At 43.9% G+C, this 42,464-nt stretch carries 25 protein-coding genes; 7 read left to right on the forward strand and 18 right to left on the reverse strand.

The window, feature by feature from the left end:
* Positions 1-360: 360 nt before the first annotated feature.
* From LN893_RS16280 to LN893_RS16295, 4 genes are all read right to left on the reverse strand, one after another.
* Positions 361-1,635, reverse strand: coding sequence for a glycosyltransferase (locus tag LN893_RS16280; protein ID WP_229971927.1), 1,275 nt, complete (start codon positions 1,633-1,635; stop codon positions 361-363).
* A 54-nt stretch (positions 1,636-1,689) separates the two neighbouring features.
* Complete coding sequence (locus tag LN893_RS16285) at positions 1,690-2,403, reverse strand: 4'-phosphopantetheinyl transferase family protein (protein ID WP_229971929.1); 714 nt, start codon at positions 2,401-2,403, stop codon at positions 1,690-1,692.
* Positions 2,396-8,653, reverse strand: a complete 6,258-nt coding sequence (locus LN893_RS16290; protein WP_229971931.1) for a PfaD family polyunsaturated fatty acid/polyketide biosynthesis protein — start codon at positions 8,651-8,653, stop codon at positions 2,396-2,398. The genes LN893_RS16285 and LN893_RS16290 overlap by 8 nt, the downstream gene beginning before the upstream one ends.
* 331 nt (positions 8,654-8,984) lie before the next feature.
* Positions 8,985-13,130, reverse strand: coding sequence for a type I polyketide synthase (locus tag LN893_RS16295; protein ID WP_229971933.1), 4,146 nt, complete (start codon positions 13,128-13,130; stop codon positions 8,985-8,987).
* 905 nt (positions 13,131-14,035) lie between these two features.
* On the opposite strand from LN893_RS16295, the gene LN893_RS16300 reads away from it, so the two are divergent.
* The 4 genes from LN893_RS16300 (at position 14,036) to LN893_RS16315 (ending at position 18,352) form a co-directional block, all read left to right on the forward strand.
* Positions 14,036-16,402, forward strand: a complete 2,367-nt coding sequence (locus tag LN893_RS16300) for a TonB-dependent receptor (RefSeq protein WP_229971935.1) — start codon at positions 14,036-14,038, stop codon at positions 16,400-16,402.
* An 11-nt stretch (positions 16,403-16,413) separates the two neighbouring features.
* Positions 16,414-16,851: a hypothetical protein gene (locus tag LN893_RS16305; RefSeq protein ID WP_229971937.1), complete on the forward strand. Its 438-nt coding sequence runs from the start codon at positions 16,414-16,416 to the stop codon at positions 16,849-16,851.
* A gap of 203 nt (positions 16,852-17,054) precedes the next feature.
* Entirely contained in the window at positions 17,055-17,855 is an 801-nt protein-coding gene (locus tag LN893_RS16310) for an SDR family NAD(P)-dependent oxidoreductase (RefSeq protein ID WP_229971939.1), read from the forward strand.
* Between the two features lie 68 nt (positions 17,856-17,923).
* A complete protein-coding gene (locus LN893_RS16315) occupies positions 17,924-18,352 on the forward strand; it encodes a DUF2147 domain-containing protein (protein ID WP_229971941.1) in 429 nt (142 codons plus the stop codon).
* 144 nt (positions 18,353-18,496) lie between these two features.
* Here the strand turns inward: LN893_RS16315 and LN893_RS16320 are convergent, their stop codons facing one another.
* Complete coding sequence (locus tag LN893_RS16320; protein ID WP_229971943.1) at positions 18,497-18,820, reverse strand: nuclear transport factor 2 family protein; 324 nt, start codon at positions 18,818-18,820, stop codon at positions 18,497-18,499.
* Between the two features lie 19 nt (positions 18,821-18,839).
* Positions 18,840-19,634, reverse strand: a complete 795-nt coding sequence (locus tag LN893_RS16325) for an SDR family oxidoreductase (RefSeq protein WP_229971945.1) — start codon at positions 19,632-19,634, stop codon at positions 18,840-18,842.
* A gap of 125 nt (positions 19,635-19,759) precedes the next feature.
* Between LN893_RS16325 and LN893_RS16330 the strand changes: the two genes are divergently transcribed.
* Both LN893_RS16330 and LN893_RS16335 read left to right on the forward strand, forming a co-directional pair.
* Complete coding sequence (locus LN893_RS16330; protein ID WP_229971947.1) at positions 19,760-20,116, forward strand: winged helix-turn-helix transcriptional regulator; 357 nt, start codon at positions 19,760-19,762, stop codon at positions 20,114-20,116.
* 162 nt (positions 20,117-20,278) lie between these two features.
* Positions 20,279-21,193 (forward strand): hypothetical protein, encoded by a 915-nt coding sequence (locus LN893_RS16335; protein WP_229971949.1) that lies wholly within the window; start codon positions 20,279-20,281, stop codon positions 21,191-21,193.
* Between the two features lie 934 nt (positions 21,194-22,127).
* Here the strand turns inward: LN893_RS16335 and LN893_RS16340 are convergent.
* From LN893_RS16340 to LN893_RS16375, 8 genes are all read right to left on the reverse strand, one after another.
* Positions 22,128-23,708, reverse strand: a complete 1,581-nt coding sequence (locus LN893_RS16340; RefSeq protein ID WP_229971950.1) for a calcineurin-like phosphoesterase C-terminal domain-containing protein — start codon at positions 23,706-23,708, stop codon at positions 22,128-22,130.
* 202 nt (positions 23,709-23,910) lie between these two features.
* Positions 23,911-25,308, reverse strand: coding sequence for a Gfo/Idh/MocA family protein (locus tag LN893_RS16345; protein ID WP_229971952.1), 1,398 nt, complete (start codon positions 25,306-25,308; stop codon positions 23,911-23,913).
* 66 nt (positions 25,309-25,374) lie between these two features.
* Positions 25,375-27,660, reverse strand: a complete 2,286-nt coding sequence (locus tag LN893_RS16350) for an alpha-N-acetylglucosaminidase (protein ID WP_229971954.1) — start codon at positions 27,658-27,660, stop codon at positions 25,375-25,377.
* A 44-nt stretch (positions 27,661-27,704) separates the two neighbouring features.
* Positions 27,705-28,550 carry an endonuclease/exonuclease/phosphatase family protein gene (locus tag LN893_RS16355; protein ID WP_229971956.1) on the reverse strand — a complete coding sequence of 282 codons (846 nt, stop codon included), beginning with the start codon at positions 28,548-28,550 and terminating at the stop codon, positions 27,705-27,707.
* 184 nt (positions 28,551-28,734) lie between these two features.
* A complete protein-coding gene (locus tag LN893_RS16360; protein WP_229971958.1) occupies positions 28,735-29,625 on the reverse strand; it encodes an ROK family protein in 891 nt (296 codons plus the stop codon).
* A gap of 118 nt (positions 29,626-29,743) precedes the next feature.
* Complete coding sequence (locus LN893_RS16365; RefSeq protein WP_229971960.1) at positions 29,744-30,991, reverse strand: ROK family transcriptional regulator; 1,248 nt, start codon at positions 30,989-30,991, stop codon at positions 29,744-29,746.
* A gap of 295 nt (positions 30,992-31,286) precedes the next feature.
* Positions 31,287-33,170, reverse strand: coding sequence for an outer membrane protein assembly factor BamB family protein (locus tag LN893_RS16370; RefSeq protein WP_229971962.1), 1,884 nt, complete (start codon positions 33,168-33,170; stop codon positions 31,287-31,289).
* A 6-nt stretch (positions 33,171-33,176) separates the two neighbouring features.
* On the reverse strand, positions 33,177-33,887 hold the full coding sequence (locus LN893_RS16375) for an endonuclease/exonuclease/phosphatase family protein (RefSeq protein WP_229971965.1): 711 nt from the start codon (positions 33,885-33,887) through the stop codon (positions 33,177-33,179).
* Between LN893_RS16375 and LN893_RS16380 the strand changes: the two genes are divergently transcribed.
* Complete coding sequence (locus LN893_RS16380; protein ID WP_229971967.1) at positions 33,886-34,113, forward strand: hypothetical protein; 228 nt, start codon at positions 33,886-33,888, stop codon at positions 34,111-34,113. The genes LN893_RS16375 and LN893_RS16380 overlap by 2 nt on opposite strands.
* A 19-nt stretch (positions 34,114-34,132) precedes the next feature.
* On the opposite strand, the gene LN893_RS16385 is transcribed toward LN893_RS16380, so the two are convergent.
* From LN893_RS16385 to LN893_RS16400, 4 genes are all read right to left on the reverse strand, one after another.
* Positions 34,133-35,617 carry an outer membrane protein assembly factor BamB family protein gene (locus LN893_RS16385; RefSeq protein ID WP_229971969.1) on the reverse strand — a complete coding sequence of 495 codons (1,485 nt, stop codon included), beginning with the start codon at positions 35,615-35,617 and terminating at the stop codon, positions 34,133-34,135.
* Positions 35,618-35,729: 112 nt separating this feature from the next.
* The gene (locus LN893_RS16390; protein WP_229971971.1) at positions 35,730-36,578 is read right to left on the reverse strand and encodes an endonuclease/exonuclease/phosphatase family protein; all 849 of its coding nucleotides are present in this window, start codon (positions 36,576-36,578) and stop codon (positions 35,730-35,732) included.
* A 122-nt stretch (positions 36,579-36,700) separates the two neighbouring features.
* Positions 36,701-38,356 (reverse strand): RagB/SusD family nutrient uptake outer membrane protein, encoded by a 1,656-nt coding sequence (locus LN893_RS16395; protein WP_229971973.1) that lies wholly within the window; start codon positions 38,354-38,356, stop codon positions 36,701-36,703.
* A 9-nt stretch (positions 38,357-38,365) separates the two neighbouring features.
* The gene (locus LN893_RS16400; protein ID WP_229971975.1) at positions 38,366-41,425 is read right to left on the reverse strand and encodes a SusC/RagA family TonB-linked outer membrane protein; all 3,060 of its coding nucleotides are present in this window, start codon (positions 41,423-41,425) and stop codon (positions 38,366-38,368) included.
* Positions 41,426-42,464 lie beyond the last annotated feature (1,039 nt).

A 42,464-nucleotide genomic window follows, 5' to 3' on the forward strand; every position in this document is an offset into this window, starting at 1 on the left:
ACTCTTTATCCCTTATCAAACTAGAGTTGTGCAACAGCCACGAGGGTTAAATGAGACGTATTGAGTGAGGGCCTATCATAAGAGAAATTATAAGACTGCGTAAAATACTTTTTATGTTGTTAATCTGATCATAGATCAAACTTCGCACATAAGCTTTTTAGTGTAATTGCAACAGCATTTCTGTTCAGTAGCTACGTTTTTCCTGAAAACATAGGTACTAGTGCTGCGCCAAATTAAAAATTAGAAAACTTTATCAGAAAAGAAACGGGCACAAGCTGCTTCTTCCTGAGGTGTGCAGTGAAGAAAGCGAGATTGCAAAATCCTTTACTGACGAACTCCAGTATGAATTGTTTCTTTTCACTATACCTGCTGTACAAAACTTTCTATATATTCACTAGCTGTTGCTGCTCCATCTTCAGCTCTTACTACCTCTGCTGCCCTTTGAGCCGCAGCCGCATAAGCAGAGTCATACAACAGTAGACAAAGTGTTTTCTTAAGTCGCTTTTTCGTAAAATGAGCACTGTAAAGGTAAGTGCCTACTCCGAGCCGTTCAATCCTTAGCGCATTATCGGGCTGATCAAAGGAATGAGGTACAATTAACATTGGCTTTCCAGCCCGCAGGGCCTCCATGGTAGTGCCAATACCCCCATGGTGTATTACCAAAGAACTTTTATGGAATATGGAGGCATAAGGAAGATAAGGGGCAAGCAATATGTGCTCATGATGCGCATATTTTGCTTTTGCTTCTTCATTTAGTGTGTGCTCTGCACCTACAAAAATGGCTCTTTTACCCATATCAGTTATAACATCTTGGCAACACTTGTACACCGCTTCCGCATTCAACACCACAGAAGAACCCAATGCCACGACAATGGGAGGTTCACCTTGCTGTATAAAATGCTCAACCTCTGGCGGCAGTTCTTGTTCCTCTTTAAAAAACGGGAACCCAGTTACGCAGGCATTAGCAGGCCAGTCAGATTGCTTTCGGGCCATCAGACTAGAAAACAAAGCCAATACCTTATGAGGGGAATGCTGCCCCTCCATTAACGGGTGCTTAGGCGTAGGTAAGCCAAGTTCTTTCCTGAATTGGTAAATAGGTTTACACCACTGATGTGTTACCAGCCTGACTGCCTGCATAAGCAAACGGTTCGGACCTGGTCCTAAGCCTGGTAGATGCACCATCCAAGGGAACATCGGAATAACGGGTGCATCGTACGGTGACCAGAAATTATTAGGTGACAGGTTACAGGAAATCCAGGGAATTCCTGTTTTTTCGGAGACAATAGGACCTGCAAAGCAGTAAGAATGATTGATAAGCAGATCGGCCTTTTGGACGGCCAGCGTCAGATCCTCATAATTTTGCCGGATATACGGGAAAATAAGCTTCCGTGCCAGAGTTTCCGACCCAGTTCGTAAATCCATCGCCGACTTCATGGTAACCCTGTCACTGAGATCAAGGTTGGGCCGCAAAGGAGCAAATGCCAAACCGAGTTCTTCCACTTTCTTCTGTAGCGACACTCCTCCAGCAATGGTTACTTGATGCCCATTGTTTGCCAAAACATTGCCGATTGCAAGATAAGGGTACAAATCTCCTAAAGAACCATATGTACTGATAACTATTCTTTTAGCCGTCATAATGAAATAAATGGTTTGCTTACATCTGATTGAGCTATAATTCGTGAAACCTCTTTAGCTCACCTGGGTTGCAAAAGCAAGGTTTTCTGTAACTTCTATTTCCAGAGGTTTTCCATTCAACATGCAAACAGGATGAGGATCGTTTACCACCCACCCCATATGAAGATTCTTGGAGAGGCTGAGGTAAGCTGCACACCAGGAGTCCATTAAAAAGGCAAAGGTATCATTTGGCTGTTCAAGGCACGGATTTATAGCATCGAGCAGCGGTGCCGGATCATTTTGGTTGTTGTCAGCTTTCCATAAAGCTTCTTTCAGCACCCAGTAGCGGTAAAGCGCATTCTGCTTTACCTTCTGCTGCTCCAGTTTAGAAAGCCCCTGAAAAACATGCTCTACCTCAATCTTCTCTTCTTCCTGCACATCCACCCCAATGGCATGTTTTGCAATAGCAATAAGCACGTGCCGCCCCGAATGTGATAAGTTGAAGGATAAATCTCCTTTGATAAATGGTTTCTGCTCTTTCGTATAAAGCAGTTGAACATCTTTGGCCGAACCACCTATATACCAGGACAGCACTTGTTTTAATAAAGCTCTCCCAACCACAAACTGATGGCGTTTAATTGGATTTAAAAGACGTTTGTAACGTTGGAATTCAGGAGGGTCTAAATATTGCAATGCGCTTTCTATCGAACTGCTAAAATAGCTGTCAGTCTTAAAGTACCACAGATGTACTTCGTGCTCCGACAAGTGGTATATAGGTTTATCAAGCATGATGATCTAAAATTTCGTTTTCAGAATAAGTTTGCAAGGCCACAGAAGCTGGCACGCCATATAACTTCAGCAGTTGGATGCGCTGCTGTAAAGCTGCCTCCTGCAGCAGCCTTTTTGCCACTTCGGCAACCTTTCGGTTTTCAATGGCTTCCATAGGGCTTCCTTTTACCCAGTCGTTGAAGGCACCCATAGCTGGGCCGCACCAAATCTGGTAATCCATTGTTCTTTCACTCACTCCTTTTACTGCCCACTTAGAAGACAGACCAAGGTACCAGCGAAACACCAGCGCCATTTTTTTCTTCGGATGCTCACGTGCTGCTTCCAGTTTGTTCGGATCAGTTTTCTGGAAAAATGTCTCTACGTCATTCCAAACTTCGGAAACAGGCCGTTGAAAAAACTGCTTTTCCAGTTTAGCCATTTCACTTACAGGTATGTCAGTTAATGAATCGTACTGGGTATACAGCTGATAGAGTTTCTTGGCTCGGTTTGAGTATAGCGTTCCCCGTTTCAGCACCTGAACCGAAACTCCCATCTCAAACATGTCTGCCGAAGGTGCCAGCACCACATCCACCGAAGAAGCCTTGGCCAACAGCTCTTTTACATTTAGGGAAGTCCCAGATTCCACACAGGATTGGTTAACAGATCCCGTCACCACATAGTCTGCGCCTAAGGCAAAGGCTGCCACTACGGCCGCAGGTGTGCTGATACCCCCTGCAGCCCCTATGCGAATGGGTTTGGCATACTGGTAAACTTTTTGTGTGCGCTCTTTCAACCGAAGTATTTCTGGCAACGAGCATACCAAAGGCTGCTGGTCTGTATGCCCACCCGAGTCTGCCTCAACGGTTATATCGTCGGCCATCGGAATTGTTTTTGCCCACTGCATTTGCTCTGCTGTAATTTTCCCCTGCACTACCAGCGTCTCCAGCATAACATCAGGGGCAGGAAGCATGAACGGGCGCGCTACCTCTGAGCGAGAAATTTTAGCGATAACTTTATTTTGGGCACGTACCTTACCATCTGCATCTTTTATCAACCCAACAGCACGGAAATAAACCAGCGGCAGAGACAGCTCCATAAAAGCCGAAGCCTCTAAAGTGCGCACCTTGTACCGCAAATACATGTCGATCAAGCGCATTTCCAGCCCTTCATCCGAAGGTGAGTGAATCAGGTTAAAAGCATAAGGGCCCTCAGGCAGCGCTTCCTGAATTCTAATTATAGCTTGTTCTACCCTATCTGGGCTTAAGCCTGCTGCTCCGAAAGAACCGAGGAAGCCCTGTTGGCCCAGTGTAATCACCATTTCTTCGGAAGCAATCCCGTTAGCCATGGCACCAGCCATATAAGCATATTTCACATGGTGCGCCTCTAAAAAATCGGCACTGCCTAACTTCTCGACAGGAAGTGCTGGCAAATGCCCTACTATTTTGTAAACGCTGTTGTGTGCGTTACTGAACGAGAGGTAATGATGGTTGTCGATGCCATGGTATAAATAACAGGATCGGTTCAGCTCTTGTAGTAAAGCTGGCCTTTCCTCTAATCGATAGATACCACCTTGTTGTTTTGGTACTGTACCGCCTGCAGTTGTTACAAAATTAAGCTGCTCCAGCACTTCTTTGTCTATGATAGGCTCTGCTACTACTTGCGTTTCTACAGGAACTGCAGGAGCAGTTTTAGGTATATCATAAAACGGAAGGTTCATAGGAAAGCCGTGGCTACACAACACACTGCTTAACTGCAGCAACGACTGGTAATCAGACACGCCTTTTTGGTTGACTGACATCGCAACATGTGGCTGGTCGTGCAAAGTCTCACCAACAAGCCTGGAACACCAGCTTTTTGGACCTACCTCAATAAATACGTTTACCCCATCCTGATACGCTTTCTGAACCTGCGACACAAAATCTACGGGCTGGCAGTACGTATCAGCGGCATTCTTTGCTAAAGTCACTTTATCTAAAGGCAATACTTCTTTTGTAACGCCAGAATAAAAACGCACCTTAGGCTCCTTCTCAATATCCAGCAGGTGCATCTGCTCAAGTTTATCGTGCATAAAGCCCACAGGCGGACAATGGGCTACATTGTATAAATCCACCATCATTCCCTCGTAGTTGTGGCGCTTCATCCAGGCTTCTCCCGCTGCCATATCACCAGATAGAATAACATTGCCAGGTGAATTGATAAAGGTCAGATACAGGTTTTCGGCTTCTGCAACTTGTGCTTTCACCTGTTCAGCAGGCGTGTTCAGCACCCAGTGTGTCCAGTTCATAAAAGAGGCATCAAGCTGAAATATCGGTGATTGCCTTACCCTGTCGCGCAGGTGTTGGAAACCCCAAACTTCCATGGCAAAAAACATGGTAATGCCGCCCATACTATAGCCCAGTGCAGCTTCAGGTTCCAGTCCGAATTCTTTTCGCAGCACCTGGGTTGCATACACGCTCAGCGAAATACTACTTTCTGCAGCAGCTACTGTATTGTTTAAAAACTGCGCTTCCCGCTTTTTACGCTCTGCAGGTTCGGGTTGTACTAAATACCTCGGATGCACCAGCGACTGGTGTACCAGTTCATGGAGCTGGTCAAGCTTAGAACTATAGTAGTCGAAATGCTGTGGGAACAACTGGATGTTATCTTTTATCATGCCCACATAAGCACTTGCCAAACCTGGATAAACGAAGCCTATCTTTGCAGATTTCCCCAATGGTTCAGGCGAGAAGTAGGAACCGATTGGTGTCTGCCATGCTTTACTGTTCTCAAAAGCAGCATCCAAACCTTTACGGGCAAAAGAGATTTCGCGTAAAAGCTGGCGCTTGTTGCCAGCTATCAAACTAACGGTATACTTGCCTTTTTTCTCCAGGTTCTGTTGGTATAGCTTCTCTGCCCATTGATGGGAGAACGAATCAGCATCTTTTTCCAGCTTCTCTAAACCTGTCTGCAACTCCAACTTATCGTTCCCTGAAACTAGCAATAACTTTCGGTCCTGTTGTCTGATGTAAGTCATAGATTTGCTTGTTGCAGGTGCTGCCTCCTGCATTTTTAGAAGAACACCAGAAGCCTCGTCTTTAAAAACGATGGCAGCTACTCGCTTCTCTTCGCTGTTTTCAGGAAACCAGGTAAAAGAATCCTGAGGAGCGTAAAAGTGCTGCGCATCCCAGTTCGATAGCTGTAGAATAATTTGTGGTTTAGGGAGGGAAGGCAAGAAACGGTAGTGCAGGCAAAGGCTTACCTTTATCAGCCTTGCCATATCTTGTAACCCCGCATGAGGAACGACCAAAGTTCCCAGTGCGCAACGAGGAACATCCTGATTTGCATCGGGAGTAAGCGCCAAGTTAGTTGGTGTTATAGTTGGATCAATGTCAAGGTAGTTTAATTCCACCAGCAGCGCATCGAGGTTAGAGGAAGTAAACGCCTGGCTGTTACTTAAGATTGCATAAGGTGCTTTTTTAGCTTCGGAAGCAACCATTAGCCTAATCATAGCCTCTCCGCCTGCATGCTGGGCACAGACAACTATGCTACTGTCGTGGTTTTGGTGCAACCAGTTTTGTGCTGACGCCATAGCTTCTGGAAAGCTAGAAACAATCAGGATTTCTTCAGGCCCCATTTCATCCACTAAGATTTCCCGAAGATCGCCAATATACACCATTGCCAAAGGTTTGTCCCCTCCCGCCTCTTTCCGCATCTTCTGGTACATATTGGCAGAGGTTGCCGTGGCTTCAGGCACTTCCAAAGAAAGGACATCTGTAAATATTCCGTCGTATATGGCACGATGAAACTGGTCAAGATCCTCTATACCAGGCAAACGTACATCCATGCCAACTACAGCCAAAGAATCGGTAGGTTTAGGGAACATTGCGAGCAGCTCTTTGCTAACTGTAAGCTTTATGCCTTCGGCTGCTACCAACACTTTTCCAGAAGAACTAATTGCGGTGGCGCTGCCAACAAGTTTATGCCCCTGCTGTTCCGTAATCTGCAGATGCACCCAAAACGTTTCACCGAATGGCAGCGGTTCATATATGATCATACTTCCCATACTGGAAGGCAGGCAGGAGGCATCTAGGTGGTGGAATGCCCATACCAGAAAGCCCTGGCACATGGCATCGGTCGCAAAGGTTTTGGACCGCTGCAAAGGAAACTGTCCCTGCATTTTTGCATCAGGTTCAGGTAGGCTACAGGTATACCACAGTTCCTTTTCATCCATCTGCCACAGAGCCTCAATGCCCTGGTAAGCAGGCCCATGAAACAGGCTACCTTCCTGGTAAAGCATTTCGCGTGTTTTTAGAGGCGACTTATTGAAGCTAGGAAGCTCCTGTACAGGCTGCGCAGGCGGTGCTGCTAACAGCAGTACATCGCTGCCATAATGGTAGCGGCGGCGGCCTTGTTCGTCGTTGCTCCATACTTTGCCAGTTAAGCGAATAGCCTCATCATCCTGTTGCAGCACCTGTAAATCGAGGTAGTATTCGCTGGCTTGTTTCCCGTTAAATATGATACCGTTAAAGAGCTTGCTGTTCTCGCATTGTACAAGCTTGTAACTTGGGAACAGCTGCTCCGATGCATTGGAGATCCAGGCTACACCTGTCACAAAGGGCATTACAGGAAACCCACCAATAACATGGTGCTCCAGGAAAGGATTCTCTTCCCGTTTTACTTCTTTTTTTAGTTGCATAATTTTACCATTAAGCGGGAAATACTTTTGAGGGGCAGGCATTTTATTGTTTACAATTGTTACCCCGCCTCCTTTTTTAAGAGACAGCAGGTTCATGAAGTGCGCTACACCCTCCTGGGTCTGGATTAACTTAACTCCTCTTTTTTGAAACTCCTGCTGTACGTATGGGGTGATCATGCCTGAATTCCATGGTCCCCAGTTAATGGCTGACACCTTTGTCTCGGGGTGTTGGTTTTGGTAAGAAATTGCCCATTTATTGAGGGTGTCGTTAGCCAGGGCATAATCCGTTTGCCCCTCATTACCATAGAACCCAACTATAGACGAAAACACTACAATGTTTTTCACGTGTGTAGCATCCACAGCATTTATCACATTCAGTAAGCCATGTACCTTGGTACCATAAACTTTAGCAAAATCTGCTTCCGTTTTTTTCTCTACAAGCTTGTCTGCCAAAGCACCTGCACCATGAATAACAGCGGTTATCTTTCCCCAGCGTGCCTGTTGTACCGCTAGTTCCTTTTGCGTTGCTTCTGCATCCCCTATATCCGCTTCCAGGTATACAGCCTTGCCTCCTGCATCATGTATAGCCTGAATTGTCTTTTTTATACTTCTGGATGAAGTTATTTTATGATATACCTCCTGAATCTGAATCGGACGGGGCGTTTGGCCAGACTGTTGTAGCAACTGAAATATCGCCTGCTTCAGCTCTTTTTCATCGTTTATGCCCTGTGCCCATGCTGGCTCATCTTCATGATACGAGGTTCTGCCCATCAGCAGGAAAGTACACGGATAAGCATTAGCAAGCGCAATAACACACGCTGCTGTAATACCACGTGCACCTCCTGTTACAACTACAACATCAGAAGGCATAAAACTATAATCTGTTGCCGTCGTTAGGCTAACACCAGTATTTTCTGTAGCGGGTGTTAACCTTTTTACGGATGCATCATAACCTACTTCTGCCAATGCTAAATCGGTATCCTGTAGTTCTGTCAGAAGGCAAGCCACTACTTGCTCCGGGGATAAAGACGGATGCAGGTCCACCGTTCGGCAAAACACATCGTGCCACTCGCGGTTCAGGGACTTTATGAGGCCAGATAGTCCTGCTGCCTGCCAATCGAATTCTGTGACCGAGCCATACCCAAACGCACTATCAACACGCACGGCTGCTAAAAAGCAGCAATGCCCTTTGGTCTGTTTATGAAGGCTTGCTTGCAGATGCTTGGCTAGCCAGAAAACAGCTTTATTGATTTCGTTATTCTCCAGACCCATAGGATGCAGGTGGATGAACAGCTGAACATTACCTTGCTGCCGTACCTGCTGTACCATATTTTCAATAGCATTGTCACTTAGTTGATCCAGCTGAAAAACCAGAACATTCCCTAGGCTTTCTATTTCTACACCTGGAAAATTCAAAATCACTACGCGCAATCCCCGCTGGGCCAGCGTGTGGGCTAGCTGCAAAGTAACAGGAGTACCGTCGTTGGTAAGCACTGCCAAACCTCCTTCTGCCCAAGACTGTTCCCACTGGAAAGGGTGAGGCAAAGGTTTTATTTTAACATGGTGCTGAGAAACACGAGCGTAATTATCTGACATAGCTATAAGAAATTAGGAACTGTGAGTATTCTGAAAATGAAATCAAGTAGTTGAAACATAGATAAAGGACAGGTTACTGGTAAAACTGCAGGCCTAGAAGTATAGGTTAGCACCTGGCTTGCTTTATAATTAAATTCAAAAGCTAGTTATCGTTTGTTTAGCTTGGGTAAGTACCCATCAGCAGCAGTCCTGCTGATGGGTACAATTCATAGCTTTCCCATTCAGAAAATGCAGCCTTTAGTTGCGGAATAGCCGCTCCTACCTTCTCTTTACCATTTGCATTACAGCTTTTTATTGCTGCGTAATTATTTTAAATAGCGATACGGTGTGCTTAGAGTGCAGTGGTCAGGACTTTCTTTTCAGCACCGTTTACATCCATAATCAGGTCAATCACGTCGTTAATAGTTTTTAACCCGATTAGTTGTTCTGGGCCCATTTCTGCTAAAGCCTGGTACTGTTCGCGCACAGCCCCCATTATTTCCACCTGTTTAATAGAGTCTATACCTAAGTCCGCTATCAGCTCCATATCCAGGCTCAGCATCTCAGCGGGGTAGCCCGTCTTTTCTGCTATAAGGCCTAGCAGGGCTTCGGTCACTACCTCAGGATCAAGTTCCGTGGCTGGTACAGAAGGAGCTTTTGCAGGGGTGCTTGGTGTTTGGGAAGCAGTTTCTGTTACAGGAACCTTTTCCTCCTGCCCATTTACAGCTTTGCCATGAAGAGTAAGCGGCTCGGGAAGTACCTCTTCAGGAACATTAGATGCTACTGCCATATTAGAAGGTTCGGCAGAGGAAACAGCCTGTGAAGGAGCAGTAAAATGCTGATTAACTTTAGCAACAATATCGCTTATCGTTTTAATCTGGAAAAGAGCCTCGGTCTGATATTGTTCTAAGAATGGGTACTGCTCACGCAGGGTTCCGAATATTTCCACTTGCTTGATAGAATCTATACCTAAATCAGAAACCAATTCCATGTCCAGGCTCAGCATTTCAGCGGGGTAACCCGTTTTTTCTGCTATCAAAGCAAGAATAGCCGTTTCTGAAATAGCTGCATCAGCTGTCTGTTGCTCAGTATGTTTGTTCACAGCCACCACTGGTTCACTTGTACCTGGCTTGGCTTCTGGGGCAACCTCTACAGCCACTTGATGCCCGTTGGCTACAGCATTTCCATTCATTGTATTATGGCCGTTCGTTTGATGACCATTGCCGTTCGGAATAAGTGTTTTTAAAGCATCAGGCAACTTAGGTAGTGCAACTGTGTTCTGGTTAACTGGCTCATTCACATCCTGACCATTCTTATGTTCTTCAGCAAAGAGCTGGTTTAATTGCTGTTGATAGGTCTTGAGTAATATCCGGTGTTTTTCCAGTGCAGCCTGCTGTTGCTGATGGAATTCTAGCATCTCTTCCATTATATTTAATTGTTTTTGAATGATTAGTTTTTTTGAACGCACTTTATCTTCTGCTTCTACTGAGGGAGTAGATAAGGCAACAGCTTTTTGGTCTGTTAAAGATGCTTTACCGTTCGAAGTCGTGACTGGCTGCGTGAGTGAATCATTAATTTGCACAACCTCTTTATCCAGCATAACCTCTTTTTTCGGCTCGCTTACCTTATGCGAAGATTCCTTCAAAGCCTGCTCCCACTGTTCCTTCGTTTTATCGCTTACATAATTGCTCGCGTTTATCTGAACTTTCATCTTAGGCTTATAAGTCTCCTGCAGGTCAAGCTTCAGTTTATAGGGGTCTTTTGCATCTAAAGAAACACCTGCCACTAACAGTTGTGCCAGGGCCTGTTGGTAGAGCATCGCACTATCCTGCTTCGGGTGGTTGTTCAAGGAAATGGTGATATAGTCCCCACTCTTTAGTGTACTTTTAACAAGCTTCGACAAGATATTCTTTGGCCCTACTTCTACAAAAACCCTGGCTCCAGCTTCATACATCTTTTCTATCTGCTTCTGAAACTGCACTGTAGAAAGCATGTGCTCCTTAAACTTCTGCTGAATGGTAGCTCCTGCAGAAGGATATGCCTGTCCATCCATATTGCTGTACACTTCACATTGCGGATTATGGAAGTCCGTAATGCTGATGGCATCAGCTAAAGGACGCTGAGCATTTTTAAGACGCTGGGTATGGAAAGCCGCGGACACTGGAAGTACTTTTGCAAATATTTTATACTTAGCGAACACGTCAGCGGCTCCTCCCACCTCATCTGTTGCTCCGCCTAAAACCACCTGGTCAGGCGCGTTTATATTAGACAGATCAAGGGCCAACTGTTCATCCTGAATAACTTTCTTCACAGTTTCTACATCGGCCTGCACCGCCAGCATGCCCCCAGCATCTTCGCCTTTGGCTGCCTGGGCCATTACTTGTCCCCGCAGGCAGGCGAGCTTTAAATAATCATCCTCTTTTATAACACCCGAAGCCCACAAGGCTGTCAGTTCACCAAAACTGTGGCCTCCCACCATATTTGGTTCAAAGCCAGCCTGTATAAGCATATTATACATACTCATGCTCATTACACCGATGGCTGGCTGGGCATATTGGGTCTGTGTGAGGTTTTGTTCTTGTTTCTGCTTCGTTTCTTCATCAAAAACAGGTATAGGATATACTTTGTCAGACACTGTTTGCCCGTACATGGTATGCATAATTTTGTCAGCTTGCTGGAAGTGCTGCCGAAACTCCGGATACAGGCAAGAGAGGTTACTGCCCATGTTTACATATTGAGATCCTTGCCCCGAAAATAAGACAGCCACCTTACCATCAGACTTCATTCCGTATGGGCTATAGCTTATTCCTTTCGGATGATCCCATGGTTTTTCAGGATTAGCTTGCTGTAGGGTTTGAAGACTTATGGTCAGGCGCTCCAACAGTTCTGCTTTATTTTGGTATGCAAAACCCAGGCGAGGAGATCCTTGAGGCACAGTTGTAGGTACAGGCAAAGGTTCGAAAGCTTTGGTTTGCTGTGTTGTATTCAACAGCTCCTGGCACTTCGTCTTCAGGCTTTCATAATCGCTTGCATAGAGAACACAGGAATGAAAAGGAGACCAGCTACGGTAGGCGCTTTTATGTTCAGGCTGATACTCTTCCAACGTAAGGTGAAAATTTGTACCTCCAAAACCAAACGCACTGACACTGGCTCTTCTGGGTGTAGTGCTCATGGTAGGTATCCAAGGCCTTAGCTGCGTGTTTATATAAAAAGGAGAAGACTCTATGTTGAACCCTGGGTTAGGCTTTTTAACATTAATGGTAGGCGGCAACACCTTATGATGCAAGGCTAGTGTTGTTTTGATTAAACTTGCAGCACCCGCGGCCGTTTTGGTGTGACCAATTTGTGATTTTACGCTGCCCAAGGCAATCTTTTGCTTTTCAGCGTTAGCGTCCTCAAAAACTGTGGAGATAGAATGAAACTCAACACGATCACCTGTAGGAGTGCCAGTACCATGTGCCTCCAGCAGACCAACAGTAGAAGGTGAATAGCCTGCCTCCTGGTATGCCCGCTGCATGGCTAGTTGTTGCCCTTCGCTAACAGGCCCATAGATACTGGAGTTTTTACCGTCGCTGGAGCTACCAATACCTTTTATAACCGCATAAATAGTATCTCCATCACGTTCGGCATCGGCCAGCCTCTTCATCACCAGCATCCCGATGCCCTCTCCTATCACTATACCGTCAGCTTCTGCATCAAAAGGAGTACTCTGGTTTCTCTTCGAGAAGGCAGGTGTTTTGCTGAAACTCAGGTATGCCATAGGAGTATTGTCGGTGTCCACGCCCCCCGTAATCATCATATCAGAACGGTATTCTAACAATTCCTGAATAGACATTTTTATAGCGCTTAAAGAGGCGGCACAGGCGGCATCTACCACACAGTTTGTTCCGCCCAAATCAAAGCGGTTCGCAATACGGCCAGCAATAACATTACCCAAAAAACCTGGAAATGCGTTTTCTTGCCAGGAGACATAAGCAGTTTTCATTTTTTCAACTGCCTCTTCAATAGCCTCCTCAGATAAGCCGTACTGCGATAACACCTTACGCCAGATTGGATATTGTAAGCGGCTGCTCAATGCTCCAGAAAGCTTTTGTGCGCCACCAACACCCAATATTATTCCAGTATTTTGCCTTATTTGTTTTGTAAACCTATCCCCTACATACTTTGCATCCTGCAGCGCCTGCTTCGCCATAATCAAAGAAAGAATTTGGGATGAGTCCGTTACCTCCAAAATATTTGGTGGCAAACCGTATTCAAGAGGATCAAAATCTATGTCTGGGAGAAACCCACCAACTTTACTATAGGTCTTATCAACCGATTTCGGGTTAGGATCATAATAATCTTCTATGTTCCAGCGAGAAGATGGCACTTCGGTAATGCAATTAGCCTGCTGTACAATATTTTCCCAAAATGATTCTATATTTTCAGAGCCAGCAAACAGACCAGACATACCTATAATGGCAACAGGGTTTTGTTGTAAGGATAGATGATTTTTCATAACAATCACAAGTAAAATTTAACCTATATTTTATATAATTTTTACAATGGCAATAAATATCCTGTCCTTATAAAATTTATAAGATTTTAAAATTGCACTTATTAATGATATATTATCATCAACCACCTCTTATGACGAAGCAGGTGAATCCAATTTACCCATGCATTTTCCTTAAATTTTTTCTTTAGCTATCTCATATGTAAAAGCAATTAGAGTAGACAGAATAGTAAATGAATGCAATAGTTTAGCTAGAATGATTGCTTACAGATATTCCTTCAAAGATGGATACTGTAGTTAAAGACTTAGGCAATAAGGGTTTTTTCTTGGATGCAGTACCTTGATTATCAAGAATAAGGATGAAACTGTGGATTTGATTAGGAAGCTTACCTGTGGTCAGGTTATCGGGGAGTGGACGTTCTTAATCTGATTCTTGTAGATACTTACTTAGTTATCTTGATAAACCAGTACGCCTTGTGGTGCAAAATATTAGAAGCTTAAAAAACCTCCAATAAGCGTTAAACAGGATATTTATTAAAAAATTAAATAATTAGAGTATATTTTTTATTTTAATAATTTATCTGTTGGGTTTTTACGAATGTATGAACAAAAAGGATATAAAGTCAAAAAAAATATTTTAAAAATTATTTTTTTTGACTTTTCTTAATCTTTGTCAAACTCTCATATTTTGAATAATTAATAACCAAGACCTATTTAATTTATCATTTTATTAATTTAACCTTGCAAATAATATATAAAATTGCCATATTTTCATTTATTAAAAATTTGTTATTATACATTATTTAATTAGTGCAATAAATTTTTGACATATTTATTTTTTTGTTTGCGTAGAAAAGTATCAACTTGATTCCCAATCACTTCCAGTCGCTTCACTAAACGCTTTTTATATGAGACTTTTCGCCTTTTTTTCAATACTATTCTTGGGTACATCCGTTTCCTGGGCACAAAATGTAACCGAAGCAAATCAAACTGTACGGGGACGTGTGGTAGATGCGCAATCAAACTCACCGTTAATAGGAGCACAAGTAGTGGTGCTTGATACAAATCCCATAATAGGAGCTGTTACAGATGCACAAGGGTATTATGAATTGCTTAAAGTGCCTCTGGGACGGCAGACCCTAAGAGTATCTTATATGGGCTATAAAGAGCAGGTAGTTCCAAACGTTGTCATTACCTCGGGCAAGGAGGTGGTGCTTAATTTATCGCTTGCTGAGCTGGTTTATACTGGGGCAGTGGTTACGATTACGGGTAAACCTGAAAAAACGCTTACTAATAATGAGTATACTTCAGTAAGTGCCCGTTCTTTTAATCTGGAAGAAACTGGGCGCTATGCCGCCAGCCGCAATGACCCAGCCCGTATGGCCGCTAACTTTGCAGGGGTGGCTGCCAACAACGACGACCGAAACGACATCATCATACGCGGAAACTCCCCTAGCGGCTTGTTATGGCGCTTAGAGGGCATCAACATTCCAAACCCTAGCCACTACGGGTCACTGAGTGCAAGTGGAGGCCCCATTAGTTTATTGAACTACAACTTGCTAGATAAATCAGATTTTATGACAGCCGCTTTCCCGGCAGAGTACGGAAATGCTTTAGCTGGTGTGTTTGACTTACAACTTAGAAGCGGGAACAGTGAAAGGCATGAATTTTTGGGACAAGTCGGCATCAATGGCCTTGAAATTGGAGCAGAGGGCCCTCTATCTAAAAAAACGAAAGCCTCATACCTTGCCAGTTACCGCTACTCTACCCTAGGAGTTTATAAAGAGATTGGCTTGAACTTCGGAACGGGAGCCGCTACACCCGAATACCAGGACTTTACTTTCAAGATAGATCTTCCTACCTCTAAAATGGGTAGGTTCACCTTCTTTGGCATTGGCGGAAAGAGCAACGTAGACCTTATCAGCAGCAACGAAGTATCGGATGTTATTTACGGAAATAACTTCACCAACGACTACGCTGATTACAAAACAGGTGTGGCAGGTATATCGCACGAGTTTTACTTCGACCCTACTTTTTCTTACAAGCTTTCGCTGTCAGCATCACGGCAGGAAGAGCACCTTTACCGCGACTCTTTAAGTATAATTGACCAAACTCCCATACCTGCCGGCAAAGCAGATTACATAAACAACAAGTATTCGGGCCATTTAGTCTTTAACAAAAAGTTTAGCGCCCGCAACAATATATCGGCGGGAGCCATCCTAGATTTATATGACTTCAACCTTCTTAACCGCAGGTTAGTACCTGGGCAAGAGCGTGATATTCGGAATGTAGACGGACAAAGCCTGCTTACCCAGATATATGCCCAGTGGCAGCATCGCTTCAGTAATAAGCTAAGACTAAATACTGGTGTAAATTACCAACAGTTTGAAGTGAGTGACAGCAGAGCCATACAACCCAGGGCTGGCCTGCAGTACGACCTAAGCGACCGCCAGACTCTGGGCATCGGCTACGGCCATCACAGCCAGATTCAGCCACTAGATATTTATTTTGTTCAGACGGTATTGCCAGACGGAAGGGTGGCACAAACAAACCGCAGCCTCGATTTTACTAATAGTAAACATTATGTAGTATCGTACGAGTACAGAATTGCTGCCAACCTACGCATGAAACTCGAAACCTATTACCAAAAAATAGACGGTGCGGCTGTAGAGATGAGTCCTAGTTCATTTTCTCTCCTAAACGCTGGAGTAGATTTTGAACCTATCAATAAAGACTCTTTGGTAAATAATGGCGAAGGCAAGAACTATGGCTTAGAACTTACACTCGAAAGGTTTTATAGTGACGGATACTATTTCTTGTTCACTTCCTCCCTATACAGATCGCAGTACAAAGGCAGCAATGGCAGGTGGCATAGCACAGCCTTTGACGGTGGCTACATCGCGAACCTTTTGGGAGGAAAGGAATTCAAGGTTGGTAAGAAAAATAACACCTTTAACATAGATGTTAAATTCACGGCATCAGGCGGCAACAAGTACACACCAATAGATTATACTCGCTCAGAACAGGCTGGCAATGAGGTACTCCGAGACGATTTGGCTTTTTCGGAAAGCCTGCAACGGTATTTGCGAGCAGACCTGAAGCTATCTTACCGTATCAACGCCCGAAAGAGCACCCACGAATTTGCCCTTGACCTTCAGAATATAACCGACAGGCGAAACGAGTTTGCCCGCATCTACAACCCCCGGTCCAACACAGTTCAGACACAGTACCAGATTGGCTTTTTCCCAATACCACAGTATAGAATCACATTTTAACTTTTATAACTATGAAGCAATATATTGCGCCCGTGGCCAACTATACTGTATCAGCAGTATTGTTTATTCTTGCCTTCATCTATTTACTGCGGTCTAGTTTTATGCCTTATCATAGCCAGGCAGTATCTTTAAAATGGCATGAAATAGATACCGCAACACAAAGCCTGATGCTTGCGCTGATGCGCGTCTGTGCGGGTGGATGGCTAGCTGTATCACTGACAACAGCAGTCTTGCAATGGCATTTTTCCCAAAGCAGGCAACCCTGGATTCCTGTACTTATACTTTTGATAGGGCTAATCTCTGTTTTAACAACCTTATACGCCACTACTATCGTATATTTCAACACGCCTGGCCGTCCACCCATCCCTGGTCTGTTCATCCTAACCTTCCTGTTATTTGTTGGTTACCGAATGAATATGGCTAACATCAATAAATACCAACTGGCCTGAGCTTGAGTTTTCTTCAAGCGCATATGAGCATTAGAGACTGAGACTTTATTAATCGGCATCTGAAACTGCACAACACATTTGGTAAAGGACAAAGAATTTTTATAACCTTTTAAAGTTTACACTAATCAATTTACAGGCTTCTATAGGCTGTGCCCCAATAATTTTGAACCCAACAGTAAACCTTCTTATCTTCTATTTCAATTATGGCTTATACATTGATAACTGGTGCAAGTCGAGGAATTGGCGAAGCCCTGGCCACGCGTTGTGCACTAGAAGGGCATCATCTTATCTTGGTAGCCCGCTCCCAGGAAAGGCTAGATGCGGTGGCTCGTAAACTACGTCAAACGCATGAAGTTACAGTACAGGTTGTGGCGCTTGATTTATTACAACCGCAGGCAGCTAAGCATCTATTGCAAGTATGTAAAGAAAACCATTGGAAAGTTCGAGTACTTATCAATAACGCAGGGTTTGGCCTTTGGGGGGCACATTCAGATGCAACGTTAGAAAGCCAAATGGATGTGATGCGCTTAAATGCCGAAGTACTGGTCCAAATGTGCCATCTCTTTATCCCTTTGCTGCAAAAAGAACAGGGTGCGCATATTCTGAACATGGGCAGCATTTCCAGTTATCAGCCTGTTCCCTATTTCAGCATGTACTCTGCCTCCAAATCCTTTGTGTTATCCTATTCCCGAAGCTTAAGAGTTGAACTCCAGCCCTTGTCAATTGGTGTTTCCTGCCTCTGCCCTGGTTTTACCCAATCCTCTTTTTTTGAAAAAGCTGGTACGGCGCCGCTAATAAGTTCTTCTAAATTCCAGATGAAAGCTGAAGCTGTGGCAGATAAAGCTGTGCGGGATATGTTGAAGAATCAAGCTGTTATAGTTCCTGGTCTAGTTTTTAAGCTTTGCACCTATTTAAGCAGGTACCTTCCTGTAAGCCTAACGACCTATGTGTTAAGCAGATTTTTCAGACCTACTGTTCCTGCCGTGAAAGTAGAGTTAGTCTGAACACTCTTCTTTCGGCATCAGATTTAACTTACCCTTTCATCAAACTTACACATAAAACCTAACAAGCTATGGTAAAAATAATGCAAGCTGTAACATTAGCATTATGGCTGCTTCCTTTTTCTTTAACAGATCATAATGCGATAATAGGCGTTTGGCGCACACCCAATAAAGATGGAGCGGTAGAAATTTATAAGGTGAATAATCAGTATAACGGCAAACTTATTTCGTATACCGAACCAGGAGCTACAGATGCTAATAACCCAAGCCCATCTCTTCGTTCTAGAAAGGTTATAGGTATAGACATCTTTCAGAATTTTGTCTACGATAAAAAAAATGGGCGGTGGGTAGGTGGCACAATCTACGATCCTGAGAGTGGTAAATCATATTCGTGCTCCATCTGGTTAAACAAAGATAACCCAAAGCAACTACAGGCAAGAGGCTACTTGTTAGGCATGGAGCTTTTTGGACGCACCGAAACATTTACCCGAGTTAGATAAACTGGTCAACACTTTTCGGGACGGGTCACCTTCTTCCTAAGCCTTGTTGGCACCACAATTCATCAGATTTTAATGTACAAAGGACTGACGTGGTTTATCCTATGTCAGTCCTTTTGCCGTGCCCTTGCCGGCACCTCCCCTTGTTTAGCCTGTTATTTCCAGCGACTGGATAAGTCCGTCCTTCAGTTCAAAATGATAGTTCAGCACGGCAGGACTTCCAGGAAATGAGCCCGAGATCTCTGCCGTAAGAACACTTTTAGGGCCATTCTCCGAAAAGCTGATCGGTTTCATGACGGTTTTATAGTTTTCATTTGCTTCCGCTATCCATTGCCTTATTTCATTTCTTCCTTTATACGTTTTTTCTTCATCCACCACGACGGCTGTCTCGGAAAAACATTTGGCGTAAGCAGCACTGTCGTAGTTATCCTGTGCCGCTACTAAATCTGCTATAACTTTCGGTAACTTCATCTTTCTCAGTTTTTATGGTTTAAATGGTCGGTATCGTTCCGCCGTCAATGACGTATTCCGTTCCTGTCAGATAATCGGCTCTTGGGGAAATCAGAAAGCCCACCAGCTCGGCCACTTCCTCTGGTTTTGCAGGTCTGCCATAAGGTATCCCGCCCAATGCATCCATTACGCTCTGCGTGGCTTGCTCTATCGTGCTGTTTGAGCTTTCGGCGATCCGTTCCATCATTCTGCTAGAAGAGGAAGTCATGATCCAACCAGGCGAGACGGTGAGCACCCGAACTCCCTTCGGTGAGACCTCGTTCGATAAAGCCTTGCTGTAGTTTATCAAACCTGCTTTGGCCGCCGCATAAGGCAGCGTGGAGTCATACAAAGGCAGCCTGGCCTGAATGGAGGCGATGTGAATAATCACGCCGCTCCTGCGTTCTACCATCTGCGGCAGGAATCCCCTGTCTAAACGAACGGGTGCCAGTAGGTTGGTTTGAATGGTGTTTTGCCAGTCTTCATCTGTCAGCACGGCGAAACCGCCGCCCGGGGTTTCGGAACCGCCGAGGTTGTTTACCAGAATGTCCAGCCTTTTGTATGCTGAAAAAACCTCCTCCACTACTTTCTGTGTCCCTTCAGGTTTGCTTAAATCAGCCGATATGAAATGCAGTCTCCCGTCTGACTTTTCGGGTGCGTTCCTGGCCGTAATAATTACCGTCGCCCCGGCGTTGGATAAGCGTTCGGCAATGGCTTTCCCGGCTCCTTTGGTACCGCCTGTCACCAGGGTGATTTTGCCTGATAACTCATTATTGAAATCAAATTGCTTTTCCATAGTCTCTTATTTTTGGTACAAATATGGAGCGTATGCGTGGGTGCGTCAAGTACGGAAAAACGATTCGCATAGGGATAAATTTATCCCTTATTGTATGCTTTGGAACATTAAAATAGCTTTGTATAATGTACAAGAGGAAAATACCGCCGACTTTAAACTGTGGCCTTGACCTGGTCGGGGAGGTGCTTTACGGCAAATGGAAAATCCGTTTGCTGTGGTTCATCAAAGAAGGGAACAAGCGCCCCAGCCAACTGCAGCGAAAGATCCCGGACGCCTCCCGCAGGGTTTTGAACATGCAGCTGAAAGAGCTGGAAGAACACGAACTGATCTCAAAAGTCATCTATCCGGTTGTTCCGCCAAAAGTGGAGTACAGCTTAACCGAGTTCGGGGAGTCCTTGATTCCCGTCATATCGGCTTTGGGGCACTGGGGCGATAAGCACGAAGAGCGACTGCGTTCAGTTATTCTGAAGCGGTCAGAATAACTGTCAGGTCAGTAGCTGCCGTTCTGAATCATAAGCGTAACCTACTCGATAGCCACCTCCTGCACAGTAACATGCGCACCGGTGAGATCATTTCATCTAAATGCCAGCCTGTTGCCCGTAACATCAATGATACCGTAACTTTATGAAACTCTCTATAAAGCCATGTTTAGGATATATCTTATTACCGCTTTTTATTTAGCTCTATCGTTTAACATCAGCGCTCAGGCTCCGACGCAGCATGTTAACCTCAACCTGGCTGAGCGGGTCTCAGTTGCTCCAGAAAGCGTTTTCAGGATGTTTAGGGAAGCGGGCATGAGTCCATCGGATCATGAGTTGACAGCAGTTGAAAAGGCCAAGGTAGAAAAGACCTTTGCCGCTTTACCGCCCCTGCATCAGAAAATACTTAAGGGGCATCTGCATAGCATCAGCTTCATGGACAACATGCCCAACACGGCGCTCACATCACCTGTAAAAACCCCTGATTCCACTAAGATGTACAACATCACTTTTAGAGCTGGAATACTCCAGGAGACAATCTCGGAATGGGCCACCCAGAAAGAACTTACCTGCTTTGACCAGTCGGAAAACCCAGGTTACGAGATCAAAATTGAGGCGGGTGGCTTGGATGCTTTTTTATACGTCCTGCTGCACGAGGCTACGCATGTGGTGGACGCAGTATTGGAGATCACTCCGCACCCTAACGACATAGAGGCACTTGTTAAGCCAACCCCATTCACTCAAGATGTTTGGCAAAAAATGAACGTGCCGACCAGTAACTCTACCGATTCACTATTGGAGAAAACCCGCTTCCGCAGTGGCAAAACGGTGGCTTTAGCCTTAGCGCCTAATATTTACCAGAGTCTGGGCAAAACACCGTTTGCCTCTTTGTATGGCATGGCAAGCTGGTTTGAGGACATCGCAGAGCTTGCGAGCATATATCATCTCACGGAAAAAATGGATCAGCCTTTCTATGTTGTAGTCAGAAAGGACAACGAGGAGATTTTCAGGTTTGAGCCGATGAGGAATAAGCTGGTAAAAAAGCGGCTTCGACACTTGAAAGTGTTCTATCGGGTGTGACCTTCCTGCGGCTATGGGAGCGTAGCTCCTTCTGTTCAACTTGCTGAAACCTCTTGTATCAGCTACCAGTCACAGACTGTTTTGTTCGCCTCCACAGCCAATGTCCGAAAACCGAGAGCGGTTATGTCTCGGACATGCACCTTCAAGAGTGGTCTAACCTAACTCTACGGCCAGTTCTAAGAACCTTTACCCGCTTATAGCTGATAACAGCTGTTATGTTCAACAGGCGAATGTGTATCAAACCTCCTCTCCTACCTGAAGATACGTTTCCACAGCCACTAAATCATTGTGGATAAAGTTCGATAATTCACTCCTTCGGTCTACACAGTAAACATTAAAAAGGGGCTTAAACATCAGTTTAAGCCCCTTTTTCTTTTCCAGAGTAACAAAAAAGTAACAAAAAGTTTCCCAAGATGTTACTATCACNCTTAAACATCAGTTTAAGCCCCTTTTTCTTTTCCAGAGTAACAAAAAAGTAACAAAAAGTTTCCCAAGATGTTACTATCACACAATTACCCCTTTTCTCTATTCAAGATCTTTAGGATTTTAAATAGTAGTATGACACTTATACTATAAGATAAATTTCTTCACCTCCTACCTGAAACAATCTGTTAACCTGCTCTAGAATAGTTCCCATACTGCCTTTTTGCAGAAACAGCAGTATGGTATAACTAAACACTAGAAACAAGAATGCATCATTATGATATAAAAACTAATTCGTTATTTTGGGCAAACATGGGTATGGCAAAGTGAGTAGAGGGTATGAGGGACAGAGAACCATAGAACATAGCTAGATAGTTAAATGATTTTAAATAAGGAGTATGAGGCACAAAACTCTTTTATAAAACAAATTAGCCTTATAATTTGCAGAAATAAGCTTCTACAAACCATAAGGCTAAAGTTATCAATTAAGTAGTGCTTTGAAAGATGAACTTTACTGGACTGTTATAGGCGCTTGAATCCTGTAGCTGCTCTTTTGTGTAAAGGTTCTGCCGAACATGTCGGTCGCTTTTACCTCTATAGTGTGTTCACCCAATTCTAGTTTTGTGGGAATGTTTCCTCGCCAAAGGTGTGTAGACTGTGCGGCGTTGGAGGGCCTTCTGCCTGGCATCAGTTCATCTGCATAATCCCATTCCTGCAGACTGTGCACAAAGTCAGGATCATAATCTTTCTGATAAACCATTTTTATCCACTTTCCACCATCAATTCGGTACAGCACTTCATCCTGCTCACTACCCATAAAGAAGTTGGCGAAAATGCCTGCGGAAGTGTTTCTGCCATGTGCTACTACTTTCGGGGCAAAAACCTGTATCTGGTAATCTTTAGGGCGGCCAGCCACTTTATAGTCTATCATGTATTCGTTTCCTTTGAAGTTAATAAAAGCATATCCTTTCGGAGTGCCGTCACGCATGGTAGACACAGGCACGCCATTCGCATCTAATTTTCCCGAATACCAATCGCCAGAGGTTGTGCCTACATTGTAGTGGTGATGTGGCTTTTCCTGCCTCCATCCTTCTGCCTTTGTAAAGAAATCCTGCTTCTGCAGGTGCGTATGCGCCGAAAGTGAAAGCGTGTGCGGAAAGTCCTTCAACAGGTCAAAAAGCTTTTGCCTGTCCTCATCCCGATAGGCATCACCATCGGGCTCGCTAAGCGGAACGTGAAACGCCAGCACTACCAAGTGATCTTTGGGCACAAATTTCAGGTCATTTTCTATAAAGTCCAGCTGATCTTTCCTAAACCCTCCCCAGTAACTTTTTCCGCCCCGCGGGTCTGGATATAGCACATCATCCAGCACAATAAAGTGTACCTTACCATAGTTAAAGGCATAGTTTGCGGGGCCAAAATGCGCCTCAAAAGTTTCGTCTGCCAGAGAGTCCGCTTTGGCATCAAAGTCTAAATCATGGTTGCCCAAGAGATTATACCACGGAATACCCACCTTTTTAACAGCTTCGATGTATGGGTTGAAAAGGTTCAGATTGTTTCCTACCAGGTCGCCTAGGCTTAATCCGAAAGGCACATCCTTTATCCCCTCCACTTCGGATACAATGCCTCGGGCAAAGAAATCCACCTCTTCTTTTGTATAGGGTTGAGGATCTCCAAATATCAGCGCTGTGAATTCTTCCTTATCCTCGGTTGGCATCAAAGCAAAGTCTACAGACTTAGGAAGTTTGCCAGTGGGAGCCACTCCCTTGAACTTCAGGTCAGGTGAGCCACTTGGTTTGTGGTTGTAATAGAACTGAGGCAGATTCTCTTTGTTAAGGGCCACTTTATAACCAGAAGGCATCATAACAGAAATAATGTTATCAGATCCTATTGGCAGCTCATATCTTCCTTTTTTATCTGTCAGGACGACCTCCCGACCATTCGTAACGGCAACTTGTGCCACGCCATTCTCTCGCCGCTCCTTTTTCCCGTTGCCATTTGCATCTTCAAACACATACCCCTTTACAGAGGTTTGTGCCTGTACAGCAAGGGCAAAAAGGATACTACTGGCAACTAGTACTGTCTTTTTCATAGTTTCTTAAAATTGAATAAGGAAATTAATTTCTATCTAAAACATCTTTTAACCTATACATATATAACTAAAGTGATGCTCATGCCCGCTATTAAGCGCTAAAGGCAACTGTAGTAAGGATAGCTACATTAACCTTCCACATTCCTAAGCTTTGTTGGAGAAGAACAGGAAGGGGTACTATACCTTGATAACATACTAGCAGTTAGACTTTCTGCATTCGAATGGGCATTACTTTGCCTTTCTTGCGGCTTTCTTCAGCCATGAAACCCATAATATGGCTTTCAATGGATTCATCTATAGTAGAGGTAAGAAGAGCTGGATTTTGCTGAGAAACTGCCTGCACAAAATCTTTTACCAGGAACCAATCTCCGCCACCGTGGCCACTATTTTTGTAACCTTCAACATCTTCGGCTTTTGGTACAAACTTGGTAGACTTTCCTGTTCTAAAATCTGTTACCACCAGTTCATCCATGTCGCCAACCATGTCTCCCATTGCGCCCATAATGCGGGTACGGCGGCCATGGTATGAGGTAAAAGCCTCCATAGAGAAGTTGGCTGTTACATTATCTTCGAACATGATGCTCGTAATGTAATGGTCTGGTTGATCATTCTCCATGCGATATACACAGCGGCCATAGTTGGTCGTCTTCAGGCGCTCCATTATTACCTCGCCATGCTTAGACTTATCATCTGGCAGGTTCAACACTGATAGCCTTCTTCTGTCATCGTGGTAATGCCTGATAGCGGAATAAGGACATTCACGCTCCACGGCACATCCGTCAGTACAACGGGCGGTACTTCCTTCTGGGGCATTTTCTCTGCGAAACCACTTCAGGTCGCCCATTGCTACAATCTGTTTGCTTGGCTTATTAATTACCCATTTAATAATATCCAGATCATGGCAAGACTTAGCAAGAATGATTGGTGTGGTTTCTTTTGAATTGTGCCAGTTACCGCGCACATAAGAATGGGCCATGTGTGTATGTTCGATTGGCTCGAAGTGCTGCACACTTACAACTTCACCAACTGCCCCCTGAGAGATAAGTTCCTTCATTTTCACAAAGTAGGGTGCATACCGCAGCACATGGCAAACAGCAACTATTCTACCCTCCTTCTTGGCTAAAGCAAGTATGTTGCGACACTCTTTCTCGGTTGGCGCTATCGGTTTTTCAAGCAAAATATCATACCCCATAGACAAGGCTTTCATGCAAGGGGCATAATGAAGATTATCAGGAGTAGATATGATAACAGCATCAGCAAACTTAGGACGATTGAAGACATCTTCCCAGGTATCGAAACGATTAGCTTCAGGAATGTTATGTTTCTTGGTATAACGGTCGTTTCGCAGTTTTATCGGCTCCGCCACACCAACAATATTCATTTGCTCAGGATACTTAGCCGCAAAATTACCATATACATTTCCACGGCTACCTGCTCCAATAGTAATGGCTGTAACAGGTTTATCCATAGGTTTGTATAAGGGGTTCTCTGGCAGTGTATATCCATACTTGTTTTCCCCTAGCTTTGCCAGCGACTCAGTACTAATTACTGCGGCTCCTATACTTAGGCCTAAGGATTTTAATAAGTTTCTACGATTCATAGCACAAATTTTAAGCTATCCCCTTTTTATTGTTTACACATTAAATTAACTTCTGACAACTACCACCTACTGCACTCGGTAACTGTTCTTGATCGTCTGAATATACTTTCGGTACATCTCACTAGCAACCGCTACTGCATCACCTTCAGTTTTGTCGCTATAGTGCTCGCTGCTGTTTACCCACCGCCACTCCCAAGTCTTAATCTTATTATTAAAAGCTTTCTGGTCTATCTCCTGCCCTTTCTGCATCTGGCTAATCACGTAGTCGAAGTACTGTTGCCAGCGAGGTCTATAGTAGCCATTCAGCAAACCCGACCATTGCCTGTTGGCATATTCACTCAGTTTGCTGTCTTTGTCGCCCCATAAGGTGAGCAGGTTTCGGGCATTCTTTTCGTATAGTTTCTTTTCTTCTGCAGTTGTGCCCCAAGCTTTGGCCGCATTTAGCCACTTACCCAGCAGAAAATCCTCCTGCGTCGCCACCAGCCTGTCCATATCTTCTATCAAGGCAATAAACTCGGCGCTGTGTTCTGTGAAGGCAGCCAGGTCTTTGTTTTTATAGTCCTGTGCAAACTGCTGTTGCTTTACAGTGGCATAGTTCGCCATCACCTGCCGCGTCAGGTCCACCAGATCGAACCGATAGCCCTCGCTGTTTTGTAGCTCGCTGGAGGCTGCTATTAAATTATCCCAGGCTGTTAGCAGTTCCAGCGGTTCGTATGTTAAAGTAGTGGTAACACCGCCTGTATTCTTGTTAGAAGTAGGACGGCCAACTATAATAGACTCTGGTCCACCTGAGGTAAGCGTATCGGCATAGGCAGTACGGCGCAGGATGTCCCAAGCTTTGTTTGCGCTGGCGTTTTCCTTACCATATCGTCGCTTGGTATAGCCTTTCAGCCAACTATCAAGGTCGATAGGGGTATCGCGCCAGGCATTCTCCATCATCAGCTCATACATAACAGGATTCTGTTCGATGGCCTCGGGCGTTAAGCCTATACCTACCATTTTACCATTCCCAGAGTGATGAAGTGCTTCGGCAGGCCAAGTTGCTACCCTATCCATCAAGCCATACATATTCACGTTACCTCCAAAATTGTGCAGCATGTTCCAGATCCAGGGCTTGCCGTAGTAGGCTTCTGTTTTCAGCCACATCGGGTTCTTTTCGCTCCACAAATCCAGTATGATCATTCTATCGTCTGGCACGGCATTAAGCATAGCCTGTATCTGCCTCGGCTTCCAGAAGTCTCTGGAGAAGTGGAACAACCAGCCCTGCATAATCCAGGTGGCCTCTGGGTCGGCTGCCGCCATTGATTGATAAACTTTCTGGCTGACGTTGTTCAGGAAAAGAGAATCATCAGAAGGCGGTCTGTTCTCATTGAAAGTATCAGAAGTATAGAGATGATCGGTGCCATAGGTCGCAATTGTCTCTTCAATATATTTCTTCCCAATCTCCACAAACATCGGGTCATCAGGGTCCAACAAGTGCACATCAGGAAAGCCCACCCAATTCGTTTTCTTCAGGTTTGCCATTGGGAATTTCTCTTTAAAAGCAGGCGGAACGTGCCCCGTGAAAGCAGGCAGAATAGGTGTCATGCCCAGCCCACGCTCACACTCCAGAATCTGCTTTTGCAGTGCCTCATGGCTTTCCATCCAGCTAACAGGCAGCGGGCCGCCCCAACCGTCGAGATTGCCCATCCAGAACCAGCTGAAATAAGCAGGACCGCTAAAGAAGCTCTCCAGGTCTTTATCTGTTAAGCCCATGCTGTTGTACACGCGGCGGTGAATTGCATTTTGTCCTGTGATAGACAGGGGCATGTTGATTCCGTTCATCGCCATCCAATCTATCTCCCATTGCCAACGGTCCCAGTCCCACCAGCTCATGGTATAGTTGTAGGTGCAGTAGTTGAGGTAATAGCGATAGTTGTAAGGGCTAACGTTTCTTACTTTTTGCGGCACCTCAGGCAGTTTGTCAGCAAGATTCAAATTTACACCGTTCCAGGTGATGCTGCTGTTGGTATAGTATTTCAGGTAGTAGTTTAAGGCACTGGCAACCGAAATACCGTTGTTACCACGCAATACAATCTTCCCATCACGGCTCTCTACTTCATATACATCCTTCTCCCCTTCCTTTGGAATAAACTCCACTTTAAAATGCTCCGCATGCGTTGGTACCACCCGCTTGATAAGTGCATAAATAGGCCTTGTATCGTCAGCAGTTTGTGCAGCGGAAGCAGTAACCACATTGTTTGCAGCTGTTGCCGATGTGCTTTTCTGTACAGCGCACGATGCCCCCAGTAGCAGGCTTAGCAAAAGCATTACTGCTGATCGGCATGTTCTGTGCTTTATAGTAGACTTCATGTGTGTAATCATCAATATCTTAGAGCATGAAGGTGTTTACAGACCTAGTAGCTAAGAATCGCCACTACAGGCAAATGATCTGATGGATAACTTTCTTGTATCACCTTCTGGGACACTATTTTGAAGGGTGACGTTTTCGTAAAGGCGATATAATCTATTGTTCTGTCGGGATTGATAACGGGTATGGTTGGCTCGCAATCGGTTGTACAAGTGCGGGTGAAAACTTTATCTAACTCAGCTATAGCGGTACTTTCAGGCACAGAGTTAAAATCGCCTGCTACTATAAAAGGAACTGTTTCTGTAGAGGCAATCTCATTTATTTTTCGCACCTGCTGATCTCGGTTCTCTTTATTGCGAACATCTATATGTGTGGTGCCGAAACGTATGGTTTTGCCATCAGGCAAAGTTATTTTGGCCGTAGCTAACACTCTGTCTTCTGCTATAGGATCTGCGTCCTCTGGCAGCGGAATAACAGTTGTCTCAGACATTGGATACTTTGACAGGATAGCCACACCATAGTAACCCCCGTCGTAGTCAATAGCCCTGCCAAAATAGGCTTTCATTCCTAGCCGCTCCGCAAGGGCCTCTGCCTGATTGCCTGGGCCCGAACGTCTTGTGTTAACATCAACCTCCTGCAGCGCCACCAGATCAGGGTTTTCATTTCTGATCACATTGGCAATAGCATCCAAATCTATGTCTGTATTACTTTTAGTTGGCGGGCTAGCATGATGTATATTATAGGACATTACCTTTAGTTGGCGACTTCCCACTGTTGCATCGGCTGCTGTTGCTGAGGAACGGCTGGTGTTAGACACAGTTTTCTCAGAGCAGGACAGTGTAAGGGCACCAAAGGCAAGTATAAATGTAAAGTGCAAGGCAACTTTTTTCATGTTTAGTTTAGATAGATAAGCGATGTAAGAAAATCTTTATTTATACAGTGAGTTTTGTTTAGTAAATTTGAATTAACATAATATTCCAACTGAAACTTTTATGCCTGTGCTTTTGCCCAAACAAAGCACAATATCAGACCAAAAGATTGCGAAACGCCAATCTCCGTAAAGGGGATTAAATCAGCTATAAGGCTAAAATCTTGTTTGTCACAAACCTTTCTTCTGTTTCTCTCATTTTAAAAAGTGCAGCGGCGCCCAGAATAGCAGCATTATCAATAACAGAACACTCAATAGCTAGCTCATCGGTCACGAGCTTAAAAGGGAAAGCTTGAACACTTTTCTGCATTGCATCTTTAAAGTACTCGAAGCAACCGCATACAGAGCCACCTAAAAAGATAGCGTCAGGCGAAAGGGCATACAGAATAATTTTTAAAGCATTTCCTAAATGATGCCCATACTCCTCCAAAATCTTCAAGGCTTTAACATCGCCGCTTTCTGCTAGTCGCTGTACTTTTATGCCGGACATTCCATGTATTTTTTTAAAGAACTTGCCGCTGCAATAATCTTCTATCGTTTTATCCTGGTATGGCATTCCCCCAAACTCACCAGCACAGGAGTACTTACCTGAGTATACCTGATGATCGACAATGATGCCTGTACCGAAACCCGTTCCCAGCGTAATGCCAACTAAGTTTTTGTATTGCTTTCCCTTCCCGTACATTTTCTCACCTGCGGCAAAAGAATTAGCGTCGTTCGTTATGCAAACTGGTTTCTTGAGATGATTTTCCAGGTACGCCTTCAGGTGTACCTCGTTCCAAGAAGGGATGTTCTGCACACTATGCACAATGCCATTGGCTTCATCCACTAGGCCAGGTACACCAATTCCTACACCTGCCACATCTGGCTCCATGATCTTCTCAATGCCGCAGATGATTTCCTGAAGGATTTGATCTTGCTGAGCATGTGCCGAAGTTGACAGCTTTACCTCATTCGTAATTTGGCCGTCCTGCACCAAGCCAATATGAACTTTAGTGCCACCTATGTCTATCCCCAGAACTTTCTTATCCTCACTCATTAACAAGTTTGTTTTAATTAAAGGCAATAGAAACCCTGCACTGCCCTTGGTTAAGAGCCAAGCTGTGCTGTCACATACTATCTTTCTCTATATACTTAAGCTTTTTAACTACCAGCTCTTAGTCTAAATCCAGTTGATCTTCGAATATGTTTTCCATTACTACAGCCACAGAACCTAAAATTCCCGCATTTTGCCCTAAATTAGACAGCGCTATCTCTGTCTTTTCTCTTAGCTGCGCCATACAATAAGTATTAATAGACTGTTGAATTGGAGTAGTGATATACTGTTTCGCCTCAGCAATTCTGCCTCCCAGAATGATAAGCTCTGGGTTAAATATCTGTATCAGAATCGAGATGCCCTTGCCTAGGTTCATACCTATTTTAGATAATATATTGATAGCGTATTGGTCTCCCCTGTTTGCTGCATCAATTACCAGTTTGGGTTCTATACTATCTATCTTTTGATCAGAAAGCTCGTTGAGCAAAGAGTGCTGGCCAGATTTTATACCTTCTTTGGCCATGTTAGCCAGTGCAATACCAGAGGCAACGGTTTCTAGGCAGCCCCGCTTCCCGCAGTAGCACAACGCACCATTATTCTCCAGCGGTATATGCCCGATCTCCCCTGCAAAACCTTTCGTACCGCTTCTAAGTTTACCATCCATTATCACACCCAAGCCTACTCCCCAATCAAGGGAAAGTACCAGTACATCGCTTCTGCCCTTGGCCAGCCCAAAGCGATACTCCGCAAGAGCGGCACTTTTTGAGTCATTTTGAATATAAACTGGTTTGTTAAACTTTCTCGTAAGTAACTGTTGCAGCGACTCAGCCTCTGCTGCCGTATGCATATAGGTATAGTTGTTACCTTCTTTGCTGGCCACCAACCCAGGCATGCTCACGCCCACACCCATCAGTTTATCAGGATCAATTCCAGAATTGGAGATCAGACTTTCTGCGTACTCCTGCAATTGGTCTGCAGCAGTTACACCTTCAGCAATACACACAGGAAAAGTTTGTACTCCTGTAATGTTGTTATTATTGTTGTCGAAAATAGCCATTCTGGTCTTAAACCTCCCCATGGCTATACTAAGCACAAACAAAGAATTGGCGCGAAGGCCATACAAATCTGGTTTTCTACCACCCTCAGACTTGCCTCTGCCTTTCTTCTCAACCAGTCCCTCTGTCATCAGCTCGCTAAGCAACCCCATAGAAGTTGGCGAACTGATATTAAAATCGCTGCATAGGTCGGAGTTGGTTTTAGGACCCTTTATGTATAACTGCTTAACTATTTTTATTTTTTGAGTATGCTTCTTCCTCTCAATGTTGTTGAGTGTATCTAAATAAGAATCCTCCAGTATTAAAGTGCTCATTTTGCTGATGCTAATATTTACTTTAAAGAATGTTATTATCAACACTATAAACAACAACTTTCTTAAAAAATTTAGTTAAGTAACTTAACTTTTAATAAACCAAACACTTAAAGAAGTATTAGCCTAAATACTTATGGTATAAAACTTTAGCATTTTTAAGAACAGCATTTAGAAAAGAATCTATTATAGCCATACCTAATCCATAATTAAAATCGAAGTAATTCTACTTTTTTAGTAGAAACAAAGGCATTAGTTCAACTCATTTATCTTATAGCTTTTCAGAAAAACAGCTCAACTAATTGAGTTTACCAATCTTTTCCCTGGCTTGGAGTAAAACTATTTTACCGTCCACACTTGTCGCTACCACACTACCATCAGCAAGAGGCTTAACCGTGTTGATCATATCCTCACTCAGTTCATAAATCCATTCAATGTTTTTACCCTCCATGTCAATGGCATATACACGTCCAAAAGTGGTGCCGAAGTAGAAGGTGCTTCCGCTAAAAACAGGCGCTGAAAAAGAGAAGTCCCTGCCATACCCTCCCGAGATATTCATGATTGGTTCTGGCTCTCTACCTTGAGTACTCCAGGCCACAATCGTATCCTGCATGGTTTTAGCTACCAGCAAGTTTCTCTCGGCATTCCCTCCCAACGATTCCCGAACCCTAAATTGATCTGTAACAAAAGTTTGCTCTCCTGTGCCCAAATTATACTCCCTTAGTTTCTCATCTGGGGCAACCATATACACTTTTCCATTCTGGATAACTGGAATACTCATGGCAGGAGAATAGTAATGGCTCTTTTCATCATTCCGCCACTGCCAAGCCAGGGAGCCATCTTTTGTATTTAAGGCATAAAGCGTTTTGTTCCATGTGCCGAACACCACCTTGCCATCGGCTACAGCTGGTTTGCTAGGCGGAAAACCAGCAAGTCCCTCAAAAGACCAGGTAACTTTGCCTGTTTTCAGATCTATTGCTCTGAACTTAAGGTCACTGCTCCCGATATAAACCACACCACGCTCTATAGTTGGTGAAGCCAACGCAGGCGCCATAGTTTTAACTTTCCATATTAACTTGCCGTTCTTTGCATTCAAGCAATAAATGTTGCTATCAGCAGAGGCAAACACTACTCTGTTACCAGCAATCTCAGCTGATGAATGGATAGACTTACCTGTCTTAAACCTCCAGTTTACCTTTGCATTTGCAGCATCCAATGATTTAAACTCTCCAAGCAGGTTGCCAATTAACACACTGTTTTTCCATACTGCAGGGGCTGCCACTATATTTCCTTCGTCCTGGTATGTCCAAACGGCTTGCACATTTGTGAACTGAGGGTCTATAACCGAAGCATTATTTTCTGAAAGCTTAGTTGTGCTTTTGTTCTTTTTAGGTGGCATCGGTAACGTGGCCCAGGCCTGGTTAGCAGGTTGCCCTACCTCCACCATTGTTACATGCAGAGTATCTGGGGTTAAACTGAAAACATTATAGGCTAATGTTCCCTGTCTGATCTGTGCTGTTCTGGTCATAATGCCCCTAATACCGTTGTAGTCAAAAAGCTTATTTATATGACCATGACCGCACAAAACTGCTAGTGTATTAACTCTATGAAGTTTGTCTATTACTTGGTTATAGTTGCTAAGCCCTTCATCTAAAGAATAATGGCTAATAAAAATAACTGGTTGCTGCTTAGGTGTTACTTGTATCAGACTATCCAGCCACCGCATTTGGTCCAGCGGAACATAGCCCCTGGACATGCGCCCATACGGACCTGTGCTGAAGCCTATAAAACGTACTCCGTTTATATCTTTAACAAATTTCTGTTCTTTCCATAGCTTATCATAGATCAGGCCACCACTGCCAGACCAGCCTGTATCGTGGTTGCCAGGCACTATAAAATAAGGCTTACTTAGGCCATCCATAAGCGCTTTCGCTTCCCCTAGTTCTTCATCATACCCAAAGTCGCTTATATCACCAGCATGTAACACAAAGTCAACTTCAGGGTTTTTATTGATGTCATTTACAATGGCTTTAAGTCCAGTGTTGTTTCCCTGCTTACCAATATGCGTATCGGTAACTACCGCAAATTTCAGTATATCCTTTTGCTGTGCGTTCACCGTTATTCCTGTACTTAAAAGCAACAGGAACAGACAAACATGTACCGCTTTAGGCAAGTATTTCATAGATGTTTATTCTTCAATATTGATAACAGCCACTACTGGCCTGTGGTCGGAAGCGTAAGATTCATTTACGACCTTATGGCTGCCCACCCTAAATTTGTTTCTAGGATGTTTGTAGGCAATAAAATCGATGGCCTTAGTTGGGTTTGTAGCGGGAATGGTACCAGCACATACTTGGCAGGTCCTTCTAAAATGAGCATCCAATGTATTGATCACATTAGAACCCGGAGTGGCATTAAAGTCGCCCGCAATAATGAAGGGCAGGTTGTCATTAGAGGCAATATCTACTATCTTCTCAATCTGCAGTTGCCTGTTTGTAGGGTCTGACTGTGCATCTAAGTGCGTGCTAGCGAACCGAACAGAAGAGCCATCAGGTAATTTAACTATAGCTGTTGCCAATATGCGAGGTTCTCCCCCACTTCCCTGCTTTACAGGCAGACGATGTACTTCTCTTTCAGACAACGGGTACTTAGAAAGAATAGCCACACCATACTCTCCCCCTTGATAATCGATTGCTTTACCGAAAAAATAATGATGCATGCGCAGCTTGCTTGCTAACTCCTGCGCCTGATTCATATTACCCGATCTTACTGTATTCACATCCACTTCCTGCAACGCAATTAAATCTGGCTTCTCAGCATTTATAGCATTTACAACAGCGTTAACATCAATGAAATTTGATCTGGAAGGCGGGTTACAATGGTGTATGTTGTAAGACATGACCTTTAAAGAAGCTACTACTTCTGTTTCTTCCCTTGGGTCAACAACTGGTGCTGGATCAGATTCTTTAGATGAATCACCACATGATGAAATCAAGATAACAGCACATGCCACAAAACTTTGTAAAGCTTTTCTTATCACAGAGAATATTTTTAATTCAGTGCTAAACCACTCACTCCGCCTTTACTTACCTATTGCAAGTAAAGGCGGGGTAAAAGGTCCATAGTCTATAAATTTGATCATGCCTATTTTGCGCGGCCAATGTTCTTCACGTTCTGCCCTTTCATTGGCCAAGGAGAGTTTGCAGGAGCACTTTCGTCAACTGCTATCTTGTAAAGTTTTACAACAGCTCCATCTATTCCTTCTACATAAACAGTTCCATCGTCTGCTATTGTAGGGGAGTTCACAACACCATCACCCAACTCAATCTCATTTAATAGCTGCCCTAAAGCATTCACCACTACAAGTTTTCCATCAGTAGAGCCTAAGTAAACTCTTCCTTCAACATCAACAGCTGGAACGCTTTCGTTCGTGCTCATAGGGTGAGTCCAGTTAATAGAACCATCAGTAGGATTGATTGATATTAGCCCTGCCCCAGAACCAGAATACAAATGCCCGTTCGGACCTATAACCACACCTGATTGGGCTGCACCTGTTACCGCTGTAGACCATTTTACAGCTCCGCTTGTACCGTTATCAGTTACAGCAGCTACATTTTCGTTTGTTGTGTAGTAAATTGTACCGTCTGCATCCATAGACAAGGACGTTCCGTGAGTACCTTTACCAACACCCACAGACTCCGTCCATTTGGCTGTACCGTCTGCAGAATTTACGGCCCATACTTTACCTTCAGATGCATTGTAGAAATAAACAGTATTACCATCTCTACTAAGTACAGGTGCCGCATAAAAAGAACCTACGCCTACAATTTCCCAACGCTTTTCACCAGTTGAGGTCCAAGAATAGGCTCCTCCATCTCCGTCTTGCATTCTAGAGCCATGGTAAATATTACCCTGAGCATCTATGGCAGGCGTTGTGTTGGAAGCACCTCTGCCACTACCACTCCACATAATAGCTCCATCTACTCCGTTTAGCTTATAAACCATATGGGCGTTATCCCAGGTGTTGACATAAATATTGCCATCTGGTCCCATAGAAGGGGCATTCGCAATATAGTGCGTTAACTGTGTAGCCCATTTTAGCTGAGCACTTTCTCCTTGGTCAGTAACAGCTACCACATTGCCATTATTTCCAAATCTTGACTCTAGGTAATAGATTGTACCGTCATCACCAATAATCGGAGAACTCGAACCTTCGTTGATGGCGCTAACGGTAGTGTTGTTTGAGAATTCCCAAACAATGTTAGCGATGAATTCTTTTGGGGGTGGCGAAACCTCCACAGATTTAGAAACATTATAAGAAGCCCCTCCTGCATTTCTTACTGTAAGGGTAACTTCATAGGTGCCTGCACTGGCGTAGGTAAAGTACGGGTTGCGCTTGTTTGATGTAGAACCTTCTGCATCACCAAAGTTCCAGTTCCATTCTATTATCTCACCCGATGCTTCAGTCGGATCAGCGTAGAAAAGTATTTCCTGCCCTTCTATGGGTGCTGAAGGTGTATAACTAAAATCAGCTCCAGGAGGCAACAGGTCCCCCAGATCATCGTCTTTACATGCGAAAAACGAAAAACTGAATAAAAGACCTAATAAGAGTACTTTTACATTTTTCATTATAGTTGTTGTTTAGTTATAACAATTATATTTTGTGACTGTAGTGACTTCTATTTTAAATTCACCAGAAGCGTTAGCTGTTGGTTATACTTTCTTACTTCTTGTTTCTCTGTTAATTAAGCTTAAGCTCTGCAACTACAGGAAGATGGTCAGAGGCATAAGACTCAAATATGACTTTACTTGAAACCACCGCTACTTTGTCTTTTTTCCTGTACATAATAAAATCGATGGCACTTTTAGGATTGGCAGCGGTAAAGGTGGGTGAACAATTGTGTTTACAGGTGCGGGTAAAGTATTCATCAAGCCTGTTGATCGTTAAACTGCTCGGAAGGGCGTTGAAGTCACCAGCCAGAATCACAGGGTACTTTTCCTGTTGCAGCACCCTACGTAGCCTGTCTATTTGGTAAAGCCTGTTATCCTCGCTTTTATGATCAAGATGTGTACCTGCAAAAACAACTTTACTTCCGTCTGGAAGAGCGACTTTGACTACTGCCATCTTTCGCATTTCACCTCCAATACTTGGATCGGCTTGCAAGGCATATCCAGCAGAATCCAGTAGTGGGTACTTAGATAAAATTGCCTCACCGTATTCACCACCGCCCAATACTTCCATGGCTCCAACAAAGTAAGCATGCATGTTCGTAAGCTTCCCGAGCTCCTTAGCCTGATTGACAGTGATTCCTGACCTTACAGTATTCTTGTCTACTTCCTGCAAGGCAACCAAATCTGGCTTAGCATTATTGATGACACGAGCTATGGCGGGTAAGTCTCTCTTGGCCCCAGCCGAAGGCGGATTCCCAAGACGTATATTATAGGTCATCACACGCAGGTCTGGCACAAGAGTTTCTGGCTCCTCTACGGGTGCTTCTTCTTTAACTATTGGGTCAGGCTCGCTTCCTTTGCTGCAGGCAACTATAAACAGCACTACTACTGCTAAGAATGAAGTGAAAAGGGCCCTCATATTCATTCATGGCGCATTTAAGAAGCAACAAGCTGTATTTGAAGCACAAGTTGGTAGGAGCACTGCGCTCATGATGCTATTGCCGAACATCAGCACCATGAGACACAGTTATTGCTTCTCTATTACCAACCTGGGTTCTGACCTAAATCTGGGTTGCGTTGCAACTGCTCCATTGGCACTGGCCACAAATAGTGCTGGGGCTCATTAAAAGTTCTTCCCGTACTTACTACAATAAAGCCATTTTCATCTGTGCGAAGGTTATCTGCGGTAGATGGATCTGGAAGCCATTTTACATTTGTACCTTTAATGTCCTGCGCCAGCTTCTCTCCCTGTCCCCAGCGGCGAATATCAAAATAGCGCTGGCCTTCCAAGGCTAACTCAACACGTCTTTCTCTTCTTATTTCCTCTCTCACATCTAGCCCTAAACTTTGTAATTCGCTTAATACCATTGGCTTCATACCCACACGCTCACGCAGCTTATTTATAGTCATGTCAACATCCTCTTGGGTAAGCTTGCCTTGCTCCAGCCTTGCTTCTGCATAAGTCAGTAGCACCTCAGCATAGCGCAGCAGATGAATATCATTTGCATCACGGTTATAAGTAGGCACAGCAGAAGGCTCAACATACTTTGTGAAATAGTACCCTGTTATGGTAACAGACCCTCTTCTGTCTGAACGAAACTTAGGCACCATGAAAATGTCTGGGTTATCATTTTCGCTAACTGGTCTACCATCATAACGTCCACCCCACTCCGAACCAGGCTCAAGTATTGTCTGCGTCATGCGAGGATCTCTGTTTTCGAAAACATCCTCGTATTTTTCTACATCATATAAAGGAGATCGATCAATAGGCAAACCATCTGCCATCAGATAGGAGTCAACCAGTGACTTGGTAGGGTTCCAGCGAGCATTCTGGTCAGGCACATGAATCTCGCGGCTTAGGTTGTGCATGCTTACATCTAGCTTGTGCAAGCGGGCAATAATTGTCTCTCTGTTGTTGCCACTAGCCAATTTACCTTCATAAGTAAATAATCGGCGGTAGTTAGAACTAGGATCTCCAACATTGAACAACTCATAGACACCAAGGTCCATGACATCTTTAGCAGCCTTTTCTGCAACATCCCAGCGCTCATTGTATAAAGCGATACGAGCTTTCAGTGCTAAAGCGGCACCCTTACTCATTCTACCAAGGTTTTCGCCTATAGGTATTGCAGTTGGTAAATGCTGGGCTGCTTCTTCCAGATCTTGCAGTATAAAGTCAACAACCTCATCTTTAGAATTCCGAGGACCATATAGCTCATCAATATTCAAGGTAGTGGTCACTAAAGGAACATCACCCCAGAAGCTAGTTAAATAGCTGTACATAAGTGCCCTGATAACACGAACTTCTGCTGCAAGTTGCTCTGCTCTTGCAGGGTCCTGCAGTTGCGCTTTGTGATAGTTTTCCAGAAAAGCATTCGCTTGACGAATGCCTGAGAACTGTGTCCGCCATTCAGTGTTTAAGGTAGTAAGGTCGTACCCAAAGTTACCTGTCCCTATTTGTAAATACATTGTAGAAGTAGGCCATAGGGTATTATCGCCCATATTTTCCATATCCACAGTATTCTTAGCCTTAACATTAGCGTAAAGGCCGTTTACTGCCAGAACCAGTTGTTCTTCTGTTTGCCAAAAATTTTCATCGTTGATCTGGTCAATGGGAGCTCGCTCCAGGAAGTCGTCTTCACATGCCCCTAGGAGAAGCGTACTCAACAAAAAGCCGTATATTATATTCTTTTTCATGATGATTTCTTACTTAAGGTTGATGTTTACACCAAACACATAGGTTTTAACCTGCGGATAAAAGTTGCCGTTACTTACAGGTGATTCTGGATCGTATCCGTAAAAGAAGTTTGTTCTGGTAAAGAGGTTTTCTGCCGAAGCATATACTCTAAAGCGGCTCACTCTAAGTTTCTCAGTAAGATGAGTTGGCAAAGTATAGCCTATCTGTACATTTTTAAGTCTGAGGTAAGATGCATCCTCCAGCCAGAAAGTAGAGAGCCTTTGGTTGTGAGATTGTTGGTAAGTTAAGCGTGGATAACTTGCATCAGTATTCTCAGGAGTCCAACGGTCTAAGTGAACCTCCTGTGGCATGGTGCTTTGGTCTATAAAGGCATGGCGGGCTGCACCATATATATAACCGTTTACCTTGCCTACCCCCTGTAGGAAGAAGTTGAAGTCAATACCTTTCCATCCTAAGTTACCAGTGAAGCCGTAGGTGTATCTTGGTATATGGCTACCTATAACCTGTCTGTCATCATCCAAAGATATGACACCATCGTTATTCAAGTCTCTGTAAATCAAATCGCCTGGCTGAACAGGGTCATTAGCGATGTGCGGGAAGTCAGGAACAAACTCTCCTTGCTCTGGATCATACCTAAAGTCTGACTCTTGTGCAATTCTCTCCGCTACCAACCCGTAGAAAGCCTGATAAGGCTGTCCGACCATTCTTATGCGATCTGACAAAGTGGGTTCCGTTCCAGCAAGGTCAACAACCTTGTTCTTTACATCAGAAAGATTAAAATTAGCTCCATAAGTCAAGCCACCAATATCATCCTTCCAAGATACCTGAAACTCCCATCCTTTATTCTCTACCACACCTGCGTTTTGGTAAGGATAACCAGTACCAATAACATCAGGCAGAGGAAGTACAAGTAAGATGTCTCTCGTTTCGTTCTTGAAGTAGTCTGCAGTGATACCCAAACGGTTGCGTAAGAATACAAGGTCGAGTCCGATGTTTTGCTTCAATTGGGTTTCCCACCTCAATAATTCATTTGGCACCCCTGAATGTCTGTAACCAACTGTTAGCTCATCTCCTATGGGCATAGTTGCTACAGGACCTAATGTATTCAGGTATTGATAAGCCGCTACACGGTCGTTACCCTGTGTACCATAAGAAGCACGGAACTTACCAAACTCAACAACATCTCTGATTCCTTCCAAGAAATTTTCCTCAGTAAATACCCAGCCTACGGAAGCTGAGCCAAATAAATCCCATCGCAGATCCGATGCAAACTTAGAAGACCCATCATATCTGAAGTTAGCCTCAAACAGGTATTTGTCACTGAAGCCATAGTTTAACCTTCCGAAAACTGACTGCAGGGCCCATTCATCATAAGAGGCGCTGTTCAATTGGTTTTCCGTTCCTAAAGCAAGGTGTCCTACGGACTGTGTAGGCAAGTTCGTTCTGGTCGCGGTAAAATTATCACCTATACTTTCATCTCTTGAGGCGGCTAACAAGACTTTTACATCATGTTTATCATTAAAACGCCTTTCATATTCTGCCATACCTATTAAGGTTTGGAAAATATTAGTGTAATCTCGCGTATCTATTTTATTAGGATTGCCTGTTTGATATACTATCGATCCATCTTCTGGACTGAGGTAATTGATGGTTTTAGTGAAGATTGTTCTCTTTGAATTTGATCTTACTAAGCCATACTGTCCACGTAGTCTGAAACCTTTGAACAACTCTAAAGAGGAGCTAATGTTAGCGGTAACCTCCTGCGAGCCGAAATCGTTGGTACCCCCATCTGTTGCTACTGCAACTGGATTACTCTGGCCACCGATATAACCCCATCCTCCTGCAGTAGTGCGTACGGGAACCAAAGGAAGTATAGAATGTGCTTGGTAGAGAGGAGACGTACCTGCGGCTGAGCCTGTATATGTTCTCTCAACATAACCTATGTTCGAGTTGATTTGCAAACGGTCCAGAAGCGTCGTACTTAATTTTGCACGTACGTTGTGACGCATACCCTTGAAGTTATCACCTTCAACAAGGCCTCCCTCATTCAGGTAACCATAAGAAAGGTAGTAGTTAAGGTTATCGGCTCCACCATTAACGCTAACATTGTGGTTTAGCTGTGGGGCATGACTTTTATAGATTTCGTCTATCCAATTGGTATTGGCGAAGTAATTCGGATCGGAGCCATTGCGAGCTATCTCTATATCCTCATCAGTATAAGTAGGGTTTCTACCTACATTACGCTGTGCCTCATTCAACAACTCCATATACTCAGGCGAACCCAAAAACTCAGGAAGAGCCGTAGGAGTCTGAAAACCGACATACCCATTGTAAGAGATGGCGGGTGTCCCTTTGTTGCCTTTTTTGGTAGTGACTAGTATAACTCCATTGGCACCACGAACACCATAAATAGAGGACGAAGCTGCGTCTTTCAAAACAGAAATAGTCTCTATATCATTCGGATTAAGTATATCAAGGTCTCCCCCAGGTATACCGTCTATTACCACAAGGGGCTGCGCATCACCAATGGTACCAAGTCCTCTAATACGTATAGTACCTCTGTTATTACCTGGTGCTCCTAAGCCACCTGTAACGGTTACGCCTGGCATTGTACCCTGCAAACCTGTACTAATATTGGTTATTGGTCTGTCTTCCAACACTTCTGAAGTTACTTGGCTAACGGCACCCGTAAGGTTTGCCTTTTTCTGAGTACCATAGCCTACTACCACCACTTCATCCATGATTTGAGTATCCTCCTGAAGCGAAATTTCGTAGGAGCTTTGGCTTCCTACAGGTACCTCCTGCCTCTGAAAACCTATAAATGAAAACACCAGTACAGGCTGTGTTATGCCTGTCGTATTTATGGTGAACCGTCCATCAATATCTGTGATGGCACCTGTGTTGGTACCTTTCAAAGAAACGGATACACCAGGCAATGGCTGCCCGTTCGCATCTCTAACCACACCTGTTACAGGACCATTTTGCTTTTCGTTTGTTAAGGAGTTGATTGAAAAAGCTGTGGGTTCGTGCCCTACGGCAAAGCTCTGGTAAGGAGCTACACCTAACATTGCTAACAATAGCAGCGAGCATCTTCGACGCGAGCCTCTACTGTTCTTAGATGGTAACATTTGATTCATAACAACATGAAAGTTTAGTGGTTATTCTGTTCCTGATTATTATTAAGATATTCTATTGTACAGACGAACTACTGTCGATTTAAAACATTAAGGTATAGCTTACTAAACTTTTTGCTTTCTACAGTCTTAACCTCTACAACCAGTATGATAGATTAAATCTACTAGAATCCACACGGCGCTTAATAAGCATGTATTGTAAAACCTTCTTAATCAATAGCACCTAATATTTTATAAATACTACAGATCATACTTATCTAATTTTTTTATATAAGTCAAAATTATTAAATTAAATATTCAGCTAAAAAATAATTGTTTTACTATTATGTTAATTAATAATCATCACTATTAACAGTAGTTTAATCTTAAAGAATGTTGGTTTTGAGACGATGAAATTATTGCTGGTTAAGTATTAGATTTTAATGTTGCTTTTTGAGTTGCTGAATAGCAATCTTTATTCATTTTGTCATCAAAAAAACAACTCAGTCATGAAGTCGTGGAATGACTGGCATTCTTACACAGAAAATTGAAGGTTGACCTATCCTGACTTACCGACTACTAGCCTTCAAAGTACATTATCACATAATTAGAAGAACAATCAGAACACACATCTATTTAGGTATGGGATTCGCTGTGTAGGTGGATGAGGAGTATTGGCCGCACATAACACTCAATTAAACTGCTTTAGCAGTTGGTTAAGGACCATGATGTTTAAACTCTATAGAAGAAACCTTCGCCAAAGCGCATTTTTAATACCTGCAACAAACGCTTGTATGTTAGGTAAAGTGGACTTTGCTTCCGTTATCAAGCCAGTTGCATTTACTAACAGTTTAAGAGTTCGCGAATACTGCCATGGTATACTCCTTCAGGATGGCTCGATAAGACTGAAGGTTCTTCAATTGACGGCACCCACCTCCACTCTTTTATTGAGGTTGACCTCCCCCCGAAAAACCAGACCGTTGTAAAGTAGAGA

Origin of the sequence: Pontibacter harenae, assembly GCF_020907245.1 — a bacterium.
Classification (GTDB): Bacteria; Bacteroidota; Bacteroidia; order Cytophagales; family Hymenobacteraceae; genus Pontibacter; species Pontibacter harenae.

Coding starts and splice junctions, on each gene's coding strand:
- LN893_RS16280 (WP_229971927.1), bottom strand. CDS start 1,635: ATGACGGCTAAAAGAATAGTTATCAGTACATATGGTTCTTTAGGAGAT.
- LN893_RS16350 (WP_229971954.1), bottom strand. CDS start 27,660: ATGAAGTCTACTATAAAGCACAGAACATGCCGATCAGCAGTAATGCTT.
- LN893_RS16395 (WP_229971973.1), bottom strand. CDS start 38,356: ATGAAAAAGAATATAATATACGGCTTTTTGTTGAGTACGCTTCTCCTA.
- LN893_RS16310 (WP_229971939.1), top strand. CDS start 17,055: ATGGCTTATACATTGATAACTGGTGCAAGTCGAGGAATTGGCGAAGCC.
- LN893_RS16380 (WP_229971967.1), top strand. CDS start 33,886: ATGACCTTTAAAGAAGCTACTACTTCTGTTTCTTCCCTTGGGTCAACA.
- LN893_RS16360 (WP_229971958.1), bottom strand. CDS start 29,625: ATGAGTGAGGATAAGAAAGTTCTGGGGATAGACATAGGTGGCACTAAA.
- LN893_RS16325 (WP_229971945.1), bottom strand. CDS start 19,634: ATGGAAAAGCAATTTGATTTCAATAATGAGTTATCAGGCAAAATCACC.
- LN893_RS16315 (WP_229971941.1), top strand. CDS start 17,924: ATGGTAAAAATAATGCAAGCTGTAACATTAGCATTATGGCTGCTTCCT.
- LN893_RS16385 (WP_229971969.1), bottom strand. CDS start 35,617: ATGAAAAATGTAAAAGTACTCTTATTAGGTCTTTTATTCAGTTTTTCG.
- LN893_RS16335 (WP_229971949.1), top strand. CDS start 20,279: ATGTTTAGGATATATCTTATTACCGCTTTTTATTTAGCTCTATCGTTT.
- LN893_RS16320 (WP_229971943.1), bottom strand. CDS start 18,820: ATGAAGTTACCGAAAGTTATAGCAGATTTAGTAGCGGCACAGGATAAC.
- LN893_RS16340 (WP_229971950.1), bottom strand. CDS start 23,708: ATGAAAAAGACAGTACTAGTTGCCAGTAGTATCCTTTTTGCCCTTGCT.
- LN893_RS16290 (WP_229971931.1), bottom strand. CDS start 8,653: ATGTCAGATAATTACGCTCGTGTTTCTCAGCACCATGTTAAAATAAAA.
- LN893_RS16295 (WP_229971933.1), bottom strand. CDS start 13,130: ATGAAAAATCATCTATCCTTACAACAAAACCCTGTTGCCATTATAGGT.
- LN893_RS16375 (WP_229971965.1), bottom strand. CDS start 33,887: ATGTCTTACAACATACACCATTGTAACCCGCCTTCCAGATCAAATTTC.
- LN893_RS16300 (WP_229971935.1), top strand. CDS start 14,036: ATGAGACTTTTCGCCTTTTTTTCAATACTATTCTTGGGTACATCCGTT.
- LN893_RS16390 (WP_229971971.1), bottom strand. CDS start 36,578: ATGAGGGCCCTTTTCACTTCATTCTTAGCAGTAGTAGTGCTGTTTATA.
- LN893_RS16330 (WP_229971947.1), top strand. CDS start 19,760: ATGTACAAGAGGAAAATACCGCCGACTTTAAACTGTGGCCTTGACCTG.
- LN893_RS16400 (WP_229971975.1), bottom strand. CDS start 41,425: ATGTTAGGTGTAGCTCCTTACCAGAGCTTTGCCGTAGGGCACGAACCC.
- LN893_RS16370 (WP_229971962.1), bottom strand. CDS start 33,170: ATGAAATACTTGCCTAAAGCGGTACATGTTTGTCTGTTCCTGTTGCTT.
- LN893_RS16355 (WP_229971956.1), bottom strand. CDS start 28,550: ATGAAAAAAGTTGCCTTGCACTTTACATTTATACTTGCCTTTGGTGCC.
- LN893_RS16365 (WP_229971960.1), bottom strand. CDS start 30,991: ATGAGCACTTTAATACTGGAGGATTCTTATTTAGATACACTCAACAAC.
- LN893_RS16285 (WP_229971929.1), bottom strand. CDS start 2,403: ATGCTTGATAAACCTATATACCACTTGTCGGAGCACGAAGTACATCTG.
- LN893_RS16305 (WP_229971937.1), top strand. CDS start 16,414: ATGAAGCAATATATTGCGCCCGTGGCCAACTATACTGTATCAGCAGTA.
- LN893_RS16345 (WP_229971952.1), bottom strand. CDS start 25,308: ATGAATCGTAGAAACTTATTAAAATCCTTAGGCCTAAGTATAGGAGCC.